The following is a 56451-nucleotide window of genomic DNA, read 5'->3' as shown; positions in this document are numbered from 1 at the left end:
GCAGGACGCCTGCGACCGGCGCGATGGTTCCGTCGAGCGCGAGTTCGCCCAGCACCACATAGGCTTCCAGCGCGTCGGACGGGATCGCCCCTAGCGCCGCCATCAGCCCGAGCGCGATCGGAAGATCGTAGTGGCTGCCCTCCTTGGGCAGGTCCGCCGGCGCCAGGTTGATCGTCACCTTCTTGGCCGGCATCGAGAGGCCGGAGGCGTGCAGCGCAGCCTGCACGCGCTCGCGGCTTTCCGCGACCGCCTTGTCACCGAGCCCGACGATGTTCATGCCGACCTTGCCCGGCGCGACCATCACCTGGACATCGACGGCCACCGTTTCGATGCCCTGAAACGCGATCGTGCGGACCCGTGAAACCATGTCTTGCTCTCCTTGCGGAAACACAAGCATGGTTTCGAGATCAAATCAAGAACATGAAGCGAACAAAATGGAGTATAAGTTGTGGTCGTGTTGTACCGGGTTGTGCAGGCGGAACATCAGCCCCGCTTGGCTTCCACCGCATCCCAGAACAGCGCCGCGATGTCGGCCCCGCCGAACCTCTTCACTTCGCGCACGCCGGTCGGCGAGGTGACGTTGATTTCGGTCATGTAGTCGCCGATCACGTCGATGCCGACGAGGATGAAGCCGCGTTGCTTCAGCGACGGCCCGATCCGCGCGCAAATCTCGCGCTCGCGTGCCGTCAGTTCCGTCTTCTCGGCGCGCCCGCCGACATGCATGTTGGAGCGGGAATCGTGCTCCGCCGGAACCCGGTTGATCGCGCCGACCGGCTCGCCGTCGATCAGGATGATGCGCTTGTCGCCCTTGCGCACGTCCTTGAGATATCGCTGGACGATGTAGGGCTCGCGGAACATCTGGCCGAACATTTCCAGGAGCGAGGCGAGGTTCCGGTCCGCCTCGTGCAGGTGGAAGATGCCCGCTCCGCCATTGCCGTAGAGCGGCTTGACGATGATGTCGCCGGCCTCGCGACGGAAATCGGCAACTTCCTGCGGGTCCTTGGTGATCAGCGTTTCGGGCATCAGATCGGCGAATTCGGTGACGAAGATCTTTTCGGGCGAATTGCGCACCCAGGCCGGGTCGTTGACGACCAGCGTCTTTGGGTGGATGCGTTCGAGCAGATGCGTCGTCGTGATGTAGTTCATGTCGAAGGGCGGGTCCTGGCGCAAAAGCACCACGTCCATCTCGGCAAGATTCACGCGCTGCGGTTCGCCGAGCGTGAAATGCGCGCCCTTGACGTCGTCCACCCGCATCGTCTCCACGCGGGCCGTCACGTCGCCATTGCGCATGGAAAGCCGGTCCGGCGTGTAGTGGAAGAGTTCGTGCCCGCGCCGCTGCGCCTCGAGCGCCAGCGCGAATGTGGTGTCCCCCGCAACCGAAACGGTCGAGACGTGGTCCATCTGGAAGGCGATCTTCAGGCTCATGGAAGGCTCCGGTCGGGGGCGCTGCAGGCGGGCTGGTCCTTGCATCTAGTCGCTTCGCGCTGCCTTGCCAATCGGCCCGGCGACAAAGGGCGAGCATGATACCTTTCCGAAAGCTTTTCCGTGGCAGTTTCCCGCACGACGACAAGGCAAGTGGGGGAAACGGCGACCGTGTTGGCGGACAGGGCGGAAACCACGCGATCGACCGGACAGATGACCGATCGGCTCACGGGCCTCGGCACGCGCGCGCGTCTGGAGGACAAGATCGCACGCCTCATCGCCGAGCGTGAAGAGGACCCCGCACCCTTTGCCATCGCCATCATCGACCTCGACGGCTTCAAGCCGATCAACGACCTATACGGCCGCACCGCAGGGGACGGCATCCTGAAGCAGGCAGCGCTTCGACTGCGCGCCGCCATCGACGAGTCCTCGATGGTCGTGCGGCTCGGTGCCGACGAGTTTGCCGTTCTGGCGCCGCTGGTCTTCAGCGCGGCCGCGGCCCGGCATCTCGCCTCCACGCTGATCGAGGTTCTGTCGGCGCCCTACGATATCGGTGCGCGGTCCGTCCGGCTCACTGCATCGGTCGGATCGTCGATCTACGAGCATGCGGACGAGACGACGGAAGCGCTGATCGGGAAGGCCGAGACGGCGCTCTACGAGGCGCGCCGCACGGGGCGCAATCGCGTCGTCGTCTATTCGCCCGAACTGGTGGAGGCGACGCATTCCGTTACCCGCATCGAGCAGGCGCTGCGCCGCGCCGTGTCGAATGGCGAAGTCGAGCCCCATTTCCAGCCCATCGTCGCCCTCGACAGCGGCCATCTTCTGGGGTTCGAGGCGCTTGCCCGCTGGACCGACCACGATCTCGGGCCGGTCTCGCCCGGCCTGTTTATCCCGCTCGCCGAAGAGCGCGGCATCATGCCCGATCTGTCGCGTCTGGTTCTGGGAAAGGCGGCCGATGCGGCGCGCAACTGGCCGCGCCATCTCTTCCTCGCCTTCAACCTGTCCCCCGAGCAGCTCGTCGACCAGTCCACCGCGCGCGAGGTGCTGGAGATTTCGGCTCGCTCCGGGCTCGACCCGCGCCGGCTCGAAGTCGAGATCACCGAAACCGGCCTGATGTCGCAGCCCGAGACGGCGGCAGCGATCATCGGCGAATTCAAGCGCGCCGGCGCCCGGATCGCGCTCGACGATTTCGGCACCGGCCAGTCGTCGCTCGGGCGGCTGCGCGACTTCCCCTTCGACAAGCTCAAGATCGACCGCAGCTTCATCGCCTCGATCATGGAAGATCGCGCATCGGAACACATCGTCAGGGCGATCCTGGCCATGTGCACCGGCCTTGGCATGGGGGCCGTCGCCGAAGGCATCGAGGAGAGGGCGCAGGCAAAACGCCTCGCCGAACTCGGCTGCCGCATGGGACAGGGGTTTCTCTATGGTCGTGCCGAGCCGGCCCTGGCCACGGCCGAATTCATCCACTTGCGGGAAAGCCGCAGGCTCGCCTCGCTGAAGCGGACCTGACGGAACGTTTCAGCCGACGTCTTCCAGGCAGATCTTGGTATGGCCGGCATTGATGAAGCCGAGCTTGTTGGCCGCGCCGCGCGACAGGTCGAGCACGCGTCCCTTGGTGAACGGCCCGCGGTCGTTGACGCGCACCACCACTTCCTTGCCGTTGCGCTGGTTGATGACCTTGATCTTGGTGCCGAAGGGCAGGCTGCGATGCGCCGCGGTCATGCCGTCAGGATTCATCCGCTCGCCCGAGGCCGTCTTGGAGGTCAGCGCATACCAGGAAGCGCTGCCGCACTGGGCATTGGCGATGCCGGCCGAAAGGCCAAGAGCGATCGTGCCAGCCAGCGCAATGCCGGAGGAGCGGAGGAAGCGAGCCGTCATGTCGGTGGTCCATACCCGTTGAAGATATTATGGCGGGTAGGAGGCGAATGGGGCGCCGATGGGGTGGCACAACCCTCGCGCGAACACTTTTGGAGTCCCGGCGAAACATTGTCCGCCGAGCCGCTGCGGCAATGCACCTTGCGGTTGCCGATTTAGGCGCGCTCGAGGGTGCGTCGAGATTCAGGCATGTGCGAGCCGAAAATGGCAGATTGCGAGAACCGGAGCGGAGCGTACTTTTGGGTACGTGAGCACCGGAAGCGCAGAAAACTGCCATTTGCAGGTCGCTCAGGTCTGAAACTCGCGCACCCTAGGCGGCGTCTCGCCGGAGCCGATATCCCAGTAGAGCCCGGCCATCATCTCAAGTCCTTCACGCAGGAGATGCGGCGGCAGATGTTCGTCAGGGGCGTGCTGCGAGCAGCCGGCATAGGAATGCGGCACCCAGATCGTCCGCAGGCCGAGAATGTCGGCAAAGGCGTCGTTGGGCAGCGATCCACCGAGATTGGGCAGGATCGCCGGGCGTTGCCCCGTCGTCCGCTCGATCGAGCGAGCCGCAAAGCCGACCCACGGATCGGCAGGGTCGAGCCGCGTCGCGCGGAACATCTCCTCGTCTGCGACCGTGACCTCGACATGGCCGAAACCGGCCGCTTCGAGATGGCGTCTGACCGCCGGCACGACGCCTTCGGGATCGACGCCGACGACGAAGCGCAGTTGCAGCCGTGCGAAGGCATGGCCCGGAATGGCGTTGACCGGCGCACGAGGCTCGCCCGCCTCGAAGGCGAGGATTTCGAGCGCGCACCAGCCGAACACCTTTTCGGCCGCCGAAAGCCCCGGCTCGCCCCAGTCCGTGTCGATGCGCGGGCCGCCGGCGGCGTCGACGACCGGGCAGTCGGCCAGCGCTTGGCGCACGCTGGCGGGCAGTTCCGCCGGCTTCAGCTCCGGCACCAGAATGCGGCCCTCCGGTCCGATCAGCGCTGCGATGGCATGCGCAAGCTGCACGGCGGGGTTCGACAGAAGCCCGCCCCAATTGCCCGAATGATGCGCGCCCTCGCGCGCTTTGATCCTGAGGTCGAACGAGATGCCGCCGCGCGAGCCGAGGAAGAGCGTCGGCCGGTCAGCCGAGAGGCGCGGCCCGTCGGACGCGATCAGCAGGTCTGCGCGCAGCGCCTCCTTCTCCGCGCCGCAAAGCTCGCGCAAACCCGGCGAGCCGATCTCCTCGCCCATCTCGATCAGGTACTTGGCGTTGAAGCCGAGCGTCCCGCGCGTCTCGAGAACGGCACGCAAGGCAGCGATGTTGACCGTATGCTGACCCTTGTTGTCGGCGATGCCGCGCCCGTACCAGCGGCCGTCCCGTTCGGTCAGCGTCCAGGGCGACAGCCCCTCCTGCCAGCGTTCCGCCTGCCCGCGCGTCACGTCGCCATGGCCGTAGCCGAGCACGGTCGGCAATCCCTGGTCCTCGATCCGTTCGGCTATGAGGAACGGCCCCCGCGCACGCTCGTGCCGGACCGTGCGGCACGAAAAGCCCAGCGCTTCGAGTTCCGGACCGACTTCCTCGGCGATGTAGCGATCAAGCTCGCCGGCGGCATCGGTTTCCTGGCTTTCGGTCGCAATGGCGACGCGCCGCGCGAGCACGTCGCGGAAGGTTCCGTCGTCGAAATGCGCCCGCGCCCGGGCAATGGCGTCTTCGCGGCTCATGAACGCTAACCCCTGCCGACGAACGGCATGTTCGTCGCCATCACGTTGAGGAAAAGGATGTTCGCCTCCGGCGGCAGCGTGGCCATGTGGACCACCGCGTCGGCGACGTGCCGCACGTCCATGCGCGGCTCGGCCATGCGCCGTCCATCGGCTTGCAGCACCCCGGCGGTCATGCGCTGCGTCATGTCCGTTGCCGCATTGCCGACGTCGAACTGGCCGCAGGCGATGCCGAATTCGCGTCCATCGAGCGCCGTCGCCTTGGTCAGCCCGGTGATGGCGTGCTTGGTCGCCGTATAGGGAGCCGAGTGCGGCCGTGGCGTCGTCGCGGAGAGCGACCCGTTATTGAGGATGCGCCCGCCGCGCGGGTCCTGCCGCTTCATGATGCGGAATGCCGCTTGCGTACAGAGGAAGGCACCGGTGAGATTGGCACCGACCACCGCGTTCCACTGGTCGACGGTAAGATCCTCGATGGGGACGGCCGGCGTATTGGTGCCGGCATTGTTGACGAGCAGGTCGAGCCGCCCGAACTGCGCCTCCACCGTATCGAACAGGCGGGTCACGGCGGCTGCGTCGCCGATATCGGTCGGCACCGCGAGAACCTGGCCCGGATCGCCGCCCATTTCGCGCGCGGCCGCTTCCAGCACGTCGGCCCGGCGCCCGGCGATGGCGACCTTGAACCCGGCCCGCACGAGGCCGGCGGCGATCGCCTTGCCGATTCCCGTCCCCGCGCCCGTCACGATGGCGGTCCTGTCTTCGGCTTTCATAGGCCTTCCTTTCGATGGCGGGGATTTGGACGTGCCGCGTGCAATCTGTCAACTTTCTTGATAACTATGCGAAATTCGACGCGGAGGAGAACGTGGTGCAGATGCAGGAAAACCGCTTCAAGGCGGCGCTGGCGGCCGGCCGGCCGCAAATCGGTCTCTGGTGCAGCCTGACGAGCAACGTCGCCATCGAGCCCTTGGCAGGCGCGGGCTTCGACTGGCTCCTGATCGACACCGAGCACGCACCCAACGAATTGCCCACGGTCCACGCGCAGCTTCAGGCGGTGTCGCATTCGACGGCGAGCGCGATCGTCCGCCCTGCCTGGAACGACCCGGTCGCCATCAAGCGCTTGCTCGACATCGGGGCGCAGACCCTGCTCGTCCCCTTCGTCCAGAACGCCGACGAGGCGCGCAAAGCGGTCGCGGCCATGCGCTATCCTCCGCACGGAATCCGAGGTGTATCGGTCAGCACGCGCGCCAACGGCTTTGGCCGCGTGCCGGATTATTTCGCCCGCGCCAATGACGAGGTCTGCCTGCTCGTCCAGATCGAGACGCGCGTCGCGCTCGACAACATCGAGGAGATCGCCGCGGTCGAAGGGGTCGACGGCATCTTCATCGGCCCGTCGGATCTTGCTGCCGATCTGGGCCATCTCGGCAATTCGGGACATGATGCGGTCCGCACGGCGATTTCGCAGGCGATTGGCCGTATCCGCGCGGCCGGCAAGGCCGCCGGCATCCTCGCGCCCGTCGAGGCCGACGCGAAACGCTGGCTCGACGAAGGGTGCCTCTTCGTCGCCGTCGGCAGCGATCTCGGCCTTCTCGCGCGCGGCAGCGACGCCCTTCGCGCCCGCTTCGCCTGATCCGCCATCCATTCGAAATTCGGAGACATTTGATGATCGATCTCTACACCTGGACGACGCCGAACGGCCGCAAGGTCTCAATCGCGCTCGAGGAAATGGCGCTGCCTTACGAGGTCCATTCCATCGACATCGGCAAGGACGAACAATTCGCACCGGACTTCCTGAAAATCTCGCCCAATAACAAGATCCCCGCGATCGTCGACCGGGAGACCGGCCAGTCCGTTTTCGAATCCGGCGCCATCCTGATCTACCTCGCCGAAAAGACCGGCCGCTTCCTGCCGACCGAGGCGAAGGCGCGGATGAAGGTGCTGGAATGGCTGATGTGGCAGATGGGGGGCTTCGGTCCGATGCTCGGCCAGGCCCACCAATATCTGAAGTTCAATCGCGGCAAGGCGCCCTTCGCCGAAGAGCGGTTCACCAAGGAGGTCCGCCGCCTCTACGGCGTTCTCGACGGCCAGCTCGGACGCGAAGCGCATGTTGCCGGCCCCGACTATACGATCGCCGACATGGCAATCTGGCCCTGGGCGTCGCGCCACGAATGGCAGGATGTCGACCTCGAGGATTTCCCCAACGTGAAGCGCTGGTATGTCGAACTTGCCGGCCGTGAGGCGGTTCAAAAAGGCTATCATGTGCCCAAATATACGCAGGACATTCCGATCCCGGCGTGACGATGGCCGCTGAGGCCGAGGAGGAGCGACATGACAGGAAAAGGAACCGCGCCCGGAGTTATTGCGATCCATGAAGATTGAGATCACACCGGCCCGCCGCGAAAAACTCGCCGACAATCTTTACGGCCAGCTTCTCGAGCAGATCATGCTGGGGCGTTTGAAGGAAGGCGAGCGCCTGCCTTCCGAATCGGAAATCTGCCGCGCTTTCAAGGTGTCGCGGCCGGTCGTGCGCGAGGCGTTGATGCGCCTCCAGGCCGATGGCCTCGTCTATGCACGACGCGGCTCGGGCTCCTTCGTCAAGCAGCGCCCGCCCGCCCGTCTGACCGATTTTGCGGCCGTGTCGGACGTCGCCAGGCTGCTGCGCGGCTACGAGGCGCGCATGGCGCTCGAACCGCAGATCGCAGAACTGGCCGCCGAGCGCGCCACGGAGGACCATCTCGAAAAGATCGCCTCCGCGCTGGCCGCGCTGGAGGCCAGCGAGAACGACCGCGACGAGGATTTCGCTTTTCATCGCGCCATCGCCGAGGCGACGGGAAACGACATCTTTCCCGCGCTCCTCGAATCGATGCGCGAACTGATGCTGGGCGGCATCGACGTCGCCGTCAGTCTGACCCGCGTCGGCTCGCAGGCGCGCCGTGAGCGCGTTCTCGCCGAACATCGCCAGATCTTCGATGCGATCGCCTCGCGCGACCGCTCGGGCGCGGGCGTCCTGATGCACTATCATCTGATGCAGGCGCGCAGCCGCACGACCGACTACCAGCGTCACCCCTGACGCGGATCGGCCTCGATGAAGTCGAGCGGTCCGGACAGGAGACTGTTTTCCTGGGCGACGAGATAGCCCGCCTCACGGCTCATTTTGCGATAGGCGATCCAGTCCGGGTCCTTTTCCATCGCCGCGCGTCGCGCTTCCCGGTCGGCGGCATTCTCGAACGCCCAGATATGGACGTAGGAGTTGAGCCTGCCCGTCTCGGTCACCGCATAGACCAGCGGCGTCCCGAGATGGCGCCTCTGCACCGGATATCCATGCCGGCCATAGAGCTCGAGATGGCTTTTCAGCGTGCCGGCGCGGCACGTATAGGTGCGCAGATCGTAGATCATGCGCGCCCCGGTTCGATGGGGTCCTTCGGGGCGTGAGCAGGCACCTCGAGCATGTCGCCCGGCGCGACCGGCGAATGGTCCGGCGCCTCGACATGCCCGATGCTCTGCTTTTGCGTGCGCGGCGGCAGTTCGGCCGCCGGCCATTTCAAATTGACGGCGATGCCGGCAGCCGCAAGCGCCAGCCCGATCGCGTCGGTCACGAAGCCGGTCTTGATCAGCGACAGGGCGGCGGCGAAGAACAGAAGCCGCGTGATCCAGCTTGCCGGCTTGATGAAATAGCCGGTCAGCGCTCCGGCCAGAAGCGTGACGCCGATGGTTGCCGAGATCGCCGCGAGCACGATGTCCGGCCAGTCGCCGATCATCAGGAGGGCCGGTCCGAACACGAACATGAACGGGATGATGTAGCCGGTCAGGCCGAGCTTGACCGCGTCCCAGCTCGTTTCCCAGATGCCGCCGCGACTGAGGCCCGCCGCGGCATAGACTGCGATGGCGACCGGCGGCGTGATGGCCGACAGGATGGCGAAGTAGAAGACGAACATGTGTGCGGCCTCGACCGGTACGCCAAGGCGCACCAGCGCCGGCACCAGAAGCGCTACCTGGACGATATAGGCGGGCGTCGTCGGCATCCCCATGCCGAGGATGATGCCCGCGACCATGGTCAGGAGCAGCGCCGGCAGGAGCATGTTCTGCGCCGCGGCGCGGACGATGCCGGTGAAGGTGAGGCCGAGCCCGGTCTGGGCGATGACGCCGATGACGATGCCGGCCGCCGCGCAGGCGAGCGCGACGATCACGGCGTTGATCGCGCCCGATTCGAGGCCGTCGATGAGCTTCTGGATCGAGAACTCCGCCCGCGTCGTCTTGCGCATCAGCACGACCGGGACGATGGAGAGGACGCCCATCAGGGCCGAGAACTGCGCCGACCGCCCGATCATCAGCGCGCCGATGATGAAGAACAGCGGCAGGAACAGGTGCCCGCGTTCGCTGAGCACAGTCCAGACGCGGGGAAGATCTGCCTTGGGAAGGCCTTTGAGCCCCTGCTTCTTGGCCTCGAAATGGACGGCGAGGAAGACCGCGAGATAATAGAGGAAGGCCGGCAGCAGCGCGTATGTCGCGACCGTCAGATAACTGACGCCCATGAATTCGGCCATGACGAAAGCGGCTGCGCCCATGATCGGCGGCATGATCTGCCCGCCCGTCGAGGCCACCGCCTCGACCGCGCCGGCGAAGGATTTCGGATAGCCGATGCGCTTCATCAAGGGGATCGTGAACGTGCCGGTGGTCATGACATTGGCGACGGCCGAGCCCGAGACCGATCCGAACAGGCCCGACGTGACCACCGCCACCTTGGCGGGACCGCCGGCCGTGTGACCCGTCAGCGCGAGGGCGAAGTCGGTGAAGAGCTTGCCGATGCCCATCCGCTCGGCCAGCGCGCCGAAGATGACGAAAAGGACCACATAAGTGGCCGAAACCTGGGCGGGAATGCCGAACAGGGCGTCCGTCGTCATGTACTGATATTCGAGCAGCCGCAGGATGCGGGTGTTGGTGAAGAAGACCTGGTAACCGAGGAAGAGGAGCGCCGTGATCGGCAGGATCGGTCCCATCGCGCGGCGGGCGGCTTCCAGCACGACCAGGATCATCAGGATCGCCATCGCCTGGTCGGTCGTCGAGACCGGGCCGACATAGGCCATCCGCGTGTTGAAATATTGCTGGTAGAAGATCGGATAGGCGCACGCGACGATGGCGCCGATCACGAACAGCCAGTCGAGCGGACCCGGCGCCTTGCCCGCATTGCGGCTGAACAGCGGTAGCGACAGATAGGCCAGCACCAGCGCGAAGCCGAAATGGGTCGCCCGCAGGGTGAATGCGTTCGGCGGCCCCGCATAGGCGACGTAGAGGTGAAACAGGCTCATCGACACCGCCACGAATGTCACGAGCTTCTTCATCAGCGATTCGTAGCGCATCAGGGCACCCTCCTCGGTGTCGTCGGCCTGTCTCGAAACTGCACGTGCAACCGGGCGGATACGGTTCGGTCGCATCCGCCCGTCAGTCGCGATTTACTGGGCGACGCCGTTCGCTTCGTAGAAGGCGGTCGCGCCTTCATGCATGGGAACGCCGATATCCTGCGCCATTTCCTCCAGCGAAAGGCCGGCCATCACCGAGGCGATGGCGGCGAGATCCTGCCGGTTTTCCCACATCTGGGTCAAAAGCCCCTCGACGATCTCGGCCTCGAGATCGCAGCGCGCGACGATATGGGTGGCATAGCCGACCGCGTTCACGTCCTCGTCCTGCCCGGGATAGGTGCCGGCCGGGATGGTGAGGCTCGTGTAACCGGGATTGATCTCCGCGCGCATCCTCTCGACGAAGGCCTCGTCGAGAGGGATCACCGTCAGGTCGGCGCTGTTGGCCAGATCCATCACCGCCGAGGAGGGGATGGTGGTGCCCAGCGCCAGAATGTCCGAATTGTTGTCCTGAACCAGAGAGACACCGTCCGAATAGGAGACGAAGTCGACGGCGGACATGTCGTCATAGCTGAGGCCGGCGGTCTGAAGCACCGCGCGCACCACCTGCTCGGCGGTGTTGCCGACGGGCTGGGTGTTGAGGCGCTTGCCCGCGAAGTCTTCGACCGTCGCGATGCCGCTCGCCTGCGTCGCCACCATCTGGAAATACTGGGGATAGAGCGTCGCGACGTTGCAGACATTGTCGGCTTCCGCCTCGAAAGGCTCGCGGCCTTCGATCGCGTCAACGGTCGAGATCGAATTGCCGAAGCCAAGATCGGCGTCGCCGTTCTGGACGCCCTGGACGTTGGCGATGCCGCCGCCCGGCAGGACCTGGATCGAGGCGAGGCCCGCATCGCTGGCCATCGCCTGCATGGCGCCGCCAAGCGGATACCACGCGCCGCCCTGCGGACCAGTCATCAGGTTCAGTTGCTGCGCCTGCGCCGGTGCGGCGACGGCCGCCACGGCAAGCACGGTGAGTGCAGTCAGCATTTGGGTCTTCATCGTCGGTCTTCCTCCCTGTTGAACCTGTCGAATCTGTTCGGGCGCCTGCGAAGCGTCAGCCCGGCACCGCCTCCTCTTCCAGTCGGAACGCGATGTCCGCGCGCCTGCAGATGTCGCGCAACTGCTGCCCGAGCTTGTGCGGCAGCGGAATTCCGTTGGTGCGTCGTTCGTCCTCGCAGCGATATTCGGGGTCGCCTGCGACCATGACGGGCGTATCGGCATCGCTCGGCGGCGTTTCGCGAAGGCCTTCGGCCATCCGCGCCATGTCGGCGGCGAATTCCTCCCGCGATCCCCGCAAAAGCGCGGGATCTAGCGCCATGACGAAATGGCCGACATCGTGATGGCCCGCCGGTGACCCGCGCAACGGTGTCATGGCTGCACCTGACAGCGTGCTTGACAGGATCTCGACCATCGTAGCGAGCCCGTAGCCCTTGTGGCCGCCGAGCGGCACCAGAAGCGTGTCGCGCAGCGCTTGGGCCGGATCGAGCAGCGGCGCGCCCTGTCGGTCCAGCGCCCAGCCGGCCGGGATCGGCTTCTCCGCCCGTTCCGCCAGCTTCAGCTTGCCGATGGCCGCCGTCGATGTCGCCATGTCGAGAAGGAACGGGCGCTGCCCGGCACATGGGGCGGCAAATGCGATCGGATTGGTTCCGAGCCGTGGCTCCAGCCCGCCCGTCGGAACGATCGCCGAACGCCAGACCGACGAGGTCGACAATCCGATGAGACCGCGCTCGGCCAGCATGCGCGCATAGATGCCGGCGGCCCCGTAGTGATTTGAATTGCGGATCGCAACGGCCGCGATGCCGAATTTCTCCGCTCGTTCGCCCGCCATCTCCACGGCCATTGCGGATGGAACCTGCCCGAAGCCGCCATCCGCGTCGATGAGCGCGACGGCCGCATGGTTGTGGACGATCTGGATGACGGGCCGCGGATTGGCGCCGCCTTCGTCGATCTGGCGTTCGTAGAGCGCGAGCATGGCGACGCCGTGGGATTCGATGCCCATCATGTCGGCTTCGGTCAGGATGTCCGCCGTCGTGGCGGCGTGATCCGCGCTCAGGCCCCAGGCCGACAGGATGTCGGCCGCCTGGCGACGCCAGATCGCCGCGGGGACGTTTGACCCCGGTTGCGTCACGCTTTTCCTCCAAGATGCAGCCCCCGGTTCCGTGCCTCCCGGGGTTGTCGCTTTGGACCGGAGCGCACCATGAAGCTCAACCAGTTGTCAAGACACTTTACAGCCTCGCCCCGTTTCACCGTCACGGCCGGCATCCTTCAGGACGCCTTTCGAACGCTCAGTCCCGCCCGCTCCAGAAACGCCTCGAGACGCTTGTGCTGCCCCGCCGTCAGTGGCCATGCGGATGGCGGGCGGCATGGGCCGCAATCATTTCCGGTCAGCGCCAGCGCTGCCTTGACGCCAGTGACGTTGGTGCCGTTCATCTCCTCCGCGCGAACGGCCTCGAATTCCCGCATGCCGGCGATGAGATCGCGGGCGCGCGCATAATCGGATGCTTCCAGTGCCTCGAAGATCGCCATCGAGCGCTGCGGCCAGACATTGATGAGGCCCGAGGTGAAGCCGCGGGCGCCGACAGCATAAAAGACCGGCGCCCAGACCTCGGCCAGCCCGCCGACCCAGACGATATGGTCGGGCGCCGCATCCATCGCCTCGGCAAGACGCATCGGATTGGGCGTTGCCCATTTGACGCCGACGACGCCTTCGATGCTGCAAAGCTCTGCAATCGCGGCCGTGCCGATCGCGTCGTTGCGCAGATAGATGACGATCGGCAGGCCAGCCGCGTCACGCACGCGCTTAACATAGTCGCTCACGCCGCGCGGCGCCGCGAACGGGTCGGGCGGCTGGTGGATCATCAGCCCGGCCGCTCCCGCTTCGGCGGACGTCCTCGCCAGCCGCTCGGCGTCCTTGACCGACCGGCCGATCCCGGCCAGCAGCGGCACGCGTCCGTCGATCTTCTGCGCCGCCATCCGCACGAAATCCTCGGCCTCTTCCAGCGCCAGCCCGTAGAACTCACCCGTGTTTCCGTTCGCGACCAGAACATGGATTCCGGCCGTGACGGCGCGGTCGACGATCGGCCCAAGCGGCCCGGCGTCCAGCCGGTCGTCGCGGTCGAAGGGGGCGACGAGAATGCCGGAGATTCCTGTGATCGCGCGGGCGAGGGGGTTGGGATTCATGGTGCGTCTCCGCGTTCGGGCGGTTTCAGGAAGGGCCGGGCACGAAATAGTCCGGCCGGGAACGGCTGAGTTCCTTTGCGATGGTGATCGACTGGGAGAGGTGAAAGGCCATCGCGGCGTCCGCGCGGTCCGGGGCGCCGGCCGCGATTGCCTCGATGATCGCGCGATGCTCGTCGAGAATCCGCTTCGTCTTGTCGCCCATCGGCAGATGCAGCGCGCGCAGGCGGTCGATATGGACGCTTTCGCGCCGGATGACGCCATGAAGCCGCATCAGGCCCGCCGCATCGAAAAGCGTGCGATGAAATGTCAGGTCGAGGCTTGCGAATCCGGCGAGATCGTTCGCGGCTTCGCAATCGATTTGCAGGGCGGTGATATGTTCGAGCTTGCGAACGAGCTCGCCATTCCGTTCGCTTGCCAGCCGCCGCACGATGCTCTGTTCGACCGAACTTCGCAGGAAATGCGCCTCGCGCGCCTGGCCGAGATCGATCCGGCTGACGACGGTCCGCGACTGGGGGTAGATGTCGACAAGCCCCTCCTCCTGAAGCCGCAGCAGCGCGTCGCGCACCGGCGTGGAGCTCAGCCCATAGGCGGCCTGCAATTCGCTGCGCGACAACTGGCTTCCCGGCGGCAGGGCGAGTGACAGAATGCGCGCGCGCAGGTCGCCATGGACGTCCGTCGCACTTTCCGCGCCGGTTTGGGCCGTCGCTCGCATCGATCCCGTTCCTCCGAAGGCGCCGCGTGCTGATACATTAGTGCAGCATGGGCGCGCACGGTCAACCCGGTTCGTGAGCGCGCAACACAGCCTCGTCCGGCGTCGTCCGGGGCTGGAAAGCGTCCGGCTCCAAGAGGAGCTGCTGTTCCATGAAGATCACCGCCCCGGCCACGTGCCGGCGCAGCATCGCCTCGCCCGCGGCCGCGTCCTGCGCGGCGATCGCGTCCAGGATCGCCTTGTGGTCCTGGACCAGCAACGGGACCTTGCCGCCCTGCGGCGCCTGCAGGAAGCGAATGCGGTCGAGCTGCGCCTTGCGCGAATGGATGACCGACCAGATTTCGCGCAGGCCGCCGAGCTCGAACAGCGACTGATGGAAGAGATCGTCGAGCGGCATGAAGGAGGCGAACTCCGTATCCGCCATCATCACCTGCTGTTCGACGAGGATCGCGCGCGGCCGCGACAGGTCGAGACCCGGCGTGGCGCAAAGCTGGCGGATCAGCGGAATCTCGAGATTGCTGCGCAGGAAATGCGCTTGCCGCACGGCGCGCACGTCGATGCCTGAAACGAAGGTCGCGTGCTGCGGGGCGATCTCGACCAGCCCGTGATCGGCCAGCCGCAGGATCGCTTCGCGCACCGGCGTGCGGCTGACCGCGAACCGGTCGCACAATTCCTTCTCCACCAGGGTTTCACCCGGCTTCAGCTCGAGCGTTACGATCATGCGGCGAAGCTGATCGTAGATCTCGTCGGCGAGCGAACGGCGGCGCACTGGTTGCAGCATATGGGACCCCTTGCAACCGGTATAGCGCTCCACGCGACATGTTCCAATCCGGGACACTGGCGATTCGGCGGTTGCACACTGCTTTCAAATATACTAGCGCAAAAGACATTGTGAGTGGTCATTGTGGAGGACGATGATGACGAAACGGAAGAGCCCCGGCGAATTGCGCAGCGCACGCTGGTTCGCGCCGGACGATTTGCGCAGTTTCGGCCATCGCTCACGCATGATGCAGATGGGCTTTGCCAGTGAGGAGATGGCGGGGCGGCCGATCATCGGCATCATCAACACCTGGTCCGACCTCAATCCCTGTCACGCACATTTCCGCCAGCGCGCCGAGGACGTGAAGCGCGGCGTGCTGCAGGCCGGCGGCTTCCCGGTCGAGCTTCCGGCGCTGTCGCTGTCGGAAAGCAACGTCAAGCCGACGACGATGCTCTACCGCAACCTCCTCGCCATGGACGTCGAGGAACTGATCCGCTCTCACCCGCTCGACGGCGTCGTCCTGATGGGCGGCTGCGACAAGACCACGCCGGCATTGCTTCTCGGCGCGACGAGCGCGAACCTCCCTGCTGTTTTCGTCCCCGCCGGCCCGATGCTGCGCGGCAACTGGAAGGGCCGCGTGCTCGGCTCCGGTTCGGACGCGTGGAAATATTGGGACGAGCGCCGCGCCGGCAACATAACCGATGCCGACTGGCAGGGGCTCGAAGGCGGCATCGCCCGCTCCTACGGCACCTGCATGACCATGGGCACGGCATCGACCATGACCGGCATCGTCGAGGCGATCGGCATGACGCTGCCCGGCGCCTCCTCCATTCCCGCCGCCGATTCGAATCACATCCGCATGGCGTCCGCCTCCGGCCGCCGCGCCGTCGAGATGGTGTGGGAGGATCTGAAGCCCTCCGACATCCAGACGCGTGAGGCCTTCGAGAACGGCATCGCGGTCGCGATGGCGATGGGCTGCTCGACCAACGCCATCATCCATCTGATCGCGATGGCCCGCCGCGCCGGTGCCGATATCGGACTCGACGATTTCGACCGCGCGAGCCGGGTCGTGCCGGTCATCGCCAACATTCGCCCGAGTGGCGAGAAGTATCTGATGGAAGACTTCTTCTATGCCGGCGGCATGCCGGCGCTGATGGCCTCACTCGGCGATCACCTTCATACCGACTGCATCACCGTGACCGGTCGCACGCTCGGCGCAAACATCGCCGGCGCCGAAGTCCACGATGCGGACGTCATCCGTCCGCTCGACAATCCGATCTACAGCGAAGGCGCGCTGGCCGTCCTGACGGGCAACCTCGCGCCCGAGGGCTGCGTCATCAAGCCCAGCGCCTGCGAGCTGCGCTTCCAGCGCCACACCGGCCCCGCGCTCGTCTTCGACGACTATCCTTCGATGAAGGCGGTGATCGACAGCGACGATCTCGACGTCACCGCCGACCACGTCCTGATCCTGCGCAATGCCGGTCCTCTCGGCGGTCCGGGCATGCCCGAATGGGGCATGCTGCCGATCCCGAAGAAGCTCGTGCGCCAGGGCGTGCGCGATATGGTGCGCATTTCAGATGCGCGCATGAGCGGCACGAGCTACGGCGCCTGCATCCTTCACGTTTCGCCTGAATCCTTCGTCGGCGGGCCGCTTGCTCTGGTCAAAACCGGCGATCTGATCACCCTCGACATCCCGGCCCGCTCGATCCGGTTCGAGGTCAGCGATGCGGAACTCGCGTCCCGCAAGGCGGCCTGGAAAGCGCCGGAACCGCGCTACGAGCGCGGCTATGGCTGGATGTTCTCCCGCCACATCCGCCAGGCCCATGAAGGCTGCGATTTAGACTTTCTGGAAACCGAGTTCGGCCGTCCGGTGGACGAGCCCGCGATCTACTGAGGAGCATCCCATGGCCCTGTCGACCGAAACCCGCGACAAGCTGAAAACGGTTTCGACCGCGACGCTCTGCACCGCGCTCTACAAGCGCGGCCTGCGCAATCAGTTCATCCAGGACGTGCATCCGCTCGACCCGTCGAAGCCCACCATGGTCGGCGAAGCTTTCACGCTGCGCTACATGCCCGCGCGCGAGGATTTGAACCGGCTCGAAGTCTTCCGCGACCGCGCCCATCCGCAGCGCAAGGCGATCGAGGATTGCCCGCCCGGCGCGGTGATGGTCATCGACAGCCGCAAGGACCCGCGCGCCGCATCCGCCGGCGGCATCCTTCTCACGCGGCTGATGGTGCGTGGCGTCGCCGGAATCGTCACCGATGGCGGCTTTCGCGATTCGGCCGAGATCGCCGGCCTCGCCATCCCCGCCTATCACAACCGCCCCTCCGCCCCGACGAACCTCACGCTGCACCAGGCGATCGACATCAACGTGCCGATCGGTTGCGGCGACACGCCGGTCTTCCCCGGCGACGTTGTGGTTGGCGACAGCGACGGCGTCGTCGTGCTTCCCGCGCACCTCGCCGATGAACTCGCGAGCGAGGCAGTCGAGATGACGGCCTTCGAGGATTTCGTCACGGAGGAGGTGCGCAACGGCCGCTCGATCCTCGGCCTCTATCCGGCGACCGAGGACCAGACGCTGGCCGACTTCGCCGCCTGGCGAAAGGTCAACGGTCGCTAGGATCCCATGCGACCGGTTCGGCATCGCGTGCGAGCACGTAGAATCCGTCCGCCGCAACCCGCGCCCATTCGCCCTCCACTCCATCGGGCCAGATGACCCGGATTTCGGCCGCGTCCAGGTCGCCGAGCCCGAAATGCCACCATCCCGTCTGTCCGCTGACATGGCCGCCGCCGGATGTCGCCTCGCGCCGCATCTCGACATCGCCGCGCCGGACCTCGATCCACGCGCCGACTGCGTCGCGGTTCGGCCCGTCCTGCTCGATCTTCACCTGAACCCAGCGCCCGGCATCCTCGCTCGCATTGCGCCAGATCTGCGCCTTGTCGTGCCGGTTGACGACGACGAGATCGACCCGCCCGTCAAGGTTGAAATCGGCCAGCGCCGCGCCCCGTCCGGTCAGCATGCTGGCAACGCCGGCCGTGTCGCCCGCCTCGAAAAACGTCCCGTCCGGTTTCTGGATCAGGAGATTGTTCGGGTCCTTCTGGGCGAAGTCCGGCATCTCCCACACATTGCCCTTGGCGACGAACAGATCGACCAGCCCGTCATTGTTGACGTCCTCGAACTGCGCGTGCCAGGCCGTGCTCGGCTGAATCTCGCCGCCGACATAAGGCCGGTGCGCCGTCACGCCCTTGGCGAAGGCGACGTCGTCATATCGCGGCAGCAACTCGCCCGTCTCCGGCCGGACAAGCCGCTGCAGTTTGTTGTCGGCCATGCTGGTCAGGAAATAGTCCGGATAGCCGTCGAAGCCGAGATCGTAGGAGGCGATGCCCATGCCCCAGATGCGCAGCCGCTGCCAGCCTTCCTCGGCCGTGTAGAGCTTCGGCGCCTCGCCAGGCGCGACATGCCAGAGCTGCTCCTGTCCACCCTTGTAGTATTCGCGGTCGTTCGAAACCCGCAGGCTCGGCGTACCAGACCGGTTCCAGTCGGTGAACAGCATCGAGAGCGTGCAGTAGCTCGGCGTCAGCGGCAGCGGCGCGGCGAAGCGGCGCTCGCCCGCCATCGGCCGGTGCAGCCAGTTGTCGGTGCACGAGCCCCACGGAAACATCTGCTCGTTCCGGTCGACATAATTGCCGATCGCAAGCGTCGGAAAATCCGCGCCCGTCTCCCACATCGCCGCGAATGCGGTCGACCAGCCATCACCGCCCTCGAAGCCCCAATCCTCGTTGGCGCGCTCGAACCGGCATCCCCCGCGCCCGCGCAGCACGACATTCTCGCCGACGCGCAGCAGCACGAGATCGGTGATGCCGTCGCCGTCGATATCGAGCGGATAGGCGCCCGCCACCTTGTCGAGTTCCGCACCGCTTTGCGCTTCCTCGAACCTCAACTCCCCGCCGACGTCGCTGACATTGCGATAAAATTTCGCCGGCGCGGACCCGCCTGCCAGCAGCATGTCGGGAAAGCCGTCGCCGCTGCAATCGAACACAGCGACCCCGCCGCCAACCATATACTCCCACTCGCCCCGAAAGATGCTGTCGATCCCTGCCGTTTCGGTTTCCTCGATAAAACTCGGGATCGCCTGCGCATTGGCGCTCGCGACGCCGGTGAGAAGGGCGATCGACAGGGCGATGACCAAACGCATGGTCTACTCCACCGTCTTTAGCGCGGTCGCGAAGGCGCCGATGCAGCGACCCTGGTCGAGCCCGCGCTCGATCGCCGCGCGAAAGTGGATGCCGCCGTAAAGCCGCGAGATCGCCGCTTCCTCTGCCGCCGCCCAGAAGTCCGGAAAGGCGCGTATGGCGAGCCCCTCGTCTACGTGGGTCGCATCCTCGAAGGCAAAATCGTCACCGAAATGCGCCGTCAGCACCGCCGCCGCCGCGCCGGACTGCGTCGAATGCCCGCTCGGATATTCGGGGAAGGGCGGGGTGATCAGGATCGGCTGCCAATTCGGGTCGATCACGCGGCGGATATAGGTCACCGGCCGGATGAGATCGTACTCGAATTTCGCATGCCAGCAGCCAATGAAGGAATCGGCCAGTGCCACGCCGAGCCGAGCGAGAAGATCGGCTCGCTCCGCGACGTCCGCCTTTTTCGCCTGCAGGATGTCCATTGCAATGAAGATCCAGTGACCGGGTGGCGTCGGCGACAGCATCGGATCGTCCGACCAGAACCGCGCGATCGCTGTCTGTTCCGGCGTCAGTGCCTTCGAGGTCTCGTAGACCTCCAGCGCCTCGGCATGGAAGTCGGAACCCGCCTCCTCGCTGAAGGAAGGCGGCGGTGGCAGGGGGCAGGATGCGCCGGTCGGCATGGCGAAAGCCCGGTTTTCTCCCCATTTCGGCAACAGCGGCGCCTGTTGCTGCACGACAAGGCTCGTCGGCGCCCAGGCGCCCGGCCGATCGTTCAGCGCGTGGTCGAAGGGAAAGCCCATATTCTCGACAACGGCGCCGCCATCCTTCATCGACCAGTCAAGCACATGCGCGCCCACCGCTTCGCCATAGGCGACGCTGCGCGCAACAACGTCTTCGGGCAGGTCGGCAGCCGTCAGTTTCGAAAGTTGCGCCTCCATCGCCTTCATCGCGCGTTGCCCGGTCGGACCAGTGTTTCCGAAGAAGTTGCGCACGCCGAACGCCATCGCCGCCTGCATGACGACCGCTTCGTCATAGGCCGCACCCGCCTCGCGTTCGGGTGCAGGCGTCAGCGCGTTCAACTGTCCGGAAAGCGAAGCAAGCCCGCCGCCGCTCGCGGTGGCCTCGTAGGCGGTGACGCCGAGATAGGCGAAGGCGCGGCTGGCGACGGGCGGCGAATAGGTCGGCGTGTGACGCACCAGTTCCAGCACCATGCGATACCAGTTGTGCAAAATCTGGTCGGGGGACGGGCGCTCCTGCGCGAATATCCCGGTCGCGGAAGCGGCGATCAGGATGAGAGCCGCCAGAAATGGACGAATTCGGTTCATGCGAGCCTCGACCTACGATGCGGACGATCAGTAAGCATGGAGGCTCGACAGCTCGCAAGCCGTCCCAAGGGACGAGTGCGCGGATGAGAGTCGAGTTGGAGGTTTCACGGCAGTTTCAGGCCGCGACTGCGGCCCGGGCTTTCGCCCGCCCCATCGGAGGCGTGAGCGAAGCGAACTGCCGTGAGATAGAGAATTGGTGGAGCCAAGCGGGATCGAACCGCTGACCTCCTGCATGCCATGCAGGCGCTCTCCCAGCTGAGCTATGGCCCCGAACCGGCGGTATCTGCCGGTGCGAGGCGGCTTCTAGCGCCGCCTCGGATCGATTGCAAGCCCAAAAGCGCGGGAAAGAATGCTTCGGGCAGGCGACCTGACGTCAGTGGTCTTCGTCGTCGTCACCGACGCCGATGATGTCGTCGAGGCCGTCATCGTCCTCGTCCTCGTCGTCGGCCAGAAACGTGTCGTCGTCATCGTCGTCCAGTTCGACGTCGTCGTCGTCATCATCGTCGACATCGGGAGAGTCGGAGCCGCCCTTGGTCTCCTCGTCGGCTTCCTCGAGCGAAACCGTATCGGCATCGCCCTCCTCGACCTCGTCGACTTCCTTTTCTTCGGCCTCTTCCTCTTCCTCGACCGGCGAGCCGCTCTCGAAATAGGATCGCGGATAGGACTGTCCGGTATAGGGCGAGACGACCGGGTCCTTGTTCAGGTCGTAGAATTTACGGCCCGTCTCGGGGCAGATTCGCTTGGTGCCAAGTTCGGGTTTAGCCACGGTGAGCCTCATCGTGTCTTCGGGCTTCGACGCCGCCCGCATGGTCCCGGTCGACGGGATGGGGCAAGACGGTCGCGTTCGGATGAAAAAGTGCGGTCCCCATAACTACTGAATGACCGACTGTCAAAGCCTATGTCAACGGGCAATCGCCGCGTCGGGCCGCACAGGGATGACCGGCGCGAAAACGCGTGTTAGGAAGCCGCCATCCCATCTGTCCGGCGCCCGCGCCCGCCCATCCCGAAGAGCCGCCAATGTCCGCACCAAGCCAACCCAGCCCAGCGACCGCCCGTGCCGGCCATCCGCTTGCCGGAACGGTCCGCATGCCCGGCGACAAGTCGATTTCGCACCGCTCCTTGATGTTCGGCGGCCTTGCGGCCGGCGAAACGCGCATCACCGGCCTGCTCGAAGGCGAAGACGTGCTGCGCACCGGCGAGGCGATGAAGGCGATGGGTGCCGTGATCGTGAAGACGGATGGCGAGTGGATCGTCCGGGGCACCGGCAACGGCGCGCTTCTCGAAGCCGAGGCTCCTCTCGATTTCGGCAATGCCGGCACCGGCTCGCGGCTGACGATGGGCCTCGTCGGCACTTATGACATGGAAACCACCTTCATCGGTGACGAAAGCCTGTCCAAGCGCCCGATGAAGCGCGTGCTCGATCCGCTTCGCGAGTTCGGCACGCAGATCGTGTCCTCGGCCGAAGGCGACCGCATGCCGCTGACGCTTCGCGGGCCCAAACGCGCAGCGCCGATCACCTACCGCGTCCCGATGGCCTCGGCGCAGGTCAAGTCCGCCGTGCTTCTCGCCGGCCTCAACACGCCGGGGATCACAACGGTCATCGAGCCGATCATGACCCGCGACCACACGGAAAAGATGCTGAAGGGCTTCGGCGCCGAACTCGACGTCGAGACCGATGCGCAGGGCGTCCGCCACATCCGCCTCGTCGGCGAGGGCAAGCTGACCGGCCGCACCATCGCCGTTCCGGGCGATCCGTCTTCCGCGGCCTTCCCGCTGGTGGCGGCGCTGATCGTGCCGGGCTCGGACATCACCATCGAAAACGTCCTGATGAACCCGACGCGCACCGGGCTCATCGACACGCTTCTCGAAATGGGCGCTTCGATCGAATTGATGAACCGCCGCGACGCCGGCGGTGAGGATGTCGCGGACCTGCGCGTGCGCTATTCCGAATTGAAGGGCGTCACCGTCCCGCCCGCCCGCGCACCATTCATGATCGACGAATATCCCGTCCTCGCGGTCGCCGCCTCGTTCGCCGAGGGCGAAACGGTGATGGAGGGCGTCGACGAGCTGCGCGTCAAGGAAAGCGACCGCCTGACGGCGACCGCCGATGGTCTCAAGGTCAATGGCGTTCCTTGCGTCGAGGGCCACGATTTCCTGCGCGTCACCGGCCGTCCGGGCGGCAAGAGCCTCGGCGGCGGCATCGTCAAGACCCATCTCGATCATCGCATCGCCATGGCTTTCCTGATCTTGGGCCTTGCCGCCGAAAAGTCGGTGACCGTCGACGACCGCGCGATGATCGCGACGAGTTTCCCCGAGTTCATGGATCTGATGGCGTCGCTCGGCGCGGAAATCGAATAGGAGTTGTCGATGACGCAGACCAGAGTGGCGATGATCGTCGGTGGCGGCAGCGGCATTGGCGCTGCGTGCGCGCGCCGTCTCGCGGACGAAGGCTTTGCCGTCGCGATCATGTCGTCGTCCGGCAAGGGCGAGGCGCTTGCCCGCGAGCTTGGCGGTCTCGGCTTCACCGGCTCCAATCTGGAACCGGCAGATCTGAAGCGCTTCACCGACCTGACGCTCGAGAAATACGGCCGGATCGACGCCGTCATCTCCAGCGCCGGGCACGGCCCCAAGGGCGCGGTTCTCGATATTTCCGATGCCGACTGGCAGCGCGGCATGGAGTTCTACCTCCTGAACGTCGTCCGCATCGCGCGCCTTGTGACGCCGGCCATGCAGGCGCAAAAAGGCGGATCGTTCGTCAACATCTCGACTTATGCGGCCTTCGAGCCCGAAGAGGCGTTCCCGACCTCGGGGGTCTTCCGCGCCGGCCTCGCCGCATTTTCCAAACTCTTTGCCGACCGCTATGCGTCGGACAACATCCGCATGAACAACGTCCTGCCCGGCTTCATCGATTCGCTTCCGGAGAAGGACGACCGGCGCGAGCGCATTCCAATGGGACGTTACGGTCGTTCGGACGAGGTCGCAGAGCTCGTCGCCTACCTCGCCTCCGACCGGTCGAGCTACATGACCGGCCAGAACCTGCGCATCGACGGCGGCATCACGAGGTCGGTGTGAGGACGGAAACGGAAAGCCTCCTCGTCATCGCCATTGACGGCCCCGCGGCGTCCGGCAAGGGCACGCTCGCGCGTCGTCTCGCCGACCATTACGGCCTCCCGCATCTCGATACCGGGCTGACCTATCGCGCCGTCGCCCGCGCGCTGTTGATGGAAGACCTCTCGCTCGACGACGAGAACCTGGCCGAGCAGGTTGCTGCAGCGCTCGACCTGTCGGCGCTCGACCGCGATCAGCTTTCCGAATACGGCGTCGGCGAGGCGGCTTCGCGCGTCGCGGTCATGCCGGCCGTGCGCCGCGCGCTCGTCGCCAAGCAGCGCGATTTCGCCTCGACCCCGCCCGGCGCCGTGCTCGACGGACGCGATATCGGCACGGTCGTCTGCCCGGATGCCGACGTGAAGCTCTACGTGACGGCGTCTCCGGAGGCCCGTGCGCTGCGCCGCCATCAGGATGCGCCGGAGGTCTCCTACGACGACGTTCTGGCCGATATCGCACGTCGCGACGCCCGCGACATGGGCCGCACGGATTCGCCGCTTCGCCCCGCCGACGACGCGCACTTGCTCGACACGACGCAAATGGATATAGAAGCGGCCTTCCAGGCTGCGAAAATCCTGATCGATGATCGCCTCGCAGCCAGGGCACAGTCCTGAAGATCGGACGGCCTGCCTCGCGACCCTCCAAAAGGTCGTGACCGTGGGCATTCCGCTTTTCGCGTAAAGAACCGGCCCCGTCGCATCCTGCGCCGAATTTTCGATCCTGAGGGATCGATGCGACATGGGCCTTGATCAACACAAACCCCGGCGCCGCTCGTGGCGATGCCCGAGCTTCCAGGAGCTTAAATGTCAAACGCAAACCCATCCCGTGACGATTTCGCCAGCCTTCTCGAAGAGTCCTTCTCCGAGAACCACTCGGCCGAAGGTTCCGTCGTCAAGGGCATCGTCACGGCCATCGAAAAAGACATGGCCATCATCGACGTCGGCCTGAAGGTCGAAGGTCGTGTCCCGCTGAAGGAATTCGGCGCCAAGGCCAAGGACGGCCAGCTCAAGGTCGGCGACGAAGTCGAAGTCTATGTCGAGCGCATCGAGAACGCGCTGGGCGAAGCCATGCTGTCGCGCGACAAGGCGCGCCGCGAGGAAAGCTGGGTCAAGCTCGAAGCCAAGTTCGAGGCCGGCGAGCGCGTCGAAGGTATCATCTTCAATCAGGTCAAGGGCGGCTTCACGGTCGATCTCGACGGCGCCGTGGCGTTCCTGCCGCGCAGCCAGGTCGACATTCGCCCGATCCGCGACGTCACCCCGCTGATGCACAACCCGCAGCCCTTCGAAATCCTCAAGATGGACAAGCGCCGCGGCAACATCGTCGTTTCGCGCCGTACGGTCCTCGAAGAGAGCCGTGCAGAGCAGCGTTCCGAGATCGTCCAGAACCTCGAAGAGGGTCAGGTCGTCGAGGGTGTCGTCAAGAACATCACCGACTACGGCGCGTTCGTGGATCTGGGTGGCATCGACGGCCTGCTGCACGTCACCGACATGGCCTGGCGCCGCGTCAACCACCCGACGGAAATCCTGTCGATCGGCCAGACCGTCAAGGTCCAGATCATCCGCATCAACCAGGAAACCCACCGCATCTCGCTCGGCATGAAGCAGCTCGAGGCTGATCCGTGGGAAGGCATCGGCACGCGTTACCCGATCGGCAAGCGCGTTACCGGCAAGGTCACGAACATCACCGACTACGGCGCGTTCGTCGAGCTGGAGCCTGGCATCGAAGGCCTCATCCACGTCTCCGAGATGTCCTGGACCAAGAAGAACGTGCACCCCGGCAAGATCCTGTCGACGACTCAGGAAGTCGATGTGGTCGTGCTCGAAGTGGACCCGCAGAAGCGCCGCATTTCGCTCGGCCTCAAGCAGACGCTCGAGAATCCGTGGGAAGTGTTCGCCCGTACCTACCCGTCCGGCTCGATCGTCGAGGGTGAGGTCAAGAACAAGACCGAATTCGGCCTGTTCATCGGTCTCGAAGGCGATGTCGACGGCATGGTTCACCTCTCCGACCTCGACTGGACGCGTCCGGGCGAGCAGGTCATCGAGGAGTACAACCGCGGCGACATGGTGCAGGCGCAGGTTCTCGACGTCGACATCGAGAAGGAGCGCATCTCGCTCGGCATCAAGCAGCTCGGCAAGGATGCGATCGGCGACGCCGCCGCTTCCGGCGAACTGCGCAAGGGCGCGATCGTTACCTGTGAAGTCACGGCCATCAAGGACGGCGGCATCGAGGTCAATCTCGTCGACCACGACATCGAGAGCTTCGTGAAGCGCTCGGACCTGTCGCGCGACCGCGACGAGCAGCGCCCCGAGCGCTTCTCGGTCGGCCAGAAGGTCGATGCCCGCGTCACGCAGTTCGACAAGAAGACCCGTCGTCTGTCCGTTTCCATCAAGGCGCTCGAAATCGCCGAAGAGAAGGAAGCGGTCGCACAGTACGGTTCGACGGACTCCGGCGCATCGCTCGGCGACATTCTCGGCGCCGCGCTGAAGAAGCAGAACACCGACAACTAAGCCGCAAGGCTCCGTTGAACGGACAAAAGACCCCGCCGGAGCGATCCGGCGGGGTTTTTCATGTCAGAAATCTGTATCCCCGAAAAGCGCGTCCTGATCCATGGCGCCATGGATGATCCGGACGATCGAAACCTGTGTTTCCAAAACCTCGTAGACGATGAGGTAGGTCTGGAATACGCGCCTACGCATTTCGCGCTGACGGGATCGGTCCAGTCTCTCGAAGCGTCTCGGATGCTCGGCGAGTTCGGTGCACGCCGCCCGCATCTGCTGAGTAAAGCTCAGCGCCCGGAACGGATTGTCGAGCGCGATGTAATCACCAATCGATTCGAGGTCGGCTTCCGCTTCAGGCGAAAATATGATCCTCACGACCGGTCGGCGGCCATGGAGCGATACTTCGCTTCGAGCCGATCAAAGACCTCGTCCGCCGGTTTTCCTTCGCCCCTGTCCAGCGACGCCAGCCCTTCTGCAATCATCTTGTCGAGCGCTTCCAGCTTGGCTTGCCGCTCCTCCAGCAAACGCAAGCCGTCGCGCAAGACTTCGCTTTTCGAGTTGTAGCGTCCCGACGTCACCAGCTTGGCGACAAATTGCTCCAGATGCGGGCCAAGTTCGGCGCTGATCGCCATGGCGAACACTCCATCCAATAATAGTTATTGAATGTGCGTCGCCATCGATCCGAATTCAAGTCCGCCATCGCGAGGAACATCACCGGCTCTTCCACGTTAGCCATGCAGGACGGCAACGACCCGTCACCAAGGTGCAGAACGAGGAAGGAATACGCCATGAATTGGAATCAGATCGAAGGCAATTGGGAACAGTTCAAGGGCAAGGCCCAGCAGCAGTGGGGCAAGCTCACCAATGACGATCTCGATGTGATCAAGGGCAACCGCAAGGAGCTCGCAGGCAAGCTGCAGGCTCATTACGGCAAGTCCCAGGAAGAAGCCGAACGCGAAATCGACGACTGGTCGGCTCGCCACTGACGGGTTCACCCGGACGACGACTGGCCCGCTCGCGTAACTGAGCGGACCCGGTCCGGCAGAAGGCCTCGCTTTCGAGCGGGGCCTTTTTCTTTGGCCGCTCTAGGCTGGCAGAGGCGCGGCTGAGCCGCTACGTTCGGCGCAGACCACCCATGCAAGGCTCTCGATGAAAACGATCTTCTCTCCCCGCCACGCGGGCCATTCCGGCAATCTCGAACTGATCGACGGAGCCATCGTGCCTGCCTTCGAGATGCCGTCGCGGGCCGAGTTCATCAAGGCGCGCATTGAAGAGGTCGGCCTCGGCCCGATTTCCGAGCCCACCGAGCACGATCTGACGACGGCGAAGAAGGTCCACAAGCCGGCCTTCATCGACTTCCTGCCGCAGGTCTATCCTGAATGGGAAAAGACCGGCCGCACCGGCACCGCCATGCCATTCACCTGGCCGACGCGCGGCCTGCGCGGCGATGTCGAGCCTAAGACGATCGACGCCCGCCTCGGCTTCTACTCCTTCGACGGCGGCGCGACTTTCGTCAAAGGCACGTGGAACGCCATCAAGTCCTCGCACGATACGGCGCTGAGTGCCGCCGCGCTCGTCCAGGCCGGCGAACGCGCTGCCTTTGCGCTCTGCCGCCCGCCCGGCCACCATGCCGGATCGAACTTCATGGGCGGATACTGCTTCATCAACAACGCCGCCGTCGCCGCGCAGTGGTTCCTCGACAATGGCGCAAAGCGCGTCGCGATCCTCGACGTCGACTATCATCATGGCAACGGCACGCAGGAAATCTTCTATGCCCGCGCCGACGTGAAGGTCATCAACCTCCACGCCGATCCACTGGTCGAATATCCGTTCTTCCTCGGCCATGCTGACGAGACCGGGCAGGGCGCCGGCGAAGGCTTCAACCACAATTTCCCGATGCCTTTCGGCACGAATTACGCTGAATGGGCCGAGTCGCTGGAGGAAGGCTGCCGCCGCCTCGCCGCCTATGCGCCGGACGTCGTCGTCGTCTCGCTCGGCGTCGACACGTTCGAGAAGGACCCGATCTCGAAGTTCAGATTGACCACCGACGACTACCCCAGGATCGGCCGCCGCATCGCCGCCCTCGGCCTGCCGACGCTCTTCGTCATGGAAGGCGGCTACGCCGTCGCCGAAATCGCCGTCAACGCCGTCGGCGTCCTGCAAGGCTTCGAGGGCAGTTAGGCCGCCGGCCGCGTCCAACTCGGAAACGGATCGGGCAACCCCTTCCATAGATCCGGCATGAAGATCGGCGCATCGACGAGGCACGCGTCGAGTTCGGCCTTGATGCGCACCTCGTTCATCGGGTGCGTGCCGATGAAGACGATCTCCTGCCGCCTGTCGCCCCAGACGGGGTCGAGGTAGTCCGCCATCGCCGCATGCCATTCCGGGTCCTGCGGCCAGCGCGCCTTGGGTACGGCGGCCCACCACCAGCCACGCTTTTGCGTGCGCACGAGCGCTCCGGCCTGGCTGATTTCGCCGACGAAATCCGGCCGTGTCGCCAGCCAGAAGAACCCCTTGGCGCGGATCACGCCCGGCCACTCCCGGTTGACGAATGCCTGCAGCTTCGCCGGCTGGAACGGCCGCCTTGCGCGATAGACGAAGGAGCGCACGCCATATTCCTCCGTCTCCGGCACATGGTCGGCAAAGCCGTTCAGCTCCTTGAACCACAGCGGATGCGTTTCGGCCTTGGCGAAGTCGAACCGCCCGGTATCGAGGATGTCGCCGAGGTCGACACGGCCGAAATCCGTTTCGATCACATGCGCGTCGGGATTGAGCGCGCGGATGATCCTGCGCGCCATGTCGCGTTCGCCCGCCCGCGCACTCCCGACCTTGTTGAGGACGATCGTGTCGGCGAACTCGATCTGCTCGACCAGAAGGTCGACCAGCGCCCGCTCGTCGCCGTCGCCCGCCGTCTCGCCCCGGTCGCGCAGGAAGTCTGCCGACGAATAGTCCTTCAGGAGATTGGCCGCGTCGACCACGGTCACCATCGTGTCGAGTCTGGCGATGTCTGAGAGACTCTTTCCCGCCTCGTCACGGAATTCGAATGTGGCGGCGACGGGAAGAGGCTCGGAAATTCCGGTCGATTCGATCAGCAGGTAATCGAAGCGACCTTCGGCTGCCAGCCGGCCGACCTCGGCCAGAAGGTCGTCGCGAAGCGTGCAGCAGATGCAGCCATTGGTCATCTCGACCAGCTTTTCCTCGGTGCGCGAAAGGTCCGATCCGCCGTCACGCACCAAAGCCGCGTCGATGTTCACCTCGCTCATGTCGTTGACGATGACGGCGACGCGCCTGCCCTCGCGATTGTTGAGGACATGGTTCAGGAGCGTCGTCTTGCCGGCACCGAGGAAGCCGGAAAGTATGGTGACGGGGAGGCGGGGATCGTGCGCCATGAAGGCTCCTTGTTATAGTATAACACCGATGGGCAAAAAAGGGGGCGGGCCATCGGTCCGCCCCCACGCGTAGGGACGTCTGCCTCAGCCTTCGCTAAGACAGGTCGTCAGGGAGGTCGTGAGATTGCCGATCAGCTCGAAATAGAGCTCCGGCCCGTCTTCGATGTCTGCCCCCAGCGGATCGAGAACACCGGCCTTCGCCTCGGTTCCTTCGGTGATGACGGAGACGAGGCGCGGTTCGAACTGCGGTTCGGAGAAGACGCAGGCCGCGCCGAGTTCTTCCACGCGCGCCTTGATCTCGGTCAGTCGCTGCGCCCCGGGCATCACATCCGGGCTGACGGTGATGGACCCGGCCGCCTCGATGCCGAACCGGTTCTCGTAATACTGGTACGCGTCGTGGAAGACGACGAAGCCGCGATTGTCGATGGCGTCGACGGCATCCTGCGTTTCGGAGAGCAGCGCGTCGAGCCGTTCGGTCGTGGCGGCAGCGTTCGTCGCATAGGCTCCCGCATTGTCCGGGTCGGCGGCGCTCAACGCGGTCTCGATCTCGCGCACCATGATCTTGGCGTTCTCCGGGTCGAGCCAGAAATGCATGTCATGGGCGCCATGCGCATCGCCGTCATGCTCTGCTTCGTGGTCGTGCGCGTGATCGTGTCCGGCCTCCGCATCCGCGTCCGCATGGCTGTCGTCGTCATGATCGTGCGCGTGGTCGTGCGAATGATCGTCCTCGTCCGACGTCTCTTCATGTTCGTGCGCGTGCTCGTCGCCGGTGTCGTCTGCTGCAGCACTAGCCTCGTGGTCGTGTTCGTGGTTCTCGAAGGGGCCGCCCTCGCGATAGGAAAGCCGCGTCAGTCCGTCCGCCTCGCCAAGCTCGACGACCGTCGCATTGCCCGCGAGCGTTTCGAGCGGGCCGTCGAGGAACATTTCGAGGTCGTGCCCGACCCAGAAGATCACGGACGCGCTTTCGAGCATCTGCGCCTCCGAAGGGCGCATCGAATAGGTGTGCGGCGATCCTGCGCCGGAAACGAGCAAGGACGGCTCGCCGACATCGCCCATCACCGCCGCGACCAGCGAATGGACCGGCTTGATCGAGGCCACCACGCCATCGAATGCGCTTGCCGGTCCGGCCGTGCAGGCGGCGAGGGCCGTTCCGGCCAGAAGCGTGGCTTGAAATCTCGTCATCAGGGTCTCCGCAAATGTTACGATATTACATTCATTGCGTTACGCTATAACGTGCGATATACCGGCCTGGCAACCCGTTTCGAAACGAATGCCGAACACGATCTCATGCTGAACACGATCGACAGGACAAGCGAGCCGCTCGTGCGGCTGTCCGGCGCCGGCGTCCAGCGCGCCGGGCGATGGCTGGTGCGCGGCGTCGACATGGACATCCGCCCCGGCGAGATCGTCACCCTGATCGGCCCCAACGGTTCCGGCAAAAGCACGACCGCCAAGACCGCGATCGGCCTCATGAAGCCGCAGGAGGGGACGGTCACGCGCAGGTCCGGCCTCAGGGTCGGCTACGTGCCGCAAAAGCTCGCCATCGACTGGACGCTTCCCCTGACGGTCGAGCGCCTGATGAAGCTCACTGGCACGCCCTCGCCATCCGAGATCGCCGAGGCGCTGGAGGCGACCGGTGTCGCCCATCTCGCCGGCGCCGAAGTGCAGGCTCTATCCGGCGGTGAGTTCCAGCGCGCCCTGCTCGCCCGCGCCATGGTGCGCAAGCCCGATCTCCTGGTCCTCGACGAGCCCGTCCAGGGCGTCGATTTCACCGGCGAAGTGGCGCTTTACGAGCTGATCCGGAACATCCGCAACCGTACGGGATGCGGCATCCTGCTGATATCGCACGATCTGCACGTCGTCATGGCCGACACGGACACGGTCATCTGCCTCAACGGCCATGTCTGCTGCCGCGGCACGCCGCAAAACGTCGTCGCGAGCCCGGAATATCTGAAGCTCTTCGGCGCGCGCGCCGCCGAGACGCTGGCGATCTACCGCCACCGGCACGATCACACTCATCTGGAGGACGGCCGCGTCCTCCACCAGGACGGTTCGGTCACCGACAACTGCCACCCGGCCGATGGCCATCACGATCACGCGCATGATCATGGCCACGACCATTCGCATGGGCACCGCGATGCTTGACGGCTTCTTCACCCGCGCGCTCGTCGCCGGCATCGGTCTCGCGCTCACGGTCGGCCCGCTCGGCTGCTTCATCGTCTGGCGGCGCATGGCCTATTTCGGCGACACCATGGCGCATTCGGCGCTGCTCGGTGTGGCTCTCGCCTTTTTGTTCCAGATCAACCTGATGGCCGGCGTCTTCCTCGTCGCCTCGCTCGTCTCCGTCGCGCTCCTGCTGCTGCAACGGCGCGGCGCGCTGTCCACCGACGCGCTGCTGGGCATCCTGTCGCATTCCACGCTCGCCCTCGGCCTCGTCATGGTGGCCTTCATGAGCTGGGTCCGCGTCGATTTGATGGGCTTCCTCTTCGGCGATATCCTCGCCGTTTCGCGCACCGACATCGCGCTCGTCTATGGCGGCGGCGCGATCATTCTGGGCCTCATGGCGTGGCTCTGGAAGCCGCTTCTGGCCGCCACTGTCAACGAGGAACTGGCGGAGGCCGAAGGCATGGCGCCCGAGCGTTCGCGCTTCATCTTCATGCTCCTGATGGCGCTCGTGATCGCGATCGCGATGAAGGTCGTCGGCATCCTGCTCATCACCTCGCTGCTCATCATCCCCGCCGCCACCGCGCGGCGCTTTTCCACGACGCCCGAGCAGATGGCGGTCCTCGCCTCGTTCATTGGCGTCGTCGCCGTCGTCGGCGGCCTTTTTGGCTCGCTCCACTTCGACACGCCGTCCGGTCCGTCGATCGTGGTGGCGGCGCTGGTTCTTTTCCTGCTAAGCCTCTTCTCCTTCACCCGGCGTCCGGCGGGAGCCCTGCAATGACCGCACACGACCTGACCAAGAACCAGGAAATGGTGCTCGGCGCGCTGTCGGCGGCCGACGGCCCGCTTTCCGCCTACACGATCCTCGACCGCCTCCGGGATCGCGGCTTTCGCGCGCCCTTGCAGGTCTATCGCGCGCTCGAGAAGCTTCTCGACTACGGCCTCGTCCACCGGCTGGAATCGATCAACGCCTTCGTCGCCTGCGCCCACCCGCATTGCCACGGCCATGGCAGCATCGCCTTCGCGATCTGCGAGAAATGCGGTCAGGTCGAGGAATTCTCCGACGCCACCGTCCAGTCCCGCCTCGGCGACTGGTCGCGCGATCACGGCTTCAAGCCCTCCAAGACCGCCATCGAAATCCGCGGCACCTGCGCCACCTGCCTGGCGGCTTGATCGAAGACGTCGGCTTCCGGGACTCATTCCGTGACGCCGAAAATATTTACCCGCCCCGCGAAACCTTCCCCCGCCGCCTGCGCCCATAAAGCTCCAGCCGGTGGTGCACGATGTCGTAGCCTAGCTCGCGCGCGATCTCCTGTTGCAATTCCTCGATGCGCTCGGAGTGGAACTCGATCACGTCGCCCGTATCGAGGTCGATCAGGTGGTCGTGATGCTCCACGCCCGCCGGCTCGAAGCGTGACGGCCCGCCCTCGAACGCATGCCGGTGGATCGCGCCGACGCCTTCGAGCAGCTTCATCGTCCGGTAGACCGTCGACAGCGAAATCCCCGAATCGATCTCCACCGCGCGCTTGAAGATTTCCAGCGCGTCCGGGTGGTCGCCCGCATCCGCAAGAATCGAAAGGATCACCTTTCGCGGCCGCGTGATCCGGACGCCCGCCTTGCGCAGTTCGCCTTCATAATCGGGTCGGATCGGGGTCGTCTGGTTCATGCCGTCAATTATGCGTCAGTTGGGAATGCGATGCAAAGATGGGTTCGCAACTAAACACTTCAGTTGCAAACGATTTGCAATTGCATTGACGTCCGAGCCTGCTGACGCTACGTATGACCCAAAGCAATCTCCCGGAGTCCTTCATGACCCTCCTGCGCCGCCTCGTCCTTGCCGCCGGTCTCCTCGTCGCCGCGGCCCCCGCACACGCGCAGGACGACCAGTTCAAGGTCGTGACGACCTTCACCGTCATCGCCGACATGGCGCGCAACGTCGCCGGCGATGCAGCCCTGGTGGAATCGATCACCCGCCCCGGTGCCGAAATCCACGAATACCAGCCGACGCCGCGCGATCTCGTCCGCGCGCAGGACGCGGACTTGATCCTCTGGAACGGACTCAACCTCGAACTCTGGTTCGAGCGCTTCTTCGCCAATTTGTCGGATGTGCCGAGTGTGGTGGTGACCGATGGCATCGAGCCGATGGGCATCGGCGAGGGGCCTTACGAGGGCCAGCCCAACCCCCACGCCTGGATGTCGCATGACGCCGCGCTCGTCTACATCGACAACATCGCCGCCGCCTTTGCCGAGCACGACCCGGACAATGCCGCGACCTACGAAGCGAATGCCGAGGCCTACAAGGCCCAGATCGACGCCATGGTCGCGCCGATGCGCGATGCTTTGGCCGAAATCCCCGAAGAGCGCCGCTGGCTCGTCACCAGCGAGGGCGCGTTTTCCTATCTCGCCCGCGATCTTGGCCTGAAGGAACTCTATCTCTGGCCGATCAATGCCGATGCGCAAGGCACGCCCCAGCAGATCCGCCGCGTCATCGACGCGATGCGCGAAAATTCCATCCCCGCGATCTTCTCCGAAAGCACGGTCTCGTCCGCCCCGGCCGAGCAGGTCGCGCGCGAGACCGGCTCGGCCTATGGCGGCGTCCTCTATGTCGATTCCCTGTCGGAGGAGGGTGGTCCGGTGCCGACCTATCTCGACCTGCTTCGCGTCACCACCGAAACCATCGTTAAGGGCCTGTCGGAATGAACCTCGAAGGCCGAAAACCCGTCGCAGCCGCGCCTGACGGGCTGACCGTCTCCGGCGTGACGGTTACCTACCGCAACGGCCAGACGGCCCTGCGCGACGCCACCTTCGCCATCCCGCGCGGCACCATCACCGCGCTGGTCGGCGTCAACGGTTCAGGAAAGTCGACCCTCTTCAAGGCGATCATGGGCTTCGTCCCGTCCGGGTCCGGCAGCGTCACCATCATGGGCGAGCCCGCCGGCCGCGCACTCAAGCGCAACATCGTCGCCTACGTTCCCCAGGCCGAGGAGGTCGACTGGAACTTCCCCGTCCTCGTCGAGGACGTCGTCATGATGGGCCGATACGGCCATATGGGCTTCCTGCGCATCGCCTCTGCCGAAGACCGGCGCATGGTCGACGCCGCGCTCGCGCGCGTCGGGATGTCGTCCTATCGCAAGCGCCAGATCGGCGAACTCTCCGGTGGCCAGAAGAAGCGCGTCTTCCTCGCCCGCGCGCTGGCGCAGGAGGGCCAGGTCATCCTCCTCGACGAGCCATTCACCGGCGTCGACGTCACCACCGAGGAAGCGATCATCAAGCTCCTGCAGGAATTGCGCGCCGAGGGCCGCATCATGCTGGTCTCGACCCACAATCTCGGCTCCGTGCCCGAATTCTGCGACCGGGCGGTGCTCCTGAACAAGACCGTCCTCGCCGCCGGCCCCACCGAGGAGGTCTTCACCCACGAGAATTTGCAAAAGGCGTTCGGTGGCGTGCTGCGTCATTTCACCCTCGGCGGCTCCGACCTCCATGACGATGCAGACGCCCGCAGCGTGACCGTCCTCACCGACGACGAACGCCCCTTCGTCCTTTACGGCGACGAAGCCAGGAAGATGCGCGGGCACGGCGAATGATAGAGACCATCTTCGAGCCCTTCACCTATTCCTACATCTTCAATGCGATGTGGGTGAGCGCGCTGGTCGGCGGCACCTGCGCCTTTCTCTCGGCCTATCTCATGCTGAAAGGCTGGTCGCTCATCGGCGACGCGCTCTCCCATGCCATCGTCCCCGGCGTCGCCGGCGCCTATATGCTCGGCCTGCCCTTCGCCGCCGGCGCGTTCCTGTCGGGCGGGCTCGCCGCCGGCGCGATGCTGTTCCTCTCCGCCCAGACCAAGCTTCGGCAGGACGCGGTGATCGGGCTGATCTTCACCTCCTTCTTCGGCCTCGGCCTGTTCATGATCTCGCTCTCGCCCGCCTCGGTCTCGATCCAGACCATCGTGCTCGGCAACATCCTCGCCATAACCCCGGCCGACACGCTCCAGCTCGTCCTCATCTCCGGCATTTCGCTCGCGATCCTCATCGCCAAGTGGCGCGACCTCATGGTCGTCTTCTTCGACGAGAACCACGCCCGCTCGATCGGCCTTCGCCCGAACGTCCTGAAGACCGTGTTTTTCACCTTGCTCGCCGCCTCAACGGTCGCCGCGCTCCAGACGGTCGGCGCCTTCCTCGTCATCGCCATGGTCGTGACGCCCGGCGCCACTGCCTACCTCCTGACCGACCGCTTCCCGCGCCTGATCGTCATCGCCGTCGCCATCGGCTCGCTGACGAGCTTCGTCGGCGCCTATGCGAGCTTCCATCTCGATGGCGCGACGGGCGGCGTCATCGTCGTCCTCCAGATGCTCGTGTTCATCGCCGCCTTCCTGTTCGCGCCGAAACACGGCCTCGTCGCCGGTCGCCGCGCCGCGCGCATCGAACGCGAGGCGGGGCGATGATCGACACGCTCCTGATGCCGTTCCAGTTCCCCTTCATGGTTCAGGCGATGCTGATCGCGGTGCTCGTCGCCCTGCCGATGGGCCTTCTATCGCCCTATCTCGTGCTCAAAGGCTGGTCGCTGATGGGCGACGCTATCAGCCATGCCGTCTTGCCGGGCATCGTCATCGCCTATGTCGCCAGCCTGCCGCTGGCCCTCGGCGCCTTCGCGGCCGGCCTCTTTTGCGCCATCGCCACCGGCTTCCTGAAGGACAATTCGCGCATCAAGGAAGACACCGCCATGGGCGTCGTCTTTTCCGGTATGTTCGGGCTGGGCCTCGTCATGTTCGTCGCCGTCGAGACGAGCGTCCACCTGAACCACATCCTCTTCGGCGACGTCCTCGGCACCACATGGCGCGACATCGGCGAAACCGGCGCCATCGCCGGCGCGACGGTGGTCGCACTGGTGATCTTCGGCCGCGATTTGATGCTGTTCTCCTTCGACCCCGGCCACGCCCGCACGGTCGGCCTTAAGGTCCGTCTCCTGCATTACGGCCTCCTGACGATGCTCTCGCTCACCATCGTCGGCGGCCTTCAGGCAGTCGGCATCATCCTCGCCATCGCCTTTCTAATTGCCCCCGGTGCAACCGCCTTCCTGCTAACGCGCACCTTCCGCTCCATGGTCATCACGAGCGCCGTCATCGCGGTCCTCTCCGCCGCGACCGGCATCTACCTCTCCTTCTTCATCGACTCCGCGCCGGCTCCGACGATTGTGCTGGTCATGTCGACGGTCTTCGTCATGGCGTTTGCGTGGTCGCAGGTGCGGGACGCGGGAATGCGTAGGTCTTCGGGCTGAGAGAGGGTTTTCCGAAGGAGACCCCCACCCTCTATCCCTCCCCACAAGGGGGAGGGAGGTCGTGAGCGCGGTGCTCTATCCTTTATGCCGGGTGGTGCTTTGAAGAGTCACGATCGAAGCTGGCGAACTCCCTCCCCCTTGTGGGGAGGGATAAAGGGTGGGGGTCCCCTTCCTAAGCCTCGATCAACGCAAAAAACGCCCCATACGGCCCAAGCCTGATCTCGCCCTTCTCATAAGTCCCAGCAAACCCATGCTCGTCCAATGAAGCGAGCCTCAAATCCTCCACCGCCAGCGACACCCAACCCGAACCGAGATTGAACGCGCACAGCATCCGCTCTTCCGCGTCGCGCCGCTCGAACACCAGCGCATCCCCTTCCGCGACGAGAAAAGTGATCGACCCCTTCACCAGCGCCTTGTGCTGGCGCCGGAACGCCAGAAACCGGCGATAGTGCTCCAGCACCGAATCCGGCCGACCGACCTGCGCCGAGACCGACAGAGGCCCATGCGCGGGCGAGACCGGCAGCCACGGCACGGCCTCGGAAAACCCCGACGCATGGTCGCCTTCTTCCCAGACCATCGGCGTGCGGCATCCGTCGCGGCCGCGATATTCGGGCCAGAAGCGGATGCCATAGGGGTCTCGCAGATCCTCGAAGGCGAGTTCGGCTTCCGGCAGGCCCAGTTCCTCGCCCTGGTAGAGGCAGACCGAGCCGCGCAGCGAGAACAGGAGCGCCGAGACGATCTTGTTGTAGGCGACCGGATCGGCCTCGCCTTCGCCCCAGCGCGACGCGTGCCGCGTCACGTCATGGTTGGAAAACGCCCAGCACGACCAGCCGGTACGCGCCACCGTCTCGAATTCCTCCAGCACGCGCCGCACGTTCGGCGCGGTGATCTTCATCGGCTGCAGGAAGTCGAACGCGTAGCACATGTGAACGCGTTCGTTGCCCGCAGTATAGGCCGCGACGATGTCGAGCCCGCGCTGCGCATCCCCCACTTCGCCAACCGCGGTCGTCCCCGGATATTCGTCCAAGAGCGCCCGGAAGCGCCGCAGGAAGTCGAGATTCTCCGGCTGACTCTTGTCGTAGAGATGGTCCTGGTAGTTGTAGGGGTTCACCGACGGCGCGATGGAATCGTTGCGGTGATCCTCGTGCAGCGGCGGATTGTCCTCCAGCCCCTTCGAGTGGAAGTAGAAATTGATGACGTCGAGCCGGAAACCGTCGACCCCGCGCTCCAGCCAGAACCGAACGATGTCGAGCAGTTCCTCCTGAACTTCCGGATTGTGGAAGTTCAGATCCGGCTGCTCGGCAAGGAAATTGTGCAAATAATACTGCCGCCGCGGTGAATCGAACTGCCAGGCCGAACCGCCGAACATCGATAGCCAATTGTTGGGCGGCGTGCCGTCCGGCTTCGGGTCGGCCCAGACGAACCAGTCCGCCTTGGGGTTGGTCTTGTTGACGCGGCTTTCCAGAAACCAGGGGTGCTCAAGCGCGGTGTGCGACATGACGAGGTCGATCATCACCCTCATGCCCAGCCGGTGCGCCTCGGCGATCAGCGCGTCGAAATCGTCGAGCGTGCCGAACATCGGGTCGACGTCGCGATAGTCCGAGATGTCGTAGCCGAAATCGCGCATCGGCGACTTGAAGAAAGGCGAAATCCAGATCGCGTCGACGCCGAGCGAGGCCACATGCGGCAGGCGGCGCACGATGCCGGCAAGGTCGCCGATCCCGTCGCCGTTCGAATCCTGGAAGGAGCGCGGATAGATCTGGTAGATCACCGCGCCGCGCCACCAGTCGGCATCCGGAAGGTCGGTCTGCGCGGGCGAAGGGTGAGCGAGGTTCGCTCTCACATCATCCATCTCGGGTTCCGTTGGTTGGGACAGGGCGACTGCCCGAATGGGCGCGTTTGCGCAGCAGAGCTAACAAATGTGAAGTTTTGATAGCAACCCGCTCAATGGCAGGCGGTGAGGAAAAGAACCGGCCCCAGCGAAAACAGCGTCGATGCCAGGGCGGCCCATGCCGCCATCCACGCCGCCGTCTCGATGAAGGGGCGAAGGACGAGGCCCGCTCCGCCCGCCGCCCGCCGCCGCTCCGCCGCGATCCGCACCACCCACCATCCGGCGATGAGCGAGATGACGAGCAGCCCGACCAGCACCGCTCGCTGGACCGAGATGGGGCCGAGAAAGGCCTGGTCCCAGCCAAACGCGCAGCCGATCGAAAGCATCGAATAAAGCGCGACGAACGCCGCCGACCAGACGATGAAGCCGGCAAGCAGCCACATCAGCCGGCTCGCAGGCACGCGTTCCGAAACGATCATTGCCCGCCTCCCTGGATCGCGACGATGAGCGGCATGACGAGAATGAGCGCGATGCCCGCGACCCCCGTCAGCGCCGTATAATCGTGCCACAGCTTGCCGATGCGCAGGTCGAGGCTGCGCCGCGCGGAAACGAAGCCGTTCATGATCCGCCATGCGCCGTAGAGCGCGAAGACGATGCCGAGCGCCGAATGGATCGCCGTATAGGCGAGCGTCACGAAGGCCGTCGCCGCATAGGCATGGCTGGTCGGCTCGGGCAGCGCCGTGTTGATGAGGAAGAGCAGCAGCCCGACCGTGACGACATGCGCGCCGGCGGCACACAAGATCAGAGGCAGCGCCCCGCCCCCTCCGGCATTGGCCGCCACCGCCATGCGCGAGAGCAGCGCCGCTCCGACGACGGCGATCACGGTCATCAGCGGCAGGATCAGGCCCGTCTCGATCAGTTCGGTCGGCGGCCAGCCCGGCGCGACGAGCCAGAGGAAGAACACCGCGAAGATCAGCGAGGCATAGAGCGTCCCGTTGCAGGCGAGCAGGAACACCATCCCCCACCAGGAAGGCGGACCATCCGCCTCGTAATGCGGCGGCACGCTGATGCCGTTGCCGATGTCGAGTTCACCATGGTCGTGGCGCAGCCCCGTCACATTGGTCCAGGCAAGGCAGAGCAAGAGCGTCACCGCCAGCGGCACGAGCGACAACCAGTAGAACTTGAAGAGGAGGCACAGCACGAAAAGGCCGATGGCGATCGCCGTATAGAGCGGCAGGAACGTCCGGTTCGGCAGCACGATCGTCTGGTCCGGCCGGCCCGTCGTCATGTCGACGCCCAGCGTCTCCTGCCATCCGTTCCGGGCAAAGCCGAGATAGCCGTTGCCGGCCGCAAGCTCGTTGCCGATCGCGTGCGGGTCGAGCGTGTCCGCCCGTCGGTCGACCAGCGGCAGCGAGGCGAAATTGTAGCTTGGCGGCGGGTTCGGCTGCGCCCATTCCAGCGTCCGCGCGCCCCATGGGTTGCGCCGATACGGCTTGCCGAAGCGAAATTGCAGGATGATGTCGACCAGGATCAGCGCAAAGCCCATCGTCAGGATGAACCCACCGATCGAGGACAGAAGGTTCAGCCAGTCCCAGCCGACGCCCGACGGATAGGTGTGAACCCGCCGCGGCATTCCGCGCAGGCCCGTCAGGTGCATCATGAAGAAGGTCATGTTGAAGCCGACGAAGATCAGCCAGAAGGCCGGCACCGAGATCTTGTGCATCGTCAGCCGCCCGGTCACGTGCGGTAGCCAGTAATAGGCGGCCGCCAGCATCGGAAAGACGAACCCGCCGACCAGCACATAGTGCAGATGCGCGACGACGAAATAGCTGTCGTGGACCTGCCAGTTGAACGGCACCATGGCGAGCATCACGCCGGTCAGCCCGCCCAGAACGAACACGAACAGGAAGCCGAAGATGTAGAGCATCGGAACGTCGAAGCGCGGCCTGCCATGCGCCAGCGTCGCCAGCCACGCGAAGATCTGAACAGCGGTCGGGATCGCCACCAGCGCGCTCGCCGCCGAGAAGAAGGCGAGCGCCAGATGCGGGATGCCGACCGTGAACATGTGGTGCACCCACAGCCCGAAGGAGAGAAATGCAACGGCGACGATCGCGACGATCACGGCCCGGTAGCCCATCAGTTCGCGCCGCGCGAAGACCGGGATGATGGTCGAGACCGCACCCGCTGCCGGCAGGAAGATGATGTAGACCTCAGGGTGTCCGAACAGCCAGAACAGATGCTGCCACAAAAGCGAATCCCCGCCCCGCGTCGGGTCGAAGAAGGGCAGGTCGAAGGCGCGCTCCAGTTCGAGCAGGATCGAGCCGAGGATGAGCGGCGGAAAGCCGATCAGCATCATCCCGGCGGTGACCAGCAGATACCAGGCGAAGATCGGCATCCGGTCGAGCGACATGCCCGGCGCGCGCATCTTCAGGATCGTCACGGTGATCTCCACCGCCGCCGAGATCGCGGAAATCTCGACGAAGGTGATCCCGAGCAGCCAGACATCGGCATTGATCCCCGGCGTATAGGTCGACGACGACAGCGGCGTATACATGAACCAGCCCGAATCCGGCGCCACGCCTGCTAGCATGGCGACGATCAGGATCGAGCCGCCGAAAATGTAGCAGTAGAAGCCGAGCGCGGTCAGCCGCGGGAAGGCGAGGTCGCGCGCGCCGAGAAGCTTGGGCAGGAGATAGATCGCGAACCCCTCGAACATTGGGATCGCGAACAGGAACATCATCACCGTGCCGTGCATGGTGAAGATCTGGTTGTAGACCTCGGGGCCGACGAAAGCCGTGTTCGGCGTCGCCAGTTGCGCCCGGATCAGCATCGACAATATGCCGCCGATGGAGAAGAACACGAAGGCGGCGATGATGAAGCGGCGGCCGAGGATCGTGTGGTTGACGGCGGCGAGCCGCTGCAGCCCGCGCGGCGTGTGCCAGATTTCGTCGAGTTCGCGGTGCAGCCGCACGGCGTCGGTCTTGCGCGTCTCGCTCATCGGCCGGCCTCCGCAAACGCGGTCTCGCGCGCATTGTCGTAGTCTTCGGCCGCGTGCGCGACGACGGTGAAACGCATGGTCGTGTGCCCGTTGCCGCAAAACTCCGCGCAGATGCCGCGATAGCTCCCCGGCCGGTCGGCCTCGATCCGCAGCACGTTCTCGTGGCCGGGTATGGCGTCGATCTTGCCGGCAAGGCGCGGCACCCAGAAGGAGTGTATGACGTCTTGCGTCGTCACCACGACATCGACGGGTTGCCCGGCCGGAATGTGGAGTTCGCTCGTCGTCGCATCGCTGTCGTCATAGCCGAAGCGCCAGTCCCACTGGTAGGCCTGGGCGTAGACTCTCAGCGGCGGTTCCTCCAACGGCCGCGGGATCATGCGTTCGCCGAGCACGAATGCGGCGGCGACGAGCCCGACGAGGACGACGCTCGGCATCACCAGCCCCCCACCGACGAGCCACTGGCCGACCGAAAAGCGAGCGAGCAGCGCCGGCCGATACCAGGCGAGCGTATAGAGCGCCCCGACCATCACGAAGAGCACCGCCGCGCCCCAGAACATGATCCACCACAGCGTCGCCACCGCGCCCGCCGCCGGCCCGGCCGGATCGAGCGTCGAAAGCGGTCCGGAACAACCAGCCAGAAGCGGCAGGGGCGCGAGCGCGGCAAGGCGCCACTCGACAGCGCGTCGCCGCGCGCTAGAATCGATCTGTGCGGAACGGGGCAGGGTCGTCTCCGTTGGGGATGAAACCGAGGGCTGGGCATGAACGAGACGCGCGACCGGGGCAATCCCGTCATCGAGGAAGTGGTCGAGGAGGAGATCACCTCCACCGTCGCCATTGCCGGCCATCCGATCCACGCGATGAGTGTTCACTTCCCCATTGCACTCGTCTTCGGCGTACTCGGCTGCGACGTCTTCTACTGGTGGACGGGCGATCCGTTCTGGGTGCGCGTCGGCATCTGGGCGGCCGGATTCGCCTTTTTCACCGGCATTGCCGCCGGCATCGTCGGCACGCTCGAACTCCTGCTCGTCGCCGGCATCCGCATGCGCGTGGCAAGCTGGACGCACGCCGTCGCCGCCATGACGCTCATCGCCATCGCCGGCACGAACTGGGGCCTTCGGCTCGTCGATGAAGGCGCGATCCTGCCGCACGGCATCCTTCTTTCGGCACTCGCGGCCTTCTTCACCGGCCTGGCCGGCTGGCATGGCGGGAAACTGGTGTTCGATCACGGTGTCGGCCTCATCGTGACAGCCAGGGAATGAAGTCGCCGACGATATCGCGCAGCGCGCCCGGGCGCATCCATTCGGCGGGCACCCAGTCGAAGTGAAGCGGCGGCTTGGCCAGAACGACGGCAAGGATGGCGAAAACGACCAGCGTCGTGACGATGGTGACGGCGACGAACCGCCAGGCCGGGTACATCTCGCCCTTTTCGAACAGGCGGATGATGACGAGCCCGGTCAGGATGTGGATCACGACCAGCACCCCGACAAACGCCATCTTCAGCGAAAACCATTCGACGAAGGTCGATTGCAGGAAGATGAGGGCGATGCCGGAAGCGACCGCGACGAAGGCCGCCGGCGAGATCAGCGACACATAGGCGAAGCGCACCAGCCCCTGCAGGCGGTAGAGCGCATCGTCGTTCTCGACGGTGTGGCGTTGCGCGTAGAGCCCGGGCAGGCAGATCAGCCCGGCGCACCAGATCGAGATCGCGGCCAGATGGACGAATTTCAGCCAGACCATCAGCGCGTCTTCGGCGAGGTGAACGGTTCGGCGCGCCCGAAGAGCTGCCACGCGATGACGAGCGCCACCGCCAGATAGGGAAGAGCTGCCGGCACCCACATCATGAGCCCGGCAAGCTGCTGGTCGCCGAGCGGCGTCAGCCCGTAGGGCAGGGTGGTCGTCGCATGCGCCTCATAGAGCGGCCGCGTCGCGAACGTCAGAAGCGCGCCGAGCATGCCCATCTGCACGATCGAGCCGAGAAGGGCGAAGAACGCTGGTCCGGCCCGTGCTGCGAGAATGCCTTGCCACATCGCGAAGGCCGAGAAGAACAGCGACAATTCCATCAGCCAGTAGATTGGCACGGAAGACAGCGCCCATTGATAGGGGATCGGCGCATGCCAGACCCACATCACGAGCGTATGCGCAAGGAATGTCGCCGAAAGCGGCAGCTGCGCGAACCGCGTCGGGAGAGCCAGCGCCAGGAGGGGAGCAGCGGCCGCGACAAGCAGGAGGTGGTGAACGATGCGGGCGGAAAACAGCGCCGAAGCGAGCGCGCAGATCGGCGAGACGAAGGCGATCAGCAGAACCAGCACGGCCAGCACGCCAGAAGGAGACCGTGCCGCCTCCGCCGCGCTCTTGCGCGACATGGCGAGCGCGCCCGCAGCCATCACCGCGAAAACGGCGATCAGCAACGGGTCGAAATTCCAGCTCGACCAGAGGTCGGCGGGCATCGGCGCCGGCCCGCAATAGGGTATCTGCGTCGGTTGCAATCTGGTCTCCCCGGTCGTCCCACCGCTTCACTGTATCGAATTTCCCAGGCAGCGACAGCCGCCCTCAGACGATCAGCTTCTGATAAAGCCCCCAGCGCCGCGTGATCTTTCCCCTCGGCAAGGCAAATGCGATCAGCAGCAGCCCGGCAATAATCGCCGACGCGATCTCCGCCCCGCTCGCCTCGACGAAGATCAGCGAACCGATCAGGATCGCACCGAGCGCGACATTGACGTAGCGCGCCGGTCGTCCGGTCTCTGCCAGCGCGATCACCGCGAAGGTCAGCGCCAGCGCGCCGATCACATGGTTCACGTTCGCCATGCCGCCGTCCGAGCCGAGCGTCAGCGGCGTGAACATCAGCCACAGCGCAACCAGCATCGACAGGCCGAGCGTCAACGGAAAGCCCATCCCGCCGCCGAAGAACGACGAGACGACCTCGTTGGGCGCCAGTTCGAAGGTGCGGCGCTTGGCAGGCTTCGCTTCGCCCTCATCCGTGTCGCCGGTGAAGAAAATGCGGATCACCGGCTCTCCCTTCTTCCACTTGCGGTAGAGGAACTCGGACGTCGCGACGAGCTCGTCGAGCGAATAGGGAATCTGCAACAGCATCGCCGCCGCGCCGATCAGGCACAGCGTGCAGAACGTGCCGATGACGATCGGCTGGATGATGATGAAGCCGATCGAGACGATGCCGAGCGGCACGATCAGGACACCGAAGGCGATTGTCACCCAAGGCATGGTTCGCCAGCGCCGCTGCGAGCCGACGAGGCCGATAACGATCTCGATCAGATAGACCGCCGCGCCCATGCCGGCATCTGGAATCGGGAACGCTTCCGAGACGGTCGAGGTGACGACGTCCTCGCTGCCGTTCAGCCCTTCGCGCGTCCCGCCGAAGAACGGGTCCCACGCCGCGTCGATATGGCCGAGCTGGTAGGCGGCGAGATAGCGCGAGAAATAGAGCCCGACAAAGGCGAGGAGGATGATCGGCATGCGCTGCAACCAGCTCGACGGGTTGTAGCTCCACCCCGGCGGCACGTCGGGCCCCGTCATCTGCGCGATCGGGCTGACGCCCGGTTCGGGCCGAACGCAAAGCGCCAGCGCCATGACGAGCGTGCCCACCAGCGTTCCGTTGAGATAGGCCGCAGCCGAAGGCGTCCAGAAGACGAGCGGCGCGAACAAGATCCACAGTCCGACCGCCGCCGTGGCGAACCGGACCATCGACAATCGCCACGAAAGCGACAGCAGTCCGAGCGTGAACAGCACGACACCGGACGCGATGTCGCTCCAGCCGAGCCAGCTATCCGCATAGCCCATCGTCACCGGCGAAAAGATCATCCACGTGCCGAGCGCGGCATTGGCGAAATGCGCCCAGATGAAGCGCGCATGCTCGTCGCGCACCATCTCCTCGTGCCGCGAGCGGATGTCCTCGGGGTCCTCGCCGCGCGCGTCGGCGGTGGTGAGCCAGTCCGGCGGCGTCAGCCCGTTTTTCGCGTACCAGGCGGCCGGATCGCCCTTGAGCTTGGCGACGATGGTCGACAGCGACGTGCGGATCGAATGGCGCGGCTGCCAGCCGAGAAGGGCATGTGCGCGCGAGATGTCGAGCGCGTAATGATCCTCCGCCATGTCGATCATGAATGGCCGGATGAACGGCTTTTCGCCCTTGTCGATGTCGTCGGGAATGATCGGCTCGGCCTTCACCTCGGCGAACGCGCCGATCTTGGCGATCGGCTTGGGCACGGAAAAGGTCTCCCATTCCTCCTCGCCATGGATCAGCCGCCCGATCAGCGTCTGAAGCTCGTCATAGGGCACGGCATCGGCTTCGCCGGCGAGGATCACGCACTCGTCGGGCATCGCGTTGCGCTTGTCGACCGCGCGCTTGAACAGCGCCATCATGTCGTCGCGATGGATGAAGGACTGCCCCGCCTTGACGTCGCCGGAATATAGATGCGCCTTCATGTCGCGCTCGTAGATCCGCGCGATCTGGTGCGCGAGCGTCGGCACGGAACTCTCTTCGTCGTAAAGCCCGGCGAGATGCAGCAGCAGGATCGGCATGGTGCCGCGCTCCTGCCGGATCACCTCCTCCGCCTTCGCCTTCGACTGCGGATAAGCCCATTTCGGCGCGATCGGCGTCTCCTCGTCGATCGTCTCGCCAGCTTCGCCTGCCTCGTGCACCAGCATCGTGCCGGAATAGATGAAGCGCTCGACCGAAACATCGCGCAGCGCCCGCATCAGGTGGCGCGTGCCGTCGATATTGACCTTCTGATAGAGCGGATGTTCCTCGCCGGAAAAATCGAAATAGGCGGCGAGATGGATGACGGCTGCGAGGCTGTCACCGAATTCCTCGGTCACCTTGGCGATTGCCTGACGCGTCGAGTCCTCCGAAGTCAGGTCGACCTCGAAAAGCGGACACTCCGCCCTCTTGCCTTCGACGTCGAGCCCGACGACCCGATAGGAATCCGCCAGCTGACCTGCCAACGCCCCGCCGAGATTTCCCGCTGCACCGGTGATCAGGACGACGGGCTTGTTTTCAGTCGACATGAACGCGCGTTTCCCCCTGGCCACTCACTTCGTGAACGCCAGCCCGCGCGCCATGTTCCATGCGACTTTGCTGAAATGTGGAGGGGTCGCAGACCCCCACCCTTTATCCCTCCCCACAAGGGGGAGGGAGGGCATCCACGTCGCGCCCTGCCTTCGGCCTGGTGATAAACCTGACGGAAAAACTCGACGCTGGCGAACTCCCTCCCCCTTGTGGGGAGGGATACAGGGTGGGGGTCAATTCAAGAAAACTGAGCCCGCACAACCCGGCATAGGCTTCGATGAACTACTCCGGCACCACCGCCGTCGCCTCGATCTCGACCCTCGCCTCATCCTCGATCAGCGCAACCACCTGCACCATCGCCATCGCCGGAAAATTCCGCCCGATGACATCGCGATAGGCCGTACCAATGCCCTTGAGATTGTCGAGATAGGCCCGCTTGTCCGTGATATACCACGTCATCCGCACCAGATGCTCCGGTCCCGCGCCGGCCTCGGCCAGAACGTCGACGATGTTCTGCAGCGTCTGCCGCGTCTGGCCGACGAGGTCCTTCGCCTCGAACACCTGATCGCCGTTCCAGCCGATCTGGCCGCCGACCCACACGGTGCGGCCGGAAGCGGCGATGCCGTTCGCATAGCCCGACGCCTTCTTCCAGTTCGCCGGATGCAAAATCTCATGCACGAATGCGCTCATGGTCGTTTCCTCTCGCCGGTCTGAAGCCGGCTTATTGTTTAGACGCCTAGATATCGATCCTGGATTTCGGCGGTGAGTTCGTCAGGGCGCCCGCGCCACACCGTCGCGCCTTTCTCCAACACCACGCAGCGGTCGGCAGAGGGCAGGAGCTCGGCCAGCGTCTTGTCGACGACGAGAATCGACTGGCCTCCGTCCTTCAGCTTGCGGATCACCGCCCATATGTCGTGTCGGATGACGGGCGCCAGCCCCTCCGTCGCTTCGTCGAGGATCAACAGGTCCGGGTCCGTCATCAGCGCCCGCCCGATCGCCAGCATCTGCTGCTCACCGCCCGAAAGCGTGCGCGCCATCTGGTCGCGGCGTTCGGCGAGGCGCGGGAAGAGCTCGTTGACGGATTTCAGCGTCCAGCGCCCCTTTCGCGCGGCGGCGACGAGATTTTCCTCGACCGTCAAATTCGGGAAGCAGCGTCGCCCCTCCGGCACCAGCCCCAGCCCCAGCCGTGCGATGCGATGCGGCGAACGTTTCTCGATCGCGCTGCCCTTGAACCGCACCGATCCCGACCGCGCCGGCGTCAGCCCCATGATCGAGCGGATGGTCGTCGTCTTCCCCATCCCGTTGCGCCCCATCAGCGCCACGACCTCGCCTTCGGCAACGTCGAGTTCCACGCCGAACAGCGCCTGGCTCGCCCCGTAGAAGGTCTCGACCCTGGAGACTTCAAGCAGCATGATCCGCCCCCTGTCTTTCGAAGTGCGACCCCCACCCTGTATCCCTCCCCGCAAAGGGGAGGGCGACGTCAGCGTCTGCGTCCCGGCGCCCCCCGATATTCGTCAGGCGCAAACCTCTCAGAATCCCCCTCCCCCTTGTGGGGAGGGGTAAGGGGTGGGGGTAATTCGTAGAGCAAACACACCTCAATACGACCCCCATCACTCGTCCCCCAGATACGCCCGGCGCACTTCCGGGTTCGCGCGGATCTCATCGACCGTCCCGGTCGCGATCACGCGGCCATAGACCAGCACCGAAATCCGGTCGGCCAGCGCGAACACCGCATCCATGTCGTGCTCGATCAGCAGGATCGGCGCTTCCTTGCGCAACTCGGACAAGAACCCCGTCAGCGCCTTCGATCCTTCCGGTCCCATGCCCGCCATCGGCTCGTCGAGCAGGAATGCCTTGGAACCGAGCGCCAGCGCGATGGCGATTTCGAGCTGGCGCCGTTCGCCGTGCGACAGCTCCGCCGCCGGCACGTGGGCGCGATCCCCAAGCCCCACCCTTGCCAAGGCCGCGCGGGCGGGCTCGGTCAGCGAGGCATCGCTCATCACCGGCTTGAAGAAGCGGAAGCTCGATCCCTGAACCGACTGCACCGCCAGCATGACATTGCGCAGCGCCGAAAATTCCGTCGCCAGCGACGACACCTGGAACGAGCGCCCAAGCCCGCGCCGCGCGCGCTCGGCGACGGAAAGGTCGTTCAGCCGGTCGCCCAGAAAGACGATCTCGCCGGAATCGGCCTTTAATGTGCCCGCGATCTGGTGGATCAGCGTCGACTTGCCGGCCCCATTGGGACCGATCAGGGCGTGGATCTCGCCGGGATAAAGGTCGATCGAGACGTCCTCGGTCGCCTTCAGCGCGCCGAAGCTCTTGTAAAGGTTGCGGATCGACAGGACGGGCTCAGCCATGACGCACCTTTCCGGCCAGGAACCCGATCAGCCCGCCGCGCGCGAAGAGCACGACGGCAAGGAGCGCGAGGCCGAGGAAGAACTGCCAGCGATCCGTCATGCCGCCGAGAAGGTACTCGACCATGACGAACATCATCGCGCCGGCGACTGGGCCGAACAGCCGCGCCACGCCGCCGAGGATGATCAGCACGATGAACTCGCCCGACATGTGCCACGACATCATGGACGGGCTGACGAAGCGGTTCAAATCCGCATAGAGCGCGCCGGCAAGGGCCGTGATCATGCCGGAGATGACGAAGGCTGCGAGACGGATGCGGAACGGCGCGATACCGACCGAGGCGACGCGCACCTCGTTCTGCCGCGCCGCCTGAAGCGCCGACCCGAAGCGCGAGCGCGCGACCAGCGCAAACAGCACCAGCACCGCCATCAGGACGCCGTAGCAGAGCAGGAAGAAGCTCATCGGCACCATCGTGTTGATGCCGGGGAACGTGTTGCGCACGAAGATCGACAGCCCGTCCTCGCCGCCATAGGCAGGCCAGGAGATCGCGAAATAATAGGTCATCTGCGCGAAGGCGAGCGTGATCATGATGAAGTAGACGCCCGACGTCCGCAGGCTCACCGCGCCGATGAACAGCGCCAACAGCCCCGCCGCCGCGATCGCCACCAGCCAGATGACGAGCATGGAATTTGTGCCGGCAAAGCTCGCAAAACCCAGATTGATCGGCTGCATGGAAAAGGCGTGGCTGGCGAGGATGCCGGCCGCATAGCCGCCAACGCCGAAAAACGCCGCGTGGCCGAACGAGACGAGCCCGCCCAGCCCGAGCGCGAGATTGAGCCCGACGGCGGCGAGCGCGAGGATCGCCATGCGCGTCGCCAGTGTCACGTAGAAGGGCGAGCCCATCTGGGTCGCGATGAACGGGATCGCCAGCAGTAAGAGCGCCAGCGCGATATTAATGATGGTTTCGCGGCTCATGCTCATCCTTTCGCGAACAGGCCCTGCGGGCGCACCGCGAGGATGATGGCCATGACGATGTAGATCAGCATGGAGGCGACGGCGGCACCGGCGGTCGCCGCCTGCGACGTGCCCAAGAAGAGCGAAAAAATCTGCGGCATCAAGAAGCGGCCCATCGTGTCGATCAATCCGACGAGGATCGCGCCGACGAGAGCGCCCTTGATCGAGCCGATGCCGCCGATGACGATGACGACGAAAGCAAGGATCAGCACCGGCTCGCCCATGCCGACCTGCACGGATTGCAGCGCGCCGACCATCGCCCCGGCAAAGCCGGCCAGCGCCGCGCCGAGCGCGAAGACGATCGTATAGAGCGTGCGGATGTCGACGCCGAGCGCGCCGATCATCTCGCGGTCGCTTTCGCCCGCGCGGATGCGCATGCCGAGCCGCGTCCTGGAAATGAGGAGATAGAGCCCGAGCGCCACCGCGACGCCGACGCCGATGATCGCCAGCCGGTAAAGCTGGTAGCGCGAGCCGCCCGGCAGCGTGACGAAGCCGGCGAGCTGCGACGGCACGTTGAGATAGAGCGGCACCGAGCCGAACACCCAGCGCGTGCCTTCCGAAAAGATCAGGATCAGAGCGAAAGTCGCCAGCACCTGGTCGAGATGATCGCGTTTATAAAGCCGGCGAATGATCGCGATCTCGACGATCGCCCCCATCGCCGCCGCGGCCGCCAGGCTCGCTACGAGCCCGATCCAGAACGAGCCCGTCTCGGCAGCCACCCACGCGCAGGCGAAAGCGCCGACCATGTAGAGCGAGCCATGGGCGAGGTTGATCAGGCCCATGACGCCGAAGATCAGCGTCAGCCCGGCCGCCATGAGAAACAGCATCACCCCGAGCTGCAGCCCGTTGAGCAACTGTTCGATGAGAAGTGCGCTGGACAAGATGCTGCCGCTTACGGTTTGAACATTGAGGGTCGGGACCCTTCACCCCCCTCTGGCCTGCCGGCCATCTCCCCCTCAGAGGGGGAGATGGCCGGCAGGCCAGAGGGGGGTGGCGCCCTCTCCGCAAGAATTCCGCGAAGAGGGCAATCTCGATTTTACTGCGTGCACTGCTCCGCATAGGCGTCGCCATGGTCGTCGAAGACCTTCTCGACCGTCGCGTTCGTCAACACGTCGCCATCCTTCACCACTTCCATCATGTAGATGTCCTGGATCGGGTGGCGGTTGGTGTTGAAGGAGAAGTCGCCGCGCGGGGACTGGATGTCGGCTTCCATCATCGCTGCGGCGAACGCATCCGCATCTTTCACGTCGGCCTTTGCGGCGGCAGAGAGGATGAGCTGCGCCGCATCATAGGCCTGAACGGCATAGATCGAGGGCAGCCGGTCGTACTTTTCCTGGAACGCCGCGAGGAAGGCCTTTGAAGCCTCATTGTCGAAGTCCGGCGCCCACTGGCCCGAGTTCTTGACGCCGAGCGCCGCATCGCCGATCGCCGGCAGAACGTCCTGGCTGAACGAGAAGCCGGGGCCGGTCACCGGAATGTCGACGCCCGACTGCGCATACTGCTTCATGAAGGCGATGCCCATGCCGCCCGGCAGGAACATGAAGACGGCCTCTGCACCCGAATCGCGGATCTGCGCGATTTCGGCGGCATAGTCGGTCTGGCCGACCTGCGTGTAGACCTCGTTGGTCACCTCGCCCTTGAAGTAGCGCTTGAAGCCGGTGAGCGAATCCTGGCCGGCCGGGTAGTTCGGGGCCATGATGAACATCTTCTCGTACTGGCCGTTGGCGTATTCGCCTGCGGCCTCGTGCAGATTGTCGTTCTGGTAGGCCGCGTTGAAATACATCGGGTGGCAGTTGGCGCCGGCGAGCGCGGCCGGCGCGGCGTTGGTCGAGACGTAGAACTTGCCCTGCGCGGTCGCCGACGGCACGACGGCCATGGCGAGGTTCGACCACACGATGCCGGTCAGGATGTCGACCTGGTCGGACTGGATCATCTTGTCGGCGATCTGCACGGCGAGTTCCGGCTTCTGGCCGTCATCCTCGATCACGACCTCGATCTCGTCGTTTCCGGCCTGCTCGATGGCGAGCATGAAACCGTCGCGCGTGTCGATGCCGAGGCCCGCACCGCCGCCCGAAAGCGTCGTGATCATGCCGATCTTGACCGGCTCGGCCATGGCGAGGCCCGATGCCGAGAGGGAAAGGCCGAACAGCCCCGCTGCAACTATCTTCTTCATTTCGCAAACTCCCATTGCTTTTCGTTTCAGTTCCCACGGCGACCGTTTGGCTTGTTGCGCCCTTGCGGCCCCCGAATTCCTACAATTCCGTCCGCACCTTCCACAGTTCGGGAAAGAGCTCGACCTCGAGCATCTTGCGCAGATACGAGACGCCCGCCGTCCCGCCGGTCCCGCGCTTCAGCCCGATAATGCGCTCGACAGTCGTGACATGATTGAACCGCCAGCGGCGAAAATAATCTTCGAAATCGACAAGCTTTTCAGCAAGTTCGTAAAGCAGCCACCAGCGTTCCGGATCGCGATAGACAATCTTCCACGCTTCCATGACCTTGTCGCTCTCGGCCCGCTTCGCCCGCCAGTCGGTGCGCTCGACTTCCGCCCCGACATCGAAGCCGTTGCGCGCAAGAAGCCGGATCGCCTCGTCGTAAAGGCTCGGCTGGGCGAGGATCTCCTCCAGCGGCCCGACGCGCTTTTCGGCATGCGCATGCGGCTTCAGCATCGCCAGATTGCGGTTGCCCGCCAGATACTCCACCGCGCGATACTGCCAGGATTGGAAGCCCGAGGACTGGCCGAGATCGTCGCGAAACCGCGTATATTCCGACGGCGTCATGGTGCGCAGCACGTCCCATGCGCTGTTGAGCTGCTCGAAGATGCGTGCAACCCGCGTCAGCATCTTGAAAGCCGGCTGAAGATCGTCGCGCGAAATCGCGTCCATCGCCGCGCGCATCTCGTGGATGGCAAGCTTCATCCACAGTTCCGACGTCTGGTGCTGGATGATGAACAGCATCTCGTCGGGCGATTTCGACAGCGGCGCCTGCGCGTTGAGGATCGAGTCGAGCCGCAGATAGTCGCCATAGGCCATGCGCTTGGCGAAATCCGTCTCGGCGCCCTCCGGCGTCTCGTCATGCGCGGCGCTCATGTCACCTTGCTCCGCGTCTTGTGCTCGGGCGTGTCCCACAGCCGGTCCCGCATGATTTCCCCGAGGATTTCGGCCGCTCGCACGACGTCGTCTTCGGACAGGTAAAGCGGCGTGAAGCCGAAGCGCATGATGTCAGGCGCGCGGAAGTCGCCGATCACACCCTTCGCGATCAGCGCCTGCATGCCGGCATAGCCTTCATGGAAGCGGAACGAAACCTGGCTCCCCCGCGCCTGCGGATCGCGCGGCGAGGCGAGTTCGAGCTCCGGGCATCGCGCCTCGACTTCGCGGATGAACCGTTCGGAAAGCCCGATCGACCGCGTGCGAACCGCCTCCATCGTCACCCCGTCCCATGCGTCCAGCGCCGCGTCGAGCGCCGCCAGCGCGACGATCGGCGGCGTGCCGACCCGCATCCGCTCGACACCCTTCGCCGGCCGATAATCGAGGTCGAAGGCAAACGGGCTCTCATGCCCGATCCAGCCCGACAGGGCAGGGCGCACCGCGTCCGCATGTTTCGGCGCGACATAGATGAAAGCCGGCGCGCCGGGGCCCCCGTTGAGATATTTATACGTGCACCCGACCGCGAAATCCGCATCCGAGCCTGTCAGATCGACCGGGATCGCGCCCGCCGAATGAGCCAAATCCCAGATCGCGATGGCACCGACCGAATGCGCCTTTTGCGTCAGCCGTTTCATGTCGTGCAGCCGGCCGGTGCGGTAGTCGACCTCGGTGATCATCATCGCCGCGACGGTCTCGTCGATACTGCCCTCGACGTCTTCGGGATCGACCACCTTCAACTCGTACCCCTTGCCGAGCGAAGTCAGCAGCCCCTGCGCCATGTAGAGATCGGTCGGAAAATTGCCGTTGTCCGAAAGCACCACCCGGCGATCCGGATTCAGCTCCAGCGCCGAGGCGAGCGCCTGGTAGACCTTGATCGACAGCGTGTCGCCCATCACCACCGAACCCGGCGCCGCCCCGATCAACCGCCCGATCCGGTCGCCGATCCGCGTCGGCCAGTCCATCCAGCCGGCAAGGTTCCACCCCTTGATCAGCATCTCCCCCCACTCGGCCTCGATGGTTTTAGCCACGCGCGCGGAAGCGGCCTTCGGCAGAGGGCCGAGGGAATTGCCGTCGAGATAGATGACGCCGTCGGGGATGTGGAACATCCGGCGGGTGCTGGCGAAGGGGTCGGTCATGCTGACAACTCCGTGCCTGGGAAACCCCCACCCCTTTATCCCTCCCCACAAGGGGGAGGGAGCCGCCGGCGTCGCGCACGATCCTTTTCCCCCTGCACTAAGGTGGTGATAAGGCTCGAAGCTCACGTCTCCCTCCCCCTTGTGGGGAGGGGTATGGGGTGGGGGTAGCGCCTCAACCGAGCTGACATCGGTCCAGCCTGTTTTCCTCTCCCCTTTTGAGGGGGGTCCGAAGGACGGGCGAGACAGGTGGCTCGCCCCGGAACGGTGGTCCGAAGGACCGGAGTGGGGGTCATCGCACACGGTCACGCCCCCTCCTTCAACCGAAACCGCTGGATCTTCCCCGTCTGCGTCTTCGGCAACCCGGCCACGAACTTCACCGAGCGCGGATATTTATACGGCGCGATCGCCGCTTTCACATGATCCTGCAAGATCTTCACCATCAGCGCGTCGCCGACAGCGCCCTCCACCAGCACCACATGCGCCTCGACGATCTGCCCGCGCGCCTCGTCGGCGACGCCGATCACCGCGCATTCAAGCACATGTTCATGCGCGAGCAACGCCGCCTCGACCTCCGGCCCGGCGATGTTGTACCCGGCCGAAACGATCATGTCGTCCGACCGCGCGGCGAAGTGGAAGAACCCCGCCTCGTCCTGCACGAAGCTGTCGCCGGTCAAATTCCAGCCGCCCTTCACATATTCGCCCTGCCGGGCGTCGGCGAGGTATCGGCAGCCGGTCGGCCCGTGCACCGCAAGCCGCCCGACCTCGCCGCGCGGCAATTCGTTCATCGCCTCGTCGACGATCTTCGCCTCATATCCCCCGACCGGGCGCCCCGTCGTCGCCGGCGCCATGTCTTCCAGCCGGTTGGAGATGAAGATGTGCAGCATCTCGGTCGCACCGATGCCGTCGAGGATCGGCTTGCCGGTCTTTTTCGTCCATTCCTCGAACACCGGCCCCGGCAGCGTTTCACCGGCCGAGACCGCGATCCGCAGCGAGGAAAGATCAGCGCCCTCGTCCATCGCCTTCATCATCGCGCGATAGGCGGTCGGCGCGGTGAACGAAATCGTCGCTTTGTACTTCTCGATGATCTCGATCATGTTGGGCGGTGTCGCGCTTTCGAGAAGCGTCGCGGCTGCGCCGAAACGCAGCGGAAAAACGGCTAGACCGCCGAGCCCGAAGGTGAATGCGAGCGGCGGGGAGCCGACGAACACGTCATCCGGCGTGACCTTCAGCACTTCCTTCGCATACGCGTCCGCGATGATCAGAATGTCGCGGTGAAAATGCATCGTCGCCTTCGGCACGCCGGTCGTGCCGGAGGTAAAACCGAGCAGCGCGACGTCGTCGCGGCCAGTCCTGACAGCCTCGAAGGTGACCGACTTGTCCAGCGCCGCCCGGTCGAGCTCGGCATCGTGGTTCGCCGTGCCGTCGAAGCCGATGACCTTTGTCAGGAACCGGCTGTCCTTGGCGCAGGCCACCATCTCGTCCATCAGCCGCGTATCGCACAGCGCAACCGTGATTTCCGCCTTGTCGACGATCTTGGCGAGTTCGCCTGCGCGCAGCATCGGCATGGTGTTGACCACCACCGCGCCCGCCTTCGTCGCCGCCAGCCAGCATGCCACCATCGCCGGGTTGTTTGCCGAGCGGATCAAGACGCGGTTGCCGGGCTGGACGCCATAGTTCTCGACCAGAGCCCGCGCCAGCCGGTTCGTCCAGTCGGCAAGTTCCTTGTAGGTCCGCCGGCGGCCGTTTCCGATCAGCGCCGTGTGATCACCAAGGCCCTTCTCGACGAGCCGATCTGTCAGCTCGACGCCCGCATTGATGAAATCGGGATAGTCGAAGCCGTCGAGCAAAAAGTCTGGCCATTGATCTGCCGGCGGCAGGTTGTCGCGAGCGAACGTGTCGGTGTGGGCGGTCGGGCCGAGGATCATTGCAAAGCTCCCGCCAAATATCCCCACCCTTTATCCCTCCCCACAAGGGGGAGGGAGG

Annotated in this window: 56 protein-coding genes and 1 tRNA gene (1 of these 57 only partly in view); 20 read left to right on the top strand and 37 right to left on the bottom strand. The window is 65.0% G+C overall.

The window, feature by feature from the left end; genetic code table 11:
- Both ALII_RS0114265 and gshB read right to left on the bottom strand, forming a co-directional pair.
- Positions 1–367 carry the start of a YifB family Mg chelatase-like AAA ATPase gene (locus tag ALII_RS0114265; RefSeq protein ID WP_024587986.1) on the bottom strand. The gene continues 1166 nt to the left of window position 1, outside the view, so only the first 367 of its 1533 coding nucleotides appear in the window; it begins with the start codon at positions 365–367; its stop codon lies off the left edge, out of view.
- A 116-nt stretch (positions 368–483) separates the two neighbouring features.
- Positions 484–1425, bottom strand: a complete 942-nt coding sequence (gshB, locus tag ALII_RS0114260) for a glutathione synthase (protein ID WP_024587985.1) — start codon at positions 1423–1425, stop codon at positions 484–486.
- A 210-nt stretch (positions 1426–1635) separates the two neighbouring features.
- On the opposite strand from gshB, the gene ALII_RS0114255 reads away from it, so the two are divergent.
- Positions 1636–2934, top strand: a complete 1299-nt coding sequence (locus ALII_RS0114255; protein ID WP_024587984.1) for an EAL domain-containing protein — start codon at positions 1636–1638, stop codon at positions 2932–2934.
- A gap of 9 nt (positions 2935–2943) precedes the next feature.
- On the opposite strand, the gene ALII_RS0114250 is transcribed toward ALII_RS0114255, so the two are convergent.
- The 3 genes from ALII_RS0114250 to ALII_RS0114240 all read right to left on the bottom strand — a co-directional run bounded on the left by ALII_RS0114250 (position 2944) and on the right by ALII_RS0114240 (position 5759).
- Positions 2944–3303 (bottom strand): septal ring lytic transglycosylase RlpA family protein, encoded by a 360-nt coding sequence (locus tag ALII_RS0114250; protein ID WP_024587983.1) that lies wholly within the window; start codon positions 3301–3303, stop codon positions 2944–2946.
- Positions 3304–3588: 285 nt separating this feature from the next.
- Positions 3589–4995 (bottom strand): M20 family metallopeptidase, encoded by a 1407-nt coding sequence (locus ALII_RS0114245; RefSeq protein WP_024587982.1) that lies wholly within the window; start codon positions 4993–4995, stop codon positions 3589–3591.
- A 5-nt stretch (positions 4996–5000) separates the two neighbouring features.
- Positions 5001–5759: an SDR family oxidoreductase gene (locus ALII_RS0114240; protein WP_024587981.1), complete on the bottom strand. Its 759-nt coding sequence runs from the start codon at positions 5757–5759 to the stop codon at positions 5001–5003.
- A 95-nt stretch (positions 5760–5854) separates the two neighbouring features.
- On the opposite strand from ALII_RS0114240, the gene ALII_RS0114235 reads away from it, so the two are divergent.
- The 3 genes from ALII_RS0114235 to ALII_RS0114225 all read left to right on the top strand — a co-directional run bounded on the left by ALII_RS0114235 (position 5855) and on the right by ALII_RS0114225 (position 8056).
- On the top strand, positions 5855–6616 hold the full coding sequence (locus ALII_RS0114235; RefSeq protein ID WP_173401416.1) for an HpcH/HpaI aldolase/citrate lyase family protein: 762 nt from the start codon (positions 5855–5857) through the stop codon (positions 6614–6616).
- Between the two features lie 32 nt (positions 6617–6648).
- Positions 6649–7284, top strand: coding sequence for a glutathione S-transferase N-terminal domain-containing protein (locus ALII_RS0114230; RefSeq protein ID WP_024587980.1), 636 nt, complete (start codon positions 6649–6651; stop codon positions 7282–7284).
- A 70-nt stretch (positions 7285–7354) separates the two neighbouring features.
- The gene (locus ALII_RS0114225) at positions 7355–8056 is read left to right on the top strand and encodes a FadR/GntR family transcriptional regulator (protein ID WP_029660555.1); all 702 of its coding nucleotides are present in this window, start codon (positions 7355–7357) and stop codon (positions 8054–8056) included.
- Here ALII_RS0114225 and ALII_RS0114220 read toward each other — a convergent pair.
- From ALII_RS0114220 to ALII_RS0114190, 7 genes are all read right to left on the bottom strand, one after another.
- A complete protein-coding gene (locus ALII_RS0114220) occupies positions 8047–8382 on the bottom strand; it encodes an NIPSNAP family protein (protein ID WP_024587978.1) in 336 nt (111 codons plus the stop codon). The genes ALII_RS0114225 and ALII_RS0114220 overlap by 10 nt on opposite strands.
- Entirely contained in the window at positions 8379–10343 is a 1965-nt protein-coding gene (locus ALII_RS0114215; RefSeq protein ID WP_244437439.1) for a TRAP transporter permease, read from the bottom strand. Before ALII_RS0114215 ends, ALII_RS0114220 begins: the two co-directional genes overlap by 4 nt.
- 93 nt (positions 10344–10436) lie before the next feature.
- Positions 10437–11369, bottom strand: a complete 933-nt coding sequence (locus tag ALII_RS0114210; RefSeq protein ID WP_035449995.1) for a TAXI family TRAP transporter solute-binding subunit — start codon at positions 11367–11369, stop codon at positions 10437–10439.
- A 67-nt stretch (positions 11370–11436) separates the two neighbouring features.
- Positions 11437–12510 (bottom strand): Ldh family oxidoreductase, encoded by a 1074-nt coding sequence (locus tag ALII_RS0114205; protein WP_024587975.1) that lies wholly within the window; start codon positions 12508–12510, stop codon positions 11437–11439.
- A gap of 137 nt (positions 12511–12647) precedes the next feature.
- Positions 12648–13562, bottom strand: coding sequence for a dihydrodipicolinate synthase family protein (locus ALII_RS0114200; RefSeq protein ID WP_024587974.1), 915 nt, complete (start codon positions 13560–13562; stop codon positions 12648–12650).
- Between the two features lie 25 nt (positions 13563–13587).
- Positions 13588–14274 (bottom strand): GntR family transcriptional regulator, encoded by a 687-nt coding sequence (locus ALII_RS0114195; protein WP_024587973.1) that lies wholly within the window; start codon positions 14272–14274, stop codon positions 13588–13590.
- A gap of 61 nt (positions 14275–14335) precedes the next feature.
- Entirely contained in the window at positions 14336–15052 is a 717-nt protein-coding gene (locus ALII_RS0114190; protein ID WP_024587972.1) for a GntR family transcriptional regulator, read from the bottom strand.
- A 133-nt stretch (positions 15053–15185) separates the two neighbouring features.
- Here ALII_RS0114190 and araD point away from each other — a divergent pair, with 133 nt between their 5' ends.
- Complete coding sequence (araD, locus tag ALII_RS0114185; RefSeq protein ID WP_024587971.1) at positions 15186–16925, top strand: L-arabinonate dehydratase; 1740 nt, start codon at positions 15186–15188, stop codon at positions 16923–16925.
- A 10-nt stretch (positions 16926–16935) separates the two neighbouring features.
- Positions 16936–17652, top strand: coding sequence for a ribonuclease activity regulator RraA (locus ALII_RS0114180; RefSeq protein ID WP_024587970.1), 717 nt, complete (start codon positions 16936–16938; stop codon positions 17650–17652).
- On the opposite strand, the gene ALII_RS0114175 is transcribed toward ALII_RS0114180, so the two are convergent.
- The 4 genes from ALII_RS0114175 to ALII_RS0114160 form a co-directional block, all read right to left on the bottom strand.
- Entirely contained in the window at positions 17639–19228 is a 1590-nt protein-coding gene (locus tag ALII_RS0114175; RefSeq protein ID WP_024587969.1) for a CRTAC1 family protein, read from the bottom strand. The two genes, ALII_RS0114180 and ALII_RS0114175, sit on opposite strands and share 14 nt — an antisense overlap.
- 3 nt (positions 19229–19231) lie before the next feature.
- Entirely contained in the window at positions 19232–20539 is a 1308-nt protein-coding gene (locus tag ALII_RS0114170) for a vanadium-dependent haloperoxidase (protein ID WP_024587968.1), read from the bottom strand.
- A 194-nt stretch (positions 20540–20733) separates the two neighbouring features.
- Positions 20734–20809, bottom strand: a tRNA-Ala gene (locus tag ALII_RS0114165).
- A 103-nt stretch (positions 20810–20912) separates the two neighbouring features.
- Positions 20913–21305: a TIGR02300 family protein gene (locus ALII_RS0114160; protein ID WP_024587967.1), complete on the bottom strand. Its 393-nt coding sequence runs from the start codon at positions 21303–21305 to the stop codon at positions 20913–20915.
- Positions 21306–21556: 251 nt separating this feature from the next.
- Here ALII_RS0114160 and aroA point away from each other — a divergent pair, with 251 nt between their 5' ends.
- The 4 genes from aroA to rpsA all read left to right on the top strand — a co-directional run bounded on the left by aroA (position 21557) and on the right by rpsA (position 26151).
- Positions 21557–22897, top strand: coding sequence for a 3-phosphoshikimate 1-carboxyvinyltransferase (gene aroA / locus ALII_RS0114155; RefSeq protein ID WP_024587966.1), 1341 nt, complete (start codon positions 21557–21559; stop codon positions 22895–22897).
- Between the two features lie 9 nt (positions 22898–22906).
- A complete protein-coding gene (locus tag ALII_RS0114150; RefSeq protein ID WP_024587965.1) occupies positions 22907–23611 on the top strand; it encodes an SDR family oxidoreductase in 705 nt (234 codons plus the stop codon).
- Positions 23608–24258: a (d)CMP kinase gene (cmk, locus tag ALII_RS0114145; RefSeq protein ID WP_024587964.1), complete on the top strand. Its 651-nt coding sequence runs from the start codon at positions 23608–23610 to the stop codon at positions 24256–24258. Before ALII_RS0114150 ends, cmk begins: the two co-directional genes overlap by 4 nt.
- A 189-nt stretch (positions 24259–24447) precedes the next feature.
- Entirely contained in the window at positions 24448–26151 is a 1704-nt protein-coding gene (gene rpsA / locus ALII_RS0114140) for a 30S ribosomal protein S1 (protein WP_024587963.1), read from the top strand.
- Between the two features lie 63 nt (positions 26152–26214).
- On the opposite strand, the gene ALII_RS0114135 is transcribed toward rpsA, so the two are convergent.
- Positions 26215–26517 carry a type II toxin-antitoxin system RelE/ParE family toxin gene (locus ALII_RS0114135; protein ID WP_024587962.1) on the bottom strand — a complete coding sequence of 101 codons (303 nt, stop codon included), beginning with the start codon at positions 26515–26517 and terminating at the stop codon, positions 26215–26217.
- A complete protein-coding gene (locus ALII_RS0114130) occupies positions 26514–26774 on the bottom strand; it encodes a type II toxin-antitoxin system ParD family antitoxin (RefSeq protein ID WP_024587961.1) in 261 nt (86 codons plus the stop codon). The genes ALII_RS0114135 and ALII_RS0114130 overlap by 4 nt, the downstream gene beginning before the upstream one ends.
- A 156-nt stretch (positions 26775–26930) precedes the next feature.
- Between ALII_RS0114130 and ALII_RS0114125 the strand changes: the two genes are divergently transcribed.
- Entirely contained in the window at positions 26931–27128 is a 198-nt protein-coding gene (locus ALII_RS0114125; protein WP_024587960.1) for a CsbD family protein, read from the top strand.
- A gap of 163 nt (positions 27129–27291) precedes the next feature.
- Entirely contained in the window at positions 27292–28323 is a 1032-nt protein-coding gene (locus ALII_RS0114120; RefSeq protein ID WP_024587959.1) for a histone deacetylase family protein, read from the top strand.
- Here the strand turns inward: ALII_RS0114120 and zigA are convergent.
- Positions 28320–29531 (bottom strand): zinc metallochaperone GTPase ZigA, encoded by a 1212-nt coding sequence (gene zigA / locus ALII_RS0114115; RefSeq protein WP_024587958.1) that lies wholly within the window; start codon positions 29529–29531, stop codon positions 28320–28322. The genes ALII_RS0114120 and zigA overlap by 4 nt on opposite strands.
- Positions 29532–29615: 84 nt before the next feature.
- A complete protein-coding gene (locus ALII_RS0114110) occupies positions 29616–30713 on the bottom strand; it encodes a zinc ABC transporter substrate-binding protein (RefSeq protein ID WP_024587957.1) in 1098 nt (365 codons plus the stop codon).
- Between the two features lie 105 nt (positions 30714–30818).
- Here ALII_RS0114110 and ALII_RS0114105 point away from each other — a divergent pair, with 105 nt between their 5' ends.
- The 3 genes from ALII_RS0114105 to ALII_RS0114095 are packed head-to-tail and all read left to right on the top strand — an operon-like array spanning position 30819 to position 32867.
- On the top strand, positions 30819–31676 hold the full coding sequence (locus ALII_RS0114105; protein ID WP_024587956.1) for a metal ABC transporter ATP-binding protein: 858 nt from the start codon (positions 30819–30821) through the stop codon (positions 31674–31676).
- Positions 31633–32475 (top strand): zinc ABC transporter permease subunit ZnuB, encoded by an 843-nt coding sequence (gene znuB / locus ALII_RS0114100; protein ID WP_024587955.1) that lies wholly within the window; start codon positions 31633–31635, stop codon positions 32473–32475. Before ALII_RS0114105 ends, znuB begins: the two co-directional genes overlap by 44 nt.
- Positions 32472–32867 carry a Fur family transcriptional regulator gene (locus ALII_RS0114095; protein ID WP_024587954.1) on the top strand — a complete coding sequence of 132 codons (396 nt, stop codon included), beginning with the start codon at positions 32472–32474 and terminating at the stop codon, positions 32865–32867. The genes znuB and ALII_RS0114095 overlap by 4 nt, the downstream gene beginning before the upstream one ends.
- Positions 32868–32913: 46 nt before the next feature.
- On the opposite strand, the gene ALII_RS0114090 is transcribed toward ALII_RS0114095, so the two are convergent.
- A complete protein-coding gene (locus tag ALII_RS0114090) occupies positions 32914–33360 on the bottom strand; it encodes a Fur family transcriptional regulator (RefSeq protein WP_024587953.1) in 447 nt (148 codons plus the stop codon).
- A gap of 143 nt (positions 33361–33503) precedes the next feature.
- On the opposite strand from ALII_RS0114090, the gene ALII_RS0114085 reads away from it, so the two are divergent.
- The 4 genes from ALII_RS0114085 to ALII_RS0114070 are packed head-to-tail and all read left to right on the top strand — an operon-like array spanning position 33504 to position 36968.
- Entirely contained in the window at positions 33504–34394 is an 891-nt protein-coding gene (locus ALII_RS0114085; RefSeq protein WP_029660548.1) for a metal ABC transporter substrate-binding protein, read from the top strand.
- Positions 34391–35278 carry a manganese/iron ABC transporter ATP-binding protein gene (locus tag ALII_RS0114080; protein ID WP_024587951.1) on the top strand — a complete coding sequence of 296 codons (888 nt, stop codon included), beginning with the start codon at positions 34391–34393 and terminating at the stop codon, positions 35276–35278. Before ALII_RS0114085 ends, ALII_RS0114080 begins: the two co-directional genes overlap by 4 nt.
- Positions 35275–36135 (top strand): metal ABC transporter permease, encoded by an 861-nt coding sequence (locus tag ALII_RS0114075; protein ID WP_024587950.1) that lies wholly within the window; start codon positions 35275–35277, stop codon positions 36133–36135. Before ALII_RS0114080 ends, ALII_RS0114075 begins: the two co-directional genes overlap by 4 nt.
- Positions 36132–36968, top strand: a complete 837-nt coding sequence (locus ALII_RS0114070; protein WP_024587949.1) for a metal ABC transporter permease — start codon at positions 36132–36134, stop codon at positions 36966–36968. Before ALII_RS0114075 ends, ALII_RS0114070 begins: the two co-directional genes overlap by 4 nt.
- Before the next feature lie 172 nt (positions 36969–37140).
- On the opposite strand, the gene ALII_RS0114065 is transcribed toward ALII_RS0114070, so the two are convergent.
- From ALII_RS0114065 to coxB, 4 genes are all read right to left on the bottom strand, one after another.
- Positions 37141–38820: an alpha-glucosidase gene (locus ALII_RS0114065; protein ID WP_024587948.1), complete on the bottom strand. Its 1680-nt coding sequence runs from the start codon at positions 38818–38820 to the stop codon at positions 37141–37143.
- Between the two features lie 92 nt (positions 38821–38912).
- The gene (locus tag ALII_RS21305; RefSeq protein WP_024587947.1) at positions 38913–39278 is read right to left on the bottom strand and encodes a hypothetical protein; all 366 of its coding nucleotides are present in this window, start codon (positions 39276–39278) and stop codon (positions 38913–38915) included.
- On the bottom strand, positions 39275–41797 hold the full coding sequence (ctaD, locus tag ALII_RS0114055) for a cytochrome c oxidase subunit I (protein WP_024587946.1): 2523 nt from the start codon (positions 41795–41797) through the stop codon (positions 39275–39277). The genes ALII_RS21305 and ctaD overlap by 4 nt, the downstream gene beginning before the upstream one ends.
- Positions 41794–42435 (bottom strand): cytochrome c oxidase subunit II, encoded by a 642-nt coding sequence (gene coxB / locus ALII_RS0114050; protein WP_348265986.1) that lies wholly within the window; start codon positions 42433–42435, stop codon positions 41794–41796. Before coxB ends, ctaD begins: the two co-directional genes overlap by 4 nt.
- Before the next feature lie 120 nt (positions 42436–42555).
- Between coxB and ALII_RS0114045 the strand changes: the two genes are divergently transcribed.
- Positions 42556–43056 carry a DUF2231 domain-containing protein gene (locus ALII_RS0114045; RefSeq protein ID WP_024587944.1) on the top strand — a complete coding sequence of 167 codons (501 nt, stop codon included), beginning with the start codon at positions 42556–42558 and terminating at the stop codon, positions 43054–43056.
- Here ALII_RS0114045 and ALII_RS0114040 read toward each other — a convergent pair.
- The 12 genes from ALII_RS0114040 to ALII_RS0113985 all read right to left on the bottom strand — a co-directional run bounded on the left by ALII_RS0114040 (position 43034) and on the right by ALII_RS0113985 (position 56390).
- Positions 43034–43534 (bottom strand): CopD family protein, encoded by a 501-nt coding sequence (locus ALII_RS0114040; RefSeq protein ID WP_029660544.1) that lies wholly within the window; start codon positions 43532–43534, stop codon positions 43034–43036. The two genes, ALII_RS0114045 and ALII_RS0114040, sit on opposite strands and share 23 nt — an antisense overlap.
- On the bottom strand, positions 43534–44283 hold the full coding sequence (locus ALII_RS0114035) for a cytochrome c oxidase assembly protein (protein WP_024587942.1): 750 nt from the start codon (positions 44281–44283) through the stop codon (positions 43534–43536). The genes ALII_RS0114040 and ALII_RS0114035 overlap by 1 nt, the downstream gene beginning before the upstream one ends.
- A 64-nt stretch (positions 44284–44347) precedes the next feature.
- On the bottom strand, positions 44348–46816 hold the full coding sequence (locus ALII_RS0114030; protein ID WP_024587941.1) for a vitamin K epoxide reductase family protein: 2469 nt from the start codon (positions 46814–46816) through the stop codon (positions 44348–44350).
- 283 nt (positions 46817–47099) lie between these two features.
- Positions 47100–47507 carry a RidA family protein gene (locus ALII_RS0114025; RefSeq protein ID WP_029660542.1) on the bottom strand — a complete coding sequence of 136 codons (408 nt, stop codon included), beginning with the start codon at positions 47505–47507 and terminating at the stop codon, positions 47100–47102.
- A 38-nt stretch (positions 47508–47545) separates the two neighbouring features.
- Positions 47546–48232 carry an ABC transporter ATP-binding protein gene (locus ALII_RS0114020; RefSeq protein ID WP_024587939.1) on the bottom strand — a complete coding sequence of 229 codons (687 nt, stop codon included), beginning with the start codon at positions 48230–48232 and terminating at the stop codon, positions 47546–47548.
- A 195-nt stretch (positions 48233–48427) separates the two neighbouring features.
- Complete coding sequence (locus tag ALII_RS0114015) at positions 48428–49174, bottom strand: ABC transporter ATP-binding protein (RefSeq protein WP_024587938.1); 747 nt, start codon at positions 49172–49174, stop codon at positions 48428–48430.
- Entirely contained in the window at positions 49167–50147 is a 981-nt protein-coding gene (locus ALII_RS0114010) for a branched-chain amino acid ABC transporter permease (protein WP_024587937.1), read from the bottom strand. The genes ALII_RS0114015 and ALII_RS0114010 overlap by 8 nt, the downstream gene beginning before the upstream one ends.
- 2 nt (positions 50148–50149) lie before the next feature.
- The gene (locus ALII_RS0114005; RefSeq protein ID WP_024587936.1) at positions 50150–51067 is read right to left on the bottom strand and encodes a branched-chain amino acid ABC transporter permease; all 918 of its coding nucleotides are present in this window, start codon (positions 51065–51067) and stop codon (positions 50150–50152) included.
- 155 nt (positions 51068–51222) lie between these two features.
- A complete protein-coding gene (locus ALII_RS0114000) occupies positions 51223–52359 on the bottom strand; it encodes an ABC transporter substrate-binding protein (protein WP_024587935.1) in 1137 nt (378 codons plus the stop codon).
- A gap of 79 nt (positions 52360–52438) precedes the next feature.
- Positions 52439–53275 carry a tryptophan 2,3-dioxygenase gene (gene kynA, locus ALII_RS0113995; protein ID WP_024587934.1) on the bottom strand — a complete coding sequence of 279 codons (837 nt, stop codon included), beginning with the start codon at positions 53273–53275 and terminating at the stop codon, positions 52439–52441.
- Positions 53272–54468 (bottom strand): kynureninase, encoded by a 1197-nt coding sequence (gene kynU / locus ALII_RS0113990; RefSeq protein ID WP_024587933.1) that lies wholly within the window; start codon positions 54466–54468, stop codon positions 53272–53274. Before kynU ends, kynA begins: the two co-directional genes overlap by 4 nt.
- Before the next feature lie 302 nt (positions 54469–54770).
- Positions 54771–56390 (bottom strand): AMP-binding protein, encoded by a 1620-nt coding sequence (locus tag ALII_RS0113985; protein ID WP_024587932.1) that lies wholly within the window; start codon positions 56388–56390, stop codon positions 54771–54773.
- Positions 56391–56451 lie beyond the last annotated feature (61 nt).

The organism is Aliihoeflea sp. 2WW, from assembly GCF_000497755.1.
Lineage (GTDB): Bacteria > Pseudomonadota > Alphaproteobacteria > Rhizobiales > Rhizobiaceae > Aliihoeflea.
This window is presented reverse-complemented; position numbering and strand designations above follow the sequence as displayed.

Coding starts and splice junctions, on each gene's coding strand:
- gshB (WP_024587985.1), bottom strand. CDS start 1,425: ATGAGCCTGAAGATCGCCTTCCAGATGGACCACGTCTCGACCGTTTCG.
- ALII_RS0114220 (WP_024587978.1), bottom strand. CDS start 8,382: ATGATCTACGATCTGCGCACCTATACGTGCCGCGCCGGCACGCTGAAA.
- ALII_RS0114195 (WP_024587973.1), bottom strand. CDS start 14,274: ATGCGAGCGACGGCCCAAACCGGCGCGGAAAGTGCGACGGACGTCCAT.
- ALII_RS0114190 (WP_024587972.1), bottom strand. CDS start 15,052: ATGCTGCAACCAGTGCGCCGCCGTTCGCTCGCCGACGAGATCTACGAT.
- ALII_RS0114085 (WP_029660548.1), top strand. CDS start 33,504: ATGACCCTCCTGCGCCGCCTCGTCCTTGCCGCCGGTCTCCTCGTCGCC.
- ALII_RS0114120 (WP_024587959.1), top strand. CDS start 27,292: ATGAAAACGATCTTCTCTCCCCGCCACGCGGGCCATTCCGGCAATCTC.
- ALII_RS0114065 (WP_024587948.1), bottom strand. CDS start 38,820: ATGGATGATGTGAGAGCGAACCTCGCTCACCCTTCGCCCGCGCAGACC.
- ALII_RS0114125 (WP_024587960.1), top strand. CDS start 26,931: ATGAATTGGAATCAGATCGAAGGCAATTGGGAACAGTTCAAGGGCAAG.
- ALII_RS0114095 (WP_024587954.1), top strand. CDS start 32,472: ATGACCGCACACGACCTGACCAAGAACCAGGAAATGGTGCTCGGCGCG.
- ALII_RS0114255 (WP_024587984.1), top strand. CDS start 1,636: ATGACCGATCGGCTCACGGGCCTCGGCACGCGCGCGCGTCTGGAGGAC.
- ALII_RS0114215 (WP_244437439.1), bottom strand. CDS start 10,343: ATGCGCTACGAATCGCTGATGAAGAAGCTCGTGACATTCGTGGCGGTG.
- ALII_RS0114040 (WP_029660544.1), bottom strand. CDS start 43,534: ATGGTCTGGCTGAAATTCGTCCATCTGGCCGCGATCTCGATCTGGTGC.
- ALII_RS0114110 (WP_024587957.1), bottom strand. CDS start 30,713: ATGACGAGATTTCAAGCCACGCTTCTGGCCGGAACGGCCCTCGCCGCC.
- kynU (WP_024587933.1), bottom strand. CDS start 54,468: ATGACCGACCCCTTCGCCAGCACCCGCCGGATGTTCCACATCCCCGAC.
- ALII_RS0114240 (WP_024587981.1), bottom strand. CDS start 5,759: ATGAAAGCCGAAGACAGGACCGCCATCGTGACGGGCGCGGGGACGGGA.
- ALII_RS0114200 (WP_024587974.1), bottom strand. CDS start 13,562: ATGAATCCCAACCCCCTCGCCCGCGCGATCACAGGAATCTCCGGCATT.
- ALII_RS0114225 (WP_029660555.1), top strand. CDS start 7,355: ATGAAGATTGAGATCACACCGGCCCGCCGCGAAAAACTCGCCGACAAT.
- ALII_RS0114090 (WP_024587953.1), bottom strand. CDS start 33,360: ATGAACCAGACGACCCCGATCCGACCCGATTATGAAGGCGAACTGCGC.
- zigA (WP_024587958.1), bottom strand. CDS start 29,531: ATGGCGCACGATCCCCGCCTCCCCGTCACCATACTTTCCGGCTTCCTC.
- ALII_RS0114010 (WP_024587937.1), bottom strand. CDS start 50,147: ATGAGCCGCGAAACCATCATTAATATCGCGCTGGCGCTCTTACTGCTG.
- ALII_RS0114015 (WP_024587938.1), bottom strand. CDS start 49,174: ATGGCTGAGCCCGTCCTGTCGATCCGCAACCTTTACAAGAGCTTCGGC.
- ALII_RS0114250 (WP_024587983.1), bottom strand. CDS start 3,303: ATGACGGCTCGCTTCCTCCGCTCCTCCGGCATTGCGCTGGCTGGCACG.
- kynA (WP_024587934.1), bottom strand. CDS start 53,275: ATGAGCGCCGCGCATGACGAGACGCCGGAGGGCGCCGAGACGGATTTC.
- ALII_RS0114105 (WP_024587956.1), top strand. CDS start 30,819: ATGCTGAACACGATCGACAGGACAAGCGAGCCGCTCGTGCGGCTGTCC.
- ALII_RS0114210 (WP_035449995.1), bottom strand. CDS start 11,369: ATGCTGACTGCACTCACCGTGCTTGCCGTGGCGGCCGTCGCCGCACCG.
- ALII_RS0114245 (WP_024587982.1), bottom strand. CDS start 4,995: ATGAGCCGCGAAGACGCCATTGCCCGGGCGCGGGCGCATTTCGACGAC.
- ALII_RS0114180 (WP_024587970.1), top strand. CDS start 16,936: ATGGCCCTGTCGACCGAAACCCGCGACAAGCTGAAAACGGTTTCGACC.
- ALII_RS0114175 (WP_024587969.1), bottom strand. CDS start 19,228: ATGCGTTTGGTCATCGCCCTGTCGATCGCCCTTCTCACCGGCGTCGCG.
- ALII_RS0114230 (WP_024587980.1), top strand. CDS start 6,649: ATGATCGATCTCTACACCTGGACGACGCCGAACGGCCGCAAGGTCTCA.
- ALII_RS0114080 (WP_024587951.1), top strand. CDS start 34,391: ATGAACCTCGAAGGCCGAAAACCCGTCGCAGCCGCGCCTGACGGGCTG.
- ALII_RS0114070 (WP_024587949.1), top strand. CDS start 36,132: ATGATCGACACGCTCCTGATGCCGTTCCAGTTCCCCTTCATGGTTCAG.
- ALII_RS0114030 (WP_024587941.1), bottom strand. CDS start 46,816: ATGTCGACTGAAAACAAGCCCGTCGTCCTGATCACCGGTGCAGCGGGA.
- ALII_RS0114045 (WP_024587944.1), top strand. CDS start 42,556: ATGAACGAGACGCGCGACCGGGGCAATCCCGTCATCGAGGAAGTGGTC.
- ALII_RS0114000 (WP_024587935.1), bottom strand. CDS start 52,359: ATGAAGAAGATAGTTGCAGCGGGGCTGTTCGGCCTTTCCCTCTCGGCA.
- znuB (WP_024587955.1), top strand. CDS start 31,633: ATGATCATGGCCACGACCATTCGCATGGGCACCGCGATGCTTGACGGC.
- aroA (WP_024587966.1), top strand. CDS start 21,557: ATGTCCGCACCAAGCCAACCCAGCCCAGCGACCGCCCGTGCCGGCCAT.
- ALII_RS0114025 (WP_029660542.1), bottom strand. CDS start 47,507: ATGAGCGCATTCGTGCATGAGATTTTGCATCCGGCGAACTGGAAGAAG.
- ALII_RS0114075 (WP_024587950.1), top strand. CDS start 35,275: ATGATAGAGACCATCTTCGAGCCCTTCACCTATTCCTACATCTTCAAT.
- araD (WP_024587971.1), top strand. CDS start 15,186: ATGATGACGAAACGGAAGAGCCCCGGCGAATTGCGCAGCGCACGCTGG.
- ctaD (WP_024587946.1), bottom strand. CDS start 41,797: ATGAGCGAGACGCGCAAGACCGACGCCGTGCGGCTGCACCGCGAACTC.
- rpsA (WP_024587963.1), top strand. CDS start 24,448: ATGTCAAACGCAAACCCATCCCGTGACGATTTCGCCAGCCTTCTCGAA.
- ALII_RS21305 (WP_024587947.1), bottom strand. CDS start 39,278: ATGATCGTTTCGGAACGCGTGCCTGCGAGCCGGCTGATGTGGCTGCTT.
- ALII_RS0114170 (WP_024587968.1), bottom strand. CDS start 20,539: ATGAACCGAATTCGTCCATTTCTGGCGGCTCTCATCCTGATCGCCGCT.
- ALII_RS0114150 (WP_024587965.1), top strand. CDS start 22,907: ATGACGCAGACCAGAGTGGCGATGATCGTCGGTGGCGGCAGCGGCATT.
- ALII_RS0114130 (WP_024587961.1), bottom strand. CDS start 26,774: ATGGCGATCAGCGCCGAACTTGGCCCGCATCTGGAGCAATTTGTCGCC.